The 56,306-nt window shown below is 66.8% G+C and carries 51 protein-coding genes, 1 tRNA gene and 1 other RNA gene (2 of these 53 cut by a window edge); 26 read left to right on the top strand and 27 right to left on the bottom strand.

Going from position 1 to position 56,306, the window contains the following annotated elements:
- A protein-coding gene (locus AC07PR_RS07585; RefSeq protein WP_431051755.1) for a YbaB/EbfC family nucleoid-associated protein crosses the window boundary here: on the bottom strand, positions 1 to 230 show its 5' portion. The gene continues 97 nt to the left of window position 1, outside the view; 230 of the gene's 327 nt are visible here — the first part of the coding sequence; the start codon lies at positions 228 to 230; its stop codon lies off the left edge, out of view.
- Positions 231 to 409: 179 nt separating this feature from the next.
- On the bottom strand, positions 410 to 2,707 hold the full coding sequence (gene dnaX / locus AC07PR_RS07580; protein WP_495134922.1) for a DNA polymerase III subunit gamma/tau: 2,298 nt from the start codon (positions 2,705 to 2,707) through the stop codon (positions 410 to 412).
- A gap of 107 nt (positions 2,708 to 2,814) precedes the next feature.
- Here dnaX and AC07PR_RS07575 point away from each other — a divergent pair, with 107 nt between their 5' ends.
- Positions 2,815 to 3,939: an AIR synthase-related protein gene (locus AC07PR_RS07575; RefSeq protein WP_331613085.1), complete on the top strand. Its 1,125-nt coding sequence runs from the start codon at positions 2,815 to 2,817 to the stop codon at positions 3,937 to 3,939.
- Between the two features lie 49 nt (positions 3,940 to 3,988).
- Here AC07PR_RS07575 and AC07PR_RS07570 read toward each other — a convergent pair whose 3' ends face one another.
- Entirely contained in the window at positions 3,989 to 4,393 is a 405-nt protein-coding gene (locus AC07PR_RS07570) for a hypothetical protein (protein WP_377153057.1), read from the bottom strand.
- Between the two features lie 10 nt (positions 4,394 to 4,403).
- A complete protein-coding gene (locus AC07PR_RS07565) occupies positions 4,404 to 4,958 on the bottom strand; it encodes a hypothetical protein (RefSeq protein ID WP_377153055.1) in 555 nt (184 codons plus the stop codon).
- Positions 4,959 to 5,120: 162 nt separating this feature from the next.
- Between AC07PR_RS07565 and AC07PR_RS07560 the strand changes: the two genes are divergently transcribed.
- Both AC07PR_RS07560 and AC07PR_RS07555 read left to right on the top strand, forming a co-directional pair.
- On the top strand, positions 5,121 to 5,498 hold the full coding sequence (locus AC07PR_RS07560) for a SirB2 family protein (protein ID WP_377153053.1): 378 nt from the start codon (positions 5,121 to 5,123) through the stop codon (positions 5,496 to 5,498).
- Between the two features lie 131 nt (positions 5,499 to 5,629).
- A complete protein-coding gene (locus AC07PR_RS07555; protein WP_495135295.1) occupies positions 5,630 to 6,397 on the top strand; it encodes a class I SAM-dependent methyltransferase in 768 nt (255 codons plus the stop codon).
- Here AC07PR_RS07555 and AC07PR_RS07550 read toward each other — a convergent pair.
- Positions 6,387 to 7,292 carry an alpha/beta hydrolase gene (locus AC07PR_RS07550; protein WP_495134921.1) on the bottom strand — a complete coding sequence of 302 codons (906 nt, stop codon included), beginning with the start codon at positions 7,290 to 7,292 and terminating at the stop codon, positions 6,387 to 6,389. The genes AC07PR_RS07555 and AC07PR_RS07550 overlap by 11 nt on opposite strands.
- A gap of 10 nt (positions 7,293 to 7,302) precedes the next feature.
- Positions 7,303 to 7,725, bottom strand: a complete 423-nt coding sequence (locus AC07PR_RS07545; RefSeq protein ID WP_495134920.1) for a hypothetical protein — start codon at positions 7,723 to 7,725, stop codon at positions 7,303 to 7,305.
- A 293-nt stretch (positions 7,726 to 8,018) separates the two neighbouring features.
- Between AC07PR_RS07545 and ffs the strand changes: the two genes are divergently transcribed.
- From ffs to AC07PR_RS07520, 5 genes are all read left to right on the top strand, one after another.
- An RNA gene (gene ffs, locus AC07PR_RS07540) (signal recognition particle sRNA small type) lies at positions 8,019 to 8,116 on the top strand.
- A gap of 121 nt (positions 8,117 to 8,237) precedes the next feature.
- A complete protein-coding gene (locus AC07PR_RS07535; protein WP_495134919.1) occupies positions 8,238 to 9,908 on the top strand; it encodes a DUF6538 domain-containing protein in 1,671 nt (556 codons plus the stop codon).
- 62 nt (positions 9,909 to 9,970) lie between these two features.
- On the top strand, positions 9,971 to 10,609 hold the full coding sequence (locus AC07PR_RS07530; protein WP_495134918.1) for a hypothetical protein: 639 nt from the start codon (positions 9,971 to 9,973) through the stop codon (positions 10,607 to 10,609).
- Between the two features lie 151 nt (positions 10,610 to 10,760).
- Entirely contained in the window at positions 10,761 to 11,168 is a 408-nt protein-coding gene (locus AC07PR_RS07525) for a Tse2 family ADP-ribosyltransferase toxin (protein ID WP_495134917.1), read from the top strand.
- Positions 11,169 to 11,372 (top strand): hypothetical protein, encoded by a 204-nt coding sequence (locus AC07PR_RS07520; RefSeq protein WP_261756218.1) that lies wholly within the window; start codon positions 11,169 to 11,171, stop codon positions 11,370 to 11,372.
- Positions 11,373 to 11,464: 92 nt separating this feature from the next.
- On the opposite strand, the gene AC07PR_RS07515 is transcribed toward AC07PR_RS07520, so the two are convergent.
- The 7 genes from AC07PR_RS07515 to AC07PR_RS07485 all read right to left on the bottom strand — a co-directional run bounded on the left by AC07PR_RS07515 (position 11,465) and on the right by AC07PR_RS07485 (position 19,151).
- Positions 11,465 to 12,688, bottom strand: coding sequence for a DUF6161 domain-containing protein (locus tag AC07PR_RS07515; protein WP_495134916.1), 1,224 nt, complete (start codon positions 12,686 to 12,688; stop codon positions 11,465 to 11,467).
- Positions 12,689 to 12,815: 127 nt separating this feature from the next.
- Positions 12,816 to 15,734 carry a lysozyme family protein gene (locus AC07PR_RS07510; protein ID WP_495134915.1) on the bottom strand — a complete coding sequence of 973 codons (2,919 nt, stop codon included), beginning with the start codon at positions 15,732 to 15,734 and terminating at the stop codon, positions 12,816 to 12,818.
- On the bottom strand, positions 15,731 to 16,261 hold the full coding sequence (locus AC07PR_RS07505; protein ID WP_495134914.1) for a virion core protein, T7 gp14 family: 531 nt from the start codon (positions 16,259 to 16,261) through the stop codon (positions 15,731 to 15,733). The genes AC07PR_RS07510 and AC07PR_RS07505 overlap by 4 nt, the downstream gene beginning before the upstream one ends.
- Entirely contained in the window at positions 16,254 to 16,739 is a 486-nt protein-coding gene (rnhA, locus tag AC07PR_RS07500; RefSeq protein ID WP_495134913.1) for a ribonuclease HI, read from the bottom strand. The genes AC07PR_RS07505 and rnhA overlap by 8 nt, the downstream gene beginning before the upstream one ends.
- Positions 16,740 to 17,143: 404 nt before the next feature.
- Positions 17,144 to 17,689, bottom strand: a complete 546-nt coding sequence (locus AC07PR_RS07495) for a hypothetical protein (protein WP_495134912.1) — start codon at positions 17,687 to 17,689, stop codon at positions 17,144 to 17,146.
- Positions 17,690 to 18,094: 405 nt separating this feature from the next.
- The gene (locus tag AC07PR_RS07490) at positions 18,095 to 18,370 is read right to left on the bottom strand and encodes a hypothetical protein (RefSeq protein ID WP_495134911.1); all 276 of its coding nucleotides are present in this window, start codon (positions 18,368 to 18,370) and stop codon (positions 18,095 to 18,097) included.
- A 283-nt stretch (positions 18,371 to 18,653) separates the two neighbouring features.
- Positions 18,654 to 19,151 carry a hypothetical protein gene (locus tag AC07PR_RS07485; protein ID WP_495134910.1) on the bottom strand — a complete coding sequence of 166 codons (498 nt, stop codon included), beginning with the start codon at positions 19,149 to 19,151 and terminating at the stop codon, positions 18,654 to 18,656.
- A 316-nt stretch (positions 19,152 to 19,467) separates the two neighbouring features.
- On the opposite strand from AC07PR_RS07485, the gene AC07PR_RS07480 reads away from it, so the two are divergent.
- Complete coding sequence (locus AC07PR_RS07480) at positions 19,468 to 20,109, top strand: recombinase family protein (RefSeq protein ID WP_495134909.1); 642 nt, start codon at positions 19,468 to 19,470, stop codon at positions 20,107 to 20,109.
- 8 nt (positions 20,110 to 20,117) lie between these two features.
- Here the strand turns inward: AC07PR_RS07480 and AC07PR_RS07475 are convergent, their stop codons facing one another.
- Together AC07PR_RS07475 and AC07PR_RS07470 are read right to left on the bottom strand one after the other, a co-directional pair.
- Positions 20,118 to 20,723 (bottom strand): hypothetical protein, encoded by a 606-nt coding sequence (locus AC07PR_RS07475; RefSeq protein WP_495134908.1) that lies wholly within the window; start codon positions 20,721 to 20,723, stop codon positions 20,118 to 20,120.
- A 5-nt stretch (positions 20,724 to 20,728) separates the two neighbouring features.
- Entirely contained in the window at positions 20,729 to 21,019 is a 291-nt protein-coding gene (locus AC07PR_RS07470; RefSeq protein ID WP_495134907.1) for a hypothetical protein, read from the bottom strand.
- 638 nt (positions 21,020 to 21,657) lie between these two features.
- On the opposite strand from AC07PR_RS07470, the gene AC07PR_RS07465 reads away from it, so the two are divergent.
- The 8 genes from AC07PR_RS07465 to AC07PR_RS07430 all read left to right on the top strand — a co-directional run bounded on the left by AC07PR_RS07465 (position 21,658) and on the right by AC07PR_RS07430 (position 31,062).
- Positions 21,658 to 21,891 carry a hypothetical protein gene (locus AC07PR_RS07465; protein ID WP_495134906.1) on the top strand — a complete coding sequence of 78 codons (234 nt, stop codon included), beginning with the start codon at positions 21,658 to 21,660 and terminating at the stop codon, positions 21,889 to 21,891.
- Between the two features lie 1,110 nt (positions 21,892 to 23,001).
- Positions 23,002 to 23,988 (top strand): AAA family ATPase, encoded by a 987-nt coding sequence (locus tag AC07PR_RS07460; RefSeq protein ID WP_495134905.1) that lies wholly within the window; start codon positions 23,002 to 23,004, stop codon positions 23,986 to 23,988.
- A gap of 21 nt (positions 23,989 to 24,009) precedes the next feature.
- Positions 24,010 to 26,334, top strand: coding sequence for a S8 family peptidase (locus tag AC07PR_RS07455; protein ID WP_495134904.1), 2,325 nt, complete (start codon positions 24,010 to 24,012; stop codon positions 26,332 to 26,334).
- 247 nt (positions 26,335 to 26,581) lie between these two features.
- The gene (locus tag AC07PR_RS07450; protein WP_495134903.1) at positions 26,582 to 27,466 is read left to right on the top strand and encodes a hypothetical protein; all 885 of its coding nucleotides are present in this window, start codon (positions 26,582 to 26,584) and stop codon (positions 27,464 to 27,466) included.
- 793 nt (positions 27,467 to 28,259) lie between these two features.
- Positions 28,260 to 28,682 (top strand): DUF1810 domain-containing protein, encoded by a 423-nt coding sequence (locus AC07PR_RS07445; protein WP_495134902.1) that lies wholly within the window; start codon positions 28,260 to 28,262, stop codon positions 28,680 to 28,682.
- A gap of 36 nt (positions 28,683 to 28,718) precedes the next feature.
- On the top strand, positions 28,719 to 29,414 hold the full coding sequence (locus tag AC07PR_RS07440; RefSeq protein ID WP_495134901.1) for an SH3 domain-containing protein: 696 nt from the start codon (positions 28,719 to 28,721) through the stop codon (positions 29,412 to 29,414).
- A gap of 51 nt (positions 29,415 to 29,465) precedes the next feature.
- Positions 29,466 to 30,272, top strand: coding sequence for an AraC family transcriptional regulator (locus AC07PR_RS07435; protein WP_495134900.1), 807 nt, complete (start codon positions 29,466 to 29,468; stop codon positions 30,270 to 30,272).
- Between the two features lie 160 nt (positions 30,273 to 30,432).
- Positions 30,433 to 31,062 (top strand): LysE family translocator, encoded by a 630-nt coding sequence (locus tag AC07PR_RS07430; protein WP_495134899.1) that lies wholly within the window; start codon positions 30,433 to 30,435, stop codon positions 31,060 to 31,062.
- Positions 31,063 to 31,081: 19 nt separating this feature from the next.
- Here the strand turns inward: AC07PR_RS07430 and AC07PR_RS07425 are convergent, their stop codons facing one another.
- Positions 31,082 to 31,585, bottom strand: coding sequence for a winged helix-turn-helix transcriptional regulator (locus AC07PR_RS07425; protein ID WP_431104586.1), 504 nt, complete (start codon positions 31,583 to 31,585; stop codon positions 31,082 to 31,084).
- Positions 31,586 to 31,790: 205 nt separating this feature from the next.
- Here AC07PR_RS07425 and AC07PR_RS07420 point away from each other — a divergent pair, with 205 nt between their 5' ends.
- The 5 genes from AC07PR_RS07420 to AC07PR_RS07400 all read left to right on the top strand — a co-directional run bounded on the left by AC07PR_RS07420 (position 31,791) and on the right by AC07PR_RS07400 (position 37,632).
- On the top strand, positions 31,791 to 33,002 hold the full coding sequence (locus tag AC07PR_RS07420; protein WP_495134898.1) for an HlyD family secretion protein: 1,212 nt from the start codon (positions 31,791 to 31,793) through the stop codon (positions 33,000 to 33,002).
- Entirely contained in the window at positions 32,999 to 34,651 is a 1,653-nt protein-coding gene (locus AC07PR_RS07415) for a DHA2 family efflux MFS transporter permease subunit (protein ID WP_483107176.1), read from the top strand. The genes AC07PR_RS07420 and AC07PR_RS07415 overlap by 4 nt, the downstream gene beginning before the upstream one ends.
- Positions 34,652 to 34,730: 79 nt before the next feature.
- Positions 34,731 to 36,311 (top strand): efflux transporter outer membrane subunit, encoded by a 1,581-nt coding sequence (locus tag AC07PR_RS07410; RefSeq protein WP_483107177.1) that lies wholly within the window; start codon positions 34,731 to 34,733, stop codon positions 36,309 to 36,311.
- Between the two features lie 78 nt (positions 36,312 to 36,389).
- Positions 36,390 to 36,755 (top strand): hypothetical protein, encoded by a 366-nt coding sequence (locus tag AC07PR_RS07405; RefSeq protein ID WP_483107178.1) that lies wholly within the window; start codon positions 36,390 to 36,392, stop codon positions 36,753 to 36,755.
- Positions 36,745 to 37,632 (top strand): DMT family transporter, encoded by an 888-nt coding sequence (locus AC07PR_RS07400; RefSeq protein ID WP_483107179.1) that lies wholly within the window; start codon positions 36,745 to 36,747, stop codon positions 37,630 to 37,632. The genes AC07PR_RS07405 and AC07PR_RS07400 overlap by 11 nt, the downstream gene beginning before the upstream one ends.
- Before the next feature lie 154 nt (positions 37,633 to 37,786).
- On the opposite strand, the gene AC07PR_RS07395 is transcribed toward AC07PR_RS07400, so the two are convergent.
- The 4 genes from AC07PR_RS07395 to AC07PR_RS07380 all read right to left on the bottom strand — a co-directional run bounded on the left by AC07PR_RS07395 (position 37,787) and on the right by AC07PR_RS07380 (position 41,490).
- Positions 37,787 to 38,206, bottom strand: coding sequence for a hypothetical protein (locus AC07PR_RS07395; protein ID WP_377153021.1), 420 nt, complete (start codon positions 38,204 to 38,206; stop codon positions 37,787 to 37,789).
- 139 nt (positions 38,207 to 38,345) lie between these two features.
- Positions 38,346 to 39,173, bottom strand: coding sequence for a glycosyltransferase (locus AC07PR_RS07390; protein ID WP_495134897.1), 828 nt, complete (start codon positions 39,171 to 39,173; stop codon positions 38,346 to 38,348).
- Between the two features lie 124 nt (positions 39,174 to 39,297).
- Positions 39,298 to 40,695, bottom strand: a complete 1,398-nt coding sequence (locus AC07PR_RS07385) for an FAD-containing oxidoreductase (protein WP_495134896.1) — start codon at positions 40,693 to 40,695, stop codon at positions 39,298 to 39,300.
- 69 nt (positions 40,696 to 40,764) lie between these two features.
- On the bottom strand, positions 40,765 to 41,490 hold the full coding sequence (locus tag AC07PR_RS07380) for a substrate-binding periplasmic protein (RefSeq protein ID WP_495134895.1): 726 nt from the start codon (positions 41,488 to 41,490) through the stop codon (positions 40,765 to 40,767).
- A gap of 287 nt (positions 41,491 to 41,777) precedes the next feature.
- On the opposite strand from AC07PR_RS07380, the gene AC07PR_RS07375 reads away from it, so the two are divergent.
- The gene (locus AC07PR_RS07375; RefSeq protein WP_495134894.1) at positions 41,778 to 42,191 is read left to right on the top strand and encodes a response regulator transcription factor; all 414 of its coding nucleotides are present in this window, start codon (positions 41,778 to 41,780) and stop codon (positions 42,189 to 42,191) included.
- A 144-nt stretch (positions 42,192 to 42,335) separates the two neighbouring features.
- Here the strand turns inward: AC07PR_RS07375 and AC07PR_RS07370 are convergent.
- The 4 genes from AC07PR_RS07370 to AC07PR_RS07355 all read right to left on the bottom strand — a co-directional run bounded on the left by AC07PR_RS07370 (position 42,336) and on the right by AC07PR_RS07355 (position 45,437).
- Positions 42,336 to 42,423 (bottom strand) — tRNA-Ser (locus AC07PR_RS07370).
- Between the two features lie 147 nt (positions 42,424 to 42,570).
- Positions 42,571 to 43,866 carry a serine--tRNA ligase gene (serS, locus tag AC07PR_RS07365; RefSeq protein WP_495134893.1) on the bottom strand — a complete coding sequence of 432 codons (1,296 nt, stop codon included), beginning with the start codon at positions 43,864 to 43,866 and terminating at the stop codon, positions 42,571 to 42,573.
- A gap of 144 nt (positions 43,867 to 44,010) precedes the next feature.
- Positions 44,011 to 44,982, bottom strand: coding sequence for a 4-hydroxy-3-methylbut-2-enyl diphosphate reductase (gene ispH / locus AC07PR_RS07360; RefSeq protein WP_495134892.1), 972 nt, complete (start codon positions 44,980 to 44,982; stop codon positions 44,011 to 44,013).
- An 8-nt stretch (positions 44,983 to 44,990) separates the two neighbouring features.
- Positions 44,991 to 45,437, bottom strand: coding sequence for an FKBP-type peptidyl-prolyl cis-trans isomerase (locus AC07PR_RS07355; protein ID WP_377153006.1), 447 nt, complete (start codon positions 45,435 to 45,437; stop codon positions 44,991 to 44,993).
- A 73-nt stretch (positions 45,438 to 45,510) separates the two neighbouring features.
- Between AC07PR_RS07355 and radC the strand changes: the two genes are divergently transcribed.
- The 3 genes from radC to AC07PR_RS07340 all read left to right on the top strand — a co-directional run bounded on the left by radC (position 45,511) and on the right by AC07PR_RS07340 (position 47,803).
- Complete coding sequence (gene radC / locus AC07PR_RS07350) at positions 45,511 to 46,233, top strand: RadC family protein (protein WP_495134891.1); 723 nt, start codon at positions 45,511 to 45,513, stop codon at positions 46,231 to 46,233.
- Positions 46,230 to 46,871: a Smr/MutS family protein gene (locus AC07PR_RS07345; RefSeq protein WP_377153002.1), complete on the top strand. Its 642-nt coding sequence runs from the start codon at positions 46,230 to 46,232 to the stop codon at positions 46,869 to 46,871. The genes radC and AC07PR_RS07345 overlap by 4 nt, the downstream gene beginning before the upstream one ends.
- A 236-nt stretch (positions 46,872 to 47,107) precedes the next feature.
- Positions 47,108 to 47,803: a hypothetical protein gene (locus AC07PR_RS07340; protein ID WP_495134890.1), complete on the top strand. Its 696-nt coding sequence runs from the start codon at positions 47,108 to 47,110 to the stop codon at positions 47,801 to 47,803.
- Between the two features lie 115 nt (positions 47,804 to 47,918).
- Here the strand turns inward: AC07PR_RS07340 and AC07PR_RS07335 are convergent, their stop codons facing one another.
- From AC07PR_RS07335 to AC07PR_RS07325, 3 genes are all read right to left on the bottom strand, one after another.
- Positions 47,919 to 48,302, bottom strand: a complete 384-nt coding sequence (locus tag AC07PR_RS07335) for a hypothetical protein (RefSeq protein ID WP_377152997.1) — start codon at positions 48,300 to 48,302, stop codon at positions 47,919 to 47,921.
- A 101-nt stretch (positions 48,303 to 48,403) separates the two neighbouring features.
- Positions 48,404 to 49,744: a hypothetical protein gene (locus AC07PR_RS07330; protein WP_495134889.1), complete on the bottom strand. Its 1,341-nt coding sequence runs from the start codon at positions 49,742 to 49,744 to the stop codon at positions 48,404 to 48,406.
- An 11-nt stretch (positions 49,745 to 49,755) separates the two neighbouring features.
- Positions 49,756 to 56,306: the 3' portion of a beta strand repeat-containing protein gene (locus AC07PR_RS07325; RefSeq protein ID WP_495134888.1), read on the bottom strand. 1,699 nt of this gene lie beyond the right edge of the window; the window shows 6,551 of its 8,250 coding nt (coding positions 1,700–8,250); its start codon lies beyond the right edge, outside the window — the gene reads right to left on this strand; its stop codon occupies positions 49,756 to 49,758.

Genomic DNA, 56,306 nt, shown 5'->3' with positions numbered 1-56,306 from the left:
TTGAACGCGGCGGCGACGAGGTCCTCCAGCATGTCCTTGTCATCGGCCAGCAGGCTGGGGTCGATGGCGACGCGCTTGACGTCGTGCTTGCAGGTCATCGTGACCTTCACCAGGCCGGCGCCGGACTGGCCTTCGACCTCGATGTTGGCGAGCTCGTCCTGCGCCTTCTTCAGGTTGTCCTGCATCGCCTGCGCCTGCTTCATCAGGCCTGCGAGTTGACCCTTCATCATGATCGTGATTCCTTGTTCAGAGATTCAATGGGGCGGTGGAGGGCCGCCCCGGAGATGACCCGGAGGTCGATGCGATGGGCAGGATTGTCGCCCACGGCGCGCGCCTGCGCTGGCGCCGCGTCGTGGGGTCCTGCGATCGGCCGTCTGCGGTCGAAGGTCGGCGGTCCGCGGCCGGATCTTCAGACCGGCTTGATCGAGCCCGGCAGGATCCGCGCCGTCTTGAACTGCGCGAGCAGCTGCTGGACTTCCGGATCTTCCAGGATGATGGACTCCGCCTGCCGCTGGCGGGCGCGCGTGGCCTGCGTGTCGCGCAGCGCGGGCGAATCGGACGCGCGGCCGGCTTCGATGTCGACCCGCACCGGCTTGCCGACGAAGCCCGCGAGCACCGACTGCAGCTTCTCCAGCAGGCCGGGTTGGCGCAGCGATTCGCGCTCGACGCGGAAACGCCAGCGTTGCGGCTCGGCGGTCTCGTCGATCTCCAGGCATTCGGCCTGCAGCGCCAGCTCGCGCGCCAGCGCGTTCAGGCCCAGTTGGGGCACGACCGCGTACCAGCGCTCGCCCAGCGCCGTCGGCACGAGTTCGACCTCTTCGATCGCAGTCGACACGTAGATGCCGTTGCCGCCACCGCTGCCGCCGCCTGAATCGCCGGACGACGGCATCGGATCGTCCATGTCCGGCATCGACATGCCAACGGACGCTTCCTCATCGGACGGCGGCGGCACGTCCATCCAGGGCGGCGGACCGTCGTCATCGTGCGGCGGGGACAGGTCCTCGGGCTCCTCGCCGTCGGCCTCGGCCTTCGCGGCGGGCAGCGGCGCGGCGCGCGGGCGCAGGCGCTCGCTGAAACGGGTCGCGGGCGCGCCCGCGGTGGCGGCGCGCAACGGACCCGACGGAGCGGGTGCGCGCGGCGCTGCCTGCACTGGCGCCGGCGCTGGTGCAGGCACGGGTTCAGGGGCAGGTGCCGGCACGGGTTCAGGGGCAGGTGCCGGCACGGGTTCAGGGGCGGGTGCCGCCGCCACCGGTGTCGGCGCAGGCGCAGGCGCATGCTCAGGCGGTCGCGCAACGGCAGGCTCTGCAAGCTCCGCAGGCGCCGGCGCAGCGGCGTAAGGCGGCGCTTCAGCGACTGCGGCCGCCGGAGCGGGCGACTCAGGGGCCGGCGCCGCTGCGGGCGCTTCCGCAGGCTCGGGTTCGGGTTCGGGCGCCGCCGCTTCGGCAACGCGCGGCACGGCGGGCGCCGGAGCAGGCGCGACCGGCAGCGGTGCCGCGGCTTGCGGCGCGGGCGCGGCGGGCGGACGAGCGACCGGCGCGGCGCTCGCAGCAGAGGCCGGCGCGGGACGCGCCGCGCCTTCGGGCGCCGACGGCTGACGCGCGCCCTGCCCGTTCGGCCGGAACGCCATCATGCGCAGCAGCACCATCGTGAGTCCGGCGTACTCGTCCGGCGCCAGCGGCAGTTCCTGCCGGCCATGCAGCGCCATGCTGTACATCAGCTGAATCTCATCCGCCGGCAGCTGGCTCGCCAGCGGCAGCAGTTCGGCCAGGTCGGGATCGCCCGCGTCGAGCGCGCCCGGCGCCGCCTGCGCGACCGCCAGATGCTGCAGCGCGACCGCCAGATCCTCCAGCGTGCCGCCCGCCGACAGGCCCATGTCTCGCAACCGGTCCGACGCGCCGACCAGCGAGGCGCCATCGCCCGCGATCAACGCGTTCAGGATGCCCAGCACATGGCCGCGGTCGACGCTGCCCAGCATCTGGCGCACGCCGGCTTCCTTGAGCTCGCCGGAGCCGAAGGCGATCGCCTGGTCGGTCAGCGACAGCGCGTCGCGCATCGAGCCGCGCGCGGCGCGGGCGAGCAGGCGCAGGGCGCCGGGCTCGTTCGGGACGTGCTCGTTGGAGAGCACGCGCGTCAGGTGCTCCAGCACCGTCTGCGGCGCCATCGGGCGCAGGTTGAACTGCAGGCAGCGCGACAGCACGGTCACCGGGACCTTCTGCGGATCGGTCGTCGCCAGCACGAACTTCAGGTACTCGGGCGGCTCCTCCAGCGTCTTCAGCATCGCGTTGAAGGCGGTGTTCGAGAGCATGTGCACTTCGTCGATCATGTAGACCTTGAAGCGCCCGATGACCGGCTTGTAGACGGCCTGGTCCAGCAGCTGGGAGATCTCCTCCACGCCGCGGTTGGAGGCGGCATCCAGCTCGACGTAGTCGACGAAGCGGCCGGCGTCGATGTCGCGGCAGGCGTCGCAGACGTTGCAGGGCTGGGCGGTGATGCCGCCGGTGCCGTCCGGTCCGACGCAGTTCAGCGACTTGGCCAGGATCCGCGACACCGAGGTCTTGCCGACGCCCCGCGTGCCGGTGAACAGATAGGCGTGGTGCAGGCGCTGCTGCGTCAGCGCGTTGGCCAGGGCCTGCACGACGTGTTCCTGACCCATCAGCTCCTCGAACGTGCGGGAGCGGTACTTGCGTGCGAGGACCTGGTAACTCATGGCGGGGCATTCTACGGGGGCGGCCTGGCACGCCCGGACAGGCGGCGGCGGGAACGCGTCCGGGTTTGTCAGGAGAGGCGTTCGGCGCTGACGGATAATCCGCGCCCATGAGCACCCCGCACGATCCCTCCTCCGGCACGCTGAGCTACGAACAGGCCGGCGTCAACTACGACCTGATCGACCCGCTGAAGATCAGCGCCCAGCGCGCCGCGGCCGCGACCGCCGGCCACCTGAGCGCCCACGGCTTCACCGAGGTGAAGGCATCGCGCGGCGAGTCGGCGTACGTCGTCGACGTGGGTCCGTTCTACATCGCGTCGATCGTCGAGTGCCTGGGCACGAAGACGCTGGTGGCCGACGAAATGGCGACGCTGACCGGCAAGAGCTACTACGACGGCATCGCGCAGGACACGATCGCGATGGCGGTGAACGACCTGATCACGGTTGGCGCGACGCCGCTGGTGGTGCAGGCCTACTGGGCCGCGGGCGGCTCGGACTGGTTCGGCGACGCGCAGCGCGCGCAGGCGCTGGTGGCGGGCTGGAAGAAGGCCTGTGACGTCTGCCAGGTCGCCTGGGGCGGTGGCGAGACGCCGGCGCTGGCGGGCATCGTCGAAGGTGGCCGCATCGATCTGGCCGCGTCCTGCACCGGCCTGATCAATCCGAAGGAACGCCTGTCGGTCGGCGACAAGCTGGGCGCGGGCGACGCGATCGTGCTGCTGGCCTCGTCGGGCATCCACGCCAACGGCCTGAGCCTGGCGCGCAAGCTGACGGAGCGCCTGCCGCAGGGCTACCTGACCGAGGTGCAGCCGGGCCTGACCTACGGCGACGCGCTGCTGGCGCCGACGGCGCTGTACTCGCCGGTGACCGAGGCGCTGTACAAGGCCGGCATCACGCCGCACTACTGCGCCAACATCACGGGCCACGGCTGGCGCAAGCTGCTGCGCCACCCCGGCAAGTTCACGTACCGCATCCACACGGTGCCGCCGGTGACGCCGGTGCTGAAGTTCATCCAGGACCACGCGCAGCAGGACGACCGCGAGGCCTATTCGACGCTGAACATGGGCGCCGGTTTCGCCATCTTCGTGAAGGCGGACCAGGCGGCGAAGGTGGTGGAGATCGCCAAGGCCTGCGGCATCGACGCATGGGACGCGGGCCGCGTCGAGGATGGCGAGAAGCAGCTGCTGATCGAGCCGCTGGACATCCGCTTCGGGGATGACGATCTGCAACTGCGCTGAGCGGGGTCAGGTCTGAAGGAATGAAGGGCGCTGAGGCGCCCTTCGTCGTTCATGCAGGTGGATTTGTGGTCGCGACCTTGTTTCCTCGTTCGAGGCGGTACTTCTCGCGGCCCGCGATCACCTGGAGCTGGGCGCGGATCTGACGGGACCGCCTCATTGCGTCATCGGTGTCCTGTTGACTCACATGGCGATCGGTCGCGTAATCAGCGTCGTTCCTGCTCTCGCGCAGCAGTCGCAAGTTCTTGGCCAGTGCCTTCTCCCCTTCTCGCTCGTAGTGCTCCAGGGTCCATCGATGAACCTTGGGATGCCGATCAGAAATGTTCGCCATGTCGCGCGCCCTCAGGAACACACCATAGTAGGCGCGCGACACTGCACTGCGGTTGCTCGCTTCGTCGTTTCGCGTCAACAAGTGTTGCGCGACGACAAGGACCTCATCAGGATCGAAAACTGTCATTGCGCTGTCCTCACCTCACCAGATGGCGGTCCTCATAGCGACCGGGGCAGGTACGGACCAACGCTGTCAGCCAGAGGCGATCTATTGCCGGCACCGTCGTGTGCAATGCTTCAAATGCCTCAACCTCCGCGTAGGGGTAGCCAGAAGTCGGCGGATAGCCGAAGAGCGTGAACATCAAGAGCAGGTCGTACTCCTCGGGATCCCTTTTCACATGGACACTGATCTGCCGCCCCCCCGCGCACCGGGCGAGCTCTCGGTCGACCGTATCGAAGTCCTCGCGCTGCAGATGCGGATGCTTGCGGGCGAACCAGTCGATGATGTCTTCGTAGTCTTGCGTGCCACGCAAGGCCTGGAGGTCATAAGGCCATTCGCCGGGCACGCAGGGGTTCATCCACGGACGGAAGAGATACGGCGCCTGGGACTTGCTGTGCACCCACACTGGTCGCGCACGACCGGTGGCGTGCGACTCCAGCGCCGCCATCTGTGGCGCTTCCATGATTTCAACTTGCTGCAACATCGCTGCTTGCCTTTCCATCACCGACCCACGTCGATGCAATGCGCTCATTCTCGGAATCGAGAGGCGTTCTGCCATGACTCAAAGTTGTGGGTGACGGGGGATGCGGAGAGGGCCCTCTTCCGAGGGAAGTCGGGGGATTTGCCGGGCGCCCTGCCCGCCTCGCGTTCCCCAGGTTGACATCCCCCCGCCGGGTGACGAAGCTCCCTGGTCATGGACTGGTTCTACGGCCCGATGGTCAAGATGCATGCGCTGTTGGCGTGGTGCAGCATCGGGCTGTTCCTCGTCCGCGGGCTGGCGCATCAGTTCGGCGCCGCGTGGGTGGCGGACGAGCGGCTGCGCACGCTGGTGTTCAGCAGCCACGTGCTGATCGTCGTGTCCGGCCTGAGCCTGTGGGGCGCGCTGCACCACGACCCGCGCTACGAGCCCTGGATGACGGCGAAGTTCATCGCGCTGGGCGTCTACTTCGCGACCGGGCACTGGGCCTTCGGGCGCGGGGAGTTCCGCATCCTCGGCTACGTGCTCGCGCTGGTGGCGCTCGCGTATGTGATGGCGGTGTCGGTGACGCGTCAGGTCTTGCTCGGGCTCTGAGACGCGCCTCGATGCGTCGAGGGATCGGCGCTGGACGACCGTTCGGTCGACGGGCGATCACACCGACGACACGGGCTTGACGCCGCCTCGCCCAGCCGGGCGTAGGATCGTCCGATGCCCTCGACCCCCCCATCCACGACGCCGCGCAGCGCGGCTACACGAGCGCCTCCGACAACTACCAGCGCGGTCGCCCCGAGTACCCCGACGCCCTCGCCGGCTGGCTGGGCGAGGCGCTCGGCGTCCAGGCGGGCGCGCGGGTCCTCGATCTCGGCGCGGGCACCGGCAAGTTCACGAAGCTGCTGGCGCGCACCGGCGCGACGGTGACGGCGGTCGAGCCGGTCGACGCGATGCGCGCGCGTCTCTCGGAAAGCCTGCCCGGCGTGCGGGCGCTCGCGGGCACGGCGGAGGCGATCCCGCTGGCCGACGGCGATGCGGACGTGCTCGTCTGCGCCCAGGCCTTCCACTGGTTCGCGAACGACCGGGCGCTGCGAGAGATGCATCGTGTGCTGCGGCCCGGCGGACGACTGGGCCTGATCTGGAATGTGCGGGACGAATCGCGCGACTGGGTCGCCGAGATCACAGAGATCGTCACCCCCTACGAGGGCGATGCGCCGCGCTTCTACAAGGGCACGTGGAAGCAGCCCTTCGAGGGACAGTCGCTCTTCGGACCGCTGCAGCGGACGGTGCTCCCGCACAGCCACGTGGGAACGTTCGAGCAAGTGGTGCTCGACCGCATCCTGTCGGTGAGCTTCATCGCCGCGCTGCCGGAGGCGGAACAAGCGATCGTCGCGGATCGGCTGCGCGCCTTGAAGGATCGCTACGCGGAACTGCGCGAGCCGACGATCGCGTTCCCCTACGCCACCGAGGCGTGGCTCGCGGAGCGGCTCGTCACGGCGTGAACGCGGCCGCCAGGTCGGGGACGCAGGTGGGACTCTCCAGACGGTTCGCGAGGAACGCGGAGACCCGCCTGGTGTAGTCCTCGGGCGCGAAGTCGAACAGGTCCACATGGGCCGCGCCCGGGACCATCCACAAGGACTTGGGTTCGGCGGCGGCGGCGAAGAGCCGCTGCGTCTCCGCGGCGGTGGTGTGGCGGTCGTTGCTGCCGGAGATCACCAGCAGCGGCGCGTTCAGTTCGGCGATGTGGTCGATCGGGCGCAGTTGCTGCGCGGTGATGTCGAGCTGAAGCGGCAACTGCGACAACAGCAGCGGCGACAGTCCGCCGGCCCAATCGCCGAGATGCAGCTTGAGCCGGTCGGAGACCGCGTCCTCGATCGTCGGGTACATCGACTCCAGCACCACGGCGTCGATCTGCGGCCGGTCTCGCGCCAGCACGGTCGACGCGGCGCCCAGCGAGACGCCGATGACGCCACGCCGCTCGCAAGGCGCCTCCTTGGCGAGGAACTCGAGCGCGGCGACGACGGCTTCGGACTCGCGCCAGCCGAAGGTGATGGCGGTGCCGCCGCTCTCACCGTGGCCGGGCAGGTCGATCAACAGCGCGCCGCGTCCCTGACGATGCAGCAGCTGCGCGCGTCGCAGCATCTGGCGGCGATCGCCGCGCACGCCGTGCAGCAGCAGGACGGCGCCGAGGCCGGGACGACCGGGGCTCCACCAGCCCGACACGAGCACGTCGGAGGACGTCACCAGCTGGATCTGCCGCGCCTGCAGCACCGGCGGCGGCGCGCCGATCGTGCGGAAAGCCGGTGCGGCGAGTTCCCGACCTGCGAGCCAGAGCGCCCCCACACCGAGGACGGCGAGCGCGACGATCACAAGGAGGATCCGCGCCAGCCGTCTCATCGTGATCCGATCAGACCAGCTTCCAGCCGGCCAGCCAGAGCTGGTGGACGGCGGCGGCGTGGAGTTCGCGACGCAGGGCGGCGGGACGTTCGCCGGGCCGCGCGACGCGCGGCGAGCTGAGCCACTGCGGGCCGACCTCGCGCGAGAAGCGGGCGCGCCCATGGCGATCGGCGCGCAACAGCGCGAGGCGCCAGGCGGCGTTCAGGCGCTGGGATTGGCCGTCGTCGGCGAGCGCGCCGATCCAGTCGTCGGCCTGGAGGCGGAACGCGGCCTTGAGCAGTTCGAGGTCGGACGGGAAGCGGGAGAACTCGGCGACCGGTTCGCCCCAGGGGTCGCGCAGGGTGCGCGGGGGCTGGGCGGGCGCGGTGGTGGTGGCGCGAGCGGCGCGGCGGCGGGACAGCAGCGAATCGAACTGGGCGAGACGAGCGGACATGAAAAAACTCCGAGAGCCCACAGAGATCACCGGCGTTTGCCGGCCCGGGGGCAGTCGGAGCCGCAACGCTTTAGCCGCATTTGTTGATCGCCCGCAAGTAGTTGGTAAATCGGCGATGGCACTGGAGGGCTGGCGCCCGCGAGGTCCGGAACGGATTTAACCACAGGCGCGACGGGTGAGTCGACGGCGGGGTGGTCTTGTTCGCACGCGGGTCGCACGGCGAGGCGCGCGCGAGGGCGCGATAGAGGGCGGCTCGTCCGGAGCCCCTCGAAAGCTCGGATAGAATGCGAGGTGACGGGCCTCCTCGCATGGAAGCGCGGCCAACCGGGTCAGATGGGGAACCAAGCAGCCCTAACCGTTGTGACCAGTGCCGAGGGTAAGGCTCGTCAACCTTCTTTCCTTTTCCCCAGTGTTCATGCGGGATCCCAGTGTTTATCGGGGTTCCAAGCATCCGACTGTGTACCGATGGTGTGTAACTTCAGGGTCCGCTCATGACGAAAGTGAGCGTAGACATGAAGCGAGCCACGGGGGTCGTCAAGCGGCCCGGTAGCACGTCCTGGCACTGGGGCATCAAGACTCCAAGCGACCTCAAGCACCTCTACGCAGGCCAGTGGGCACATCGCTGCTCCCTTGAGACCGCCGACCTCCGCTTGGCGAACTCTAGGGCGACCGCACTACGCGCCGAATGGGTGAAGCGGTTCGACCAGCAGCGAGAGGCCATAGAGGCCACCCAGCGCCCCCTGCCCTCGGTCAAGCTCTCACCCGCCCTGATCAAGGAAGCGTGCGACCTCATGTATGCGCGCATGCTGGAGTCCGACGAGTCCCAGCGCCTTGAGGGTCTCTCAGCTCAGCAAATGGAGAATCAGGCCCTTGCCCTCGGAATCGAGAAGGCGAAGCTCCGGGACGCAAATGCGTCCGGCAGCTCTACACCGGTGGACAACGTGCTGCCTGCTTGGCTGCGGTGGCTCCGTTGGGACGTTAGCGAGGCTGATCCGCTTTACCGGGTGCTGGTGCGCGAACTGGTGAAGACGCGCCTAAAGGCAATCCAAAGCGTCGAGGCGCGCCATTCGGGCGACCTTGTGGATACCCCGCCAGAGCCATCCGTGACAGCTCTAGTGGCCGCCGCAGCTCCATCAGGAGATGCTCACTCGACCTCCTCCCCCGCCGAGCCTTCTGGCCTGACTATGCGCGGGGTCTACGACAAGTGGAAGGTCGCGGAAGTCCGCGGCCCAGACGCGGCAAGCGCCTGCGGTCGCGCTCTGGGACTGTTCGAAGAATGCTTCGGCAAGGCCACAACTCTAGTTGGCGAGGTCACGCGCGCACATGGGGTCGAGTTCAAGAGCTGGCTGGTCGCAAGGATCGCCGAACAACGCATGTCCAGCAAGACGGCTCATGACCGTCTGACAAGCGTCAAAGGCCTACTGCGCTTTGCATACGAAGAAATCGAGGTCATCTCAAAGCACCCCTGGCGCGGCCTGGACATCAAGTACAAGACGGAGAACCCACGACGGCCTTGGACCTACGCTCACCTGCAGGCATTCTTGGCTTTGCCGCTGTTCAAAGCGTATGAGCTTCCCGATGTTGGCAAGACTGCATGGAAGGGAGGCGGCGCCGCTGCCTATTGGGTACCGCTGCTGGGGCTGTACACGGGGGCCGCCGTATCGGAGCTTTGCCAACTCCTGAAAAGCGATATTGAAGTCGCTGCGGACGGGTCGGGACTGATCCACATCACCGAAGACACTGACGGGCAACAGCTCAAGAACACCGAGCATCGTCGCCGCGTGGTGCCCGTCCATAGCCAGCTGGTCCGCCTCGGCTTCCTGGAGTACGCAGCCTCCGTTACGTCCGGCCAGCTGTGGCCTGAAATGAAGTTCCGCAAAGGAAAGCCTGGCGGCTATTTTTCTGACTGGTTCGGCACACTGCGGAAGCCGGCCGGCCAGGCCGAGTCACTGTTCCCCGATTTTCACAGCATGCGTCATACCGTCCGCAGCAAGCTAACGGCGGCGGGCGTCGAGCTGAGCATCCAAGATCGCCTCACGGGACATACGGTGAAAGGAAGTGCAGGCGCTAGGGTCTACACCCATGTTGAAACGCCGCAGCTTCGGGCCGCCATTGAGACGATTCAGTATGAGGGGATAGAGTTCCCCATCGCGTACCCCAAGCCCGCGCTCGCGTCGCGATAGGGGCAGCGGGTTAGGCAACGGGTTTCGCGAATCCAGAGCCCTCAAATGGCTAGAGGCAACTCATGACCCCCACGGACACTGATGAGATTCATGGTCGCTTATCGCTGTGGTACTTCACCTTGCGGGAGTGCGAGAGCCACCTGAAGCTAGCCGCAAAGATCAAGGCAGCGAACACCCCCGATAAGTTGGAGCTTCAGCAGGAGCGGACCAAAGCTCTTCACACTCTCGGGCCAAGAAACTCTCCACCAATCCCCGGCGACCCACTCGGTCTGAATCCATACGAGCGGTTCCATCACGACCACCCTGAGCACCTCGCGTTTCCCACTTACTACGACCTCATCCAGATGACCGAGAACGCCCAGATGCTCGCCATCGTCGCGTTCTGCCGCATATGGAACTCGGGACGTGGTGCCCCGGGAATCGCAAAGGGCAACGGGGACCCGATGGTTGCCCCGTACCGCGCTCGAATCGTGGACGGCGCATTCCCTATTCCGACCGAGCGAAGTCAGTTCGAAGATTTCAGGCAGAAGTTGCTTGAAGCTCGCGACAAGATGCTCGCCCATGCTGATGCCTCGCACTCGAACAAGGGGAACGGTGTCCTGCCTCCAAACAACGTTGTTTACTGGATCGACATGGACTACTTCAGACACTGCGTGCAGCGACTGCTGGCGCAGAGTCGAGCCTTATCTGCATACGAATAAGACGCTCGCCGCTCGGTGGCTTCAAGTGCACCTGGGAACGCGCGTGCTTCTAGATGTGTCCATCCGCCGCCTTGCATGACGTTGGTCAGGCCCTCGTCGACCCACGCGTCCCTAGAGTTCCCGGGACATCCACTCCAGGGAGCACGCAACGATGATTGCGCCGGAAGACATCTACATCCTCAACATCGCCGAGTTGACCAAGGACCTCTATCGCATGGGCAATGCGACGTGGCCTGCGTTCACGGATCAACGAGTGCGAATCGACGTCAGGATTGAGGTTCGTAACGGGGTTGAGGTGGTCGTCGCCAACGGCAACGGCTTCTCTGCCTATGACCACCTCACGCCGATCATGAAGAAGCCCGGTAAGAAGATCTGGCGGATCAGGAAGGGGTCATCCTTGGGGGACGACCTAGTCATCGGCGAGGACAAAACTCCAGGGCGAGAGGGGCACTACTTCATCGCGCCCAAGCGGACAATGCCGCTCAAGAAGTACCTGGGCGCGCTTGAAGAGCTGGGGATGGACCGCAGCCGCGTCGAACTGATCACCGTGGGGGTTTGAATGGCAGTCAAGTTTTTTATCGGCGAGTACCGCGTCCTTTGGGAGGCTTTGACGCGCCATCAGGCGGAACTTGAGCGGGAGTCTGAAGCGACTGAAGACGAGGACGCCCAGTTGCTTGTGGATGACAAGCTGCAGAAGATTGAGGACATGCTGCGTAGCATCGCGATTGCGGCGAAGGCTGATTGGGATATCGACCTAGCGTGAACTGACCGCCTCGCCGTTTTCGGGTCTCCGGCGTCCTGCTGCCGAATCGAGTCAGCGGACGGCGAGCGGGCCAGCATACCGATTTCGCGCGCTCACTTCTGACGCGTAATCGCTTCGATGGCGGATGCCGGGAAGCCCTCATCTTGGACAATTCCGGTGGCCGCCTGCCTGAATAGCGCGTTCAAAATGAGTTGCCTTTGTTCATCGCTACTCAAGGCTTGCGCTTCGATAAGGGCTAGATAGGTTTTTACCATCACTACCCGTTCCGACGCGTCTGCGCCTAAGTGTATATGGCTTAGGTAAATTCGCATTGTGAGGCGAAGAGGCCATATCACCAGCACTGCACCCAACAGAAGAGTGGTAATTTTCCACGCGGGAGGAAGTTCGTTTGCCTTAATATCCTTGAGTAGCCAAAATGTCGAAAGACAGAGAACAATCAGCGCGAGGAGGATGGCGCCATATGTGACAAATCCCAATCGTGTTGCAGTTTTTGAATGAGTTTTCCGCTTCTCCTCCCAATAGTCAACCGGCGCACGTAGGCTCATTTTCTCCCTGAACGCGCTCTCAATCGCTGTCATGCGACTTTCATGATTCTTCACTAACGCGGCGCTGGCGGTCTCCCGACTAGTGACCTCTTCAGCGAAAGCCGTCGAATGTGCGTTCACCAACTCGCGGGAGTCTCGCTCGACGGAGGCAAATGCCCGATGGAGTTGTTCCACGACGACCCGCTTGTCTGCCACAAACGATTCGGTGTTTGCTCGCAGTTGGTCTATTGCTTGCTGACTTGAAATTACTCGCTCTTCTGAGAGGTGTGTTGAGATTCCATAACGATCCATCATGCCCGCAATTGTTCCGCGCCACGCATCTTCCTCCCTCGGTGTGATTATTTGCGGCACATCGAGCTGCGATATGAATGCCGCCAAGTAATACGACGCAGCGCGTGCCAGAGCTTCTTGGCGAAATCTGTCGATGCGTTTTGCTGCAGACGTGCTGCTATGAGGTAGCCGCCGCATTTGAAACGCCTGCATTATTGCCGAGCGCGCCGAATCCCAGTGAGGTCGCTGTTCGTGGGGCAAAACAGTCGTCGCCGTGGTGGCGGAATTGATTGCACTGCGCAGCAGATTCAGCACGATGCCTGCGCCAGCTTCATGAGGTCCATAATTTGTTGGCTCCGCCCATTGCCAAAATTCCAGTTCCTTATTCAGCCACCCCAAGAGATCCCCGGGCGTATTCGGCGCTAGCAATCCGCCGTTCTCACCAAGATCAAGGGTGAAAATTGGCTCCGACGGCATTCCTTCTTCGGTGATTTCGCTCATAACTCCTCCTCCCACATGACTTCGAATTCACACACAGGGCCCCGTGCGGGCTCTCCCTGCGAGGCATGGGCAACAGTTTGAATTCATTTTTGCGCGTGCCTCGCTCGCGGGTGATAGTGATTCCCCCTTACCGCGCCGCCATGCTCACCCGAGCATTCCAATCGGCCACCCCCGCCAGCATTGAGGCCCGCAGTTCTCGAGCCCGGGTGTCCTCGACCATGACGCCCGCCTTGTTCCGGTAGGAAACGCGGGTCTCGTCGGAGAACTCCTGGGTCTTGCCTGCTGCCAGTGCGGCCCACGCCTTCTTGAACTGAGCGGGGTCACCGACCTGGTACGCGATGTCTACCATCACGGCCCGTTGAGATGCCGTCATGCGCGTCCAGAGGCCCGGGGCGGTTGCCTCGGCGGACTTGCGTGCGGACTCCTCGTAGCGCGGAGCGGCGACCTCGATGAGGCGCTTGGCCTGGTCGTGCGTGAGGGACGCCTTGCCGGTCTTCACGTCAGCGATGCGGTCCACCGGAACACCGGCCCGCTTGAGGTCGCTGTCCACGTTGGCCGCATTTGCCTTCAGGTTGTAGCCGGCGCCGATGTTCATCCCGGCTTCCGGATTGGGGTCCGGGTAGGCCGTGAGGGACACCCCCTCGCGCATGGCGATGAGGGAGCTGGCGAGGCCCACGTGCTCGAAGCCCTTGCCGGTCACCGGAGAGGCGGCCAGTTCAAGGGCCACCGAGGTGGTCGTCTTGGGATCGAATTTCACGTTGGGGTTCACTGGGAGGGGTGAGGCGGTGTTGGCCGGCTTGCCGAATCCGAAGTCCGGCACAGCTTTCAGGCGGGCCATGACTTGGTCACGATTCGCCTTCTGCACTGCGTCCAGTTCGGATTGCATGAAGAAGCCCACGGAGCGGCCCTTGGCGAGCAGCGCAGGGTCCACCTGAGGCATCGGCTTGCCGGCCTTCAGGGCGTTGCGCACATCGGCCAGTTGCGACCCTTCAGCAGGGTTCAGCGTGGTCGATGCGCGATGCCAGTTAACGATGTCCTGGAGCTGGGTGTCCTGGACCTTCTTCTGGCGCGTGCCGGTCCACACCTGGACCTCGTACTGACCCTCGCCGTTGAGCGGGACGTAACGCACCACGGAGCCCTCAGGGAAGCCCTTGGGGCCGAGTTGCTCAGCCACATGCGCGGAGAACGCGGACATGGCCTTCTGGGTAAGGTCACCGCTCATGCTCGGTGGCACCTTGACCGCGAGCTGGCTGGTGGTGTCGAGGACGAAGTTCTCAGACGCCTTGCGCTCGATGTGCTCGTGCAGTTCCTTGTCCGACAGGTCAGGGTTCAGCTCGACGATGCGGCGCACCTCGCCAGCAGCCCACGCGCCCAGCATCTGCTCGTTTTCCGGCCGGCCGTTTCCTCCAATCCAGCCCCACATCGTGGAGCCCGTGGCGTACTTCGTGACGAGACCGCGAATCTTGCTCTGCATCTCCGGCGCCTCGGCCCGCTTCTTAGATTGCTCCTTGAATGCGGGGTCGATGGCTCGGTAAGCTGCTGCGTACGCCGTCTTCGGATCAGCGCCGCCAGCCACGTGCTTGACGTAGGCAGCCATGACCTCGTCACTGTCGCCCTTGAAATACATGGAGCGGTACTTGGCGTCCGACGCCATGGCCTTGTACAGCTCGGCGGATGCAAGGAACTTCTCGCTGGGACCATCTGGGGACTGGAGGTTTGTCACCGATGTCTCCATGAGGCGGACCAGGGTGTCCACGGGGACCGTCGCGCCTGACATCGAGTGCTGCTGGGTCAGGTATTGCGCGAGCCCTTGCACGGTCTGCTGGTCACCCGAGGTGGCGGCCTGCCACATCTGCTTGGCGGTGGTGCCGAGCATTTGGTCCAAAACCTTGCCCTGATCCTTCGGATCGTAGTAGCCGAGCATGCCGCCGCTTGCGGCCTGCGTCATCACATCCAATCCCTTCTTCTTGAGCAGTTCCTCCTGCGCTTGGTGGTACAGCGAGGCGGCCTTTTCGGCGCTGATATCGCCGGACTGCACGTCCTCGACCACCCGGTCAGGGGTGATCCGCTCGGGGGTGTCCCGAATGTCTTTGTCGTAGTCAAGCAGCAGCCGCGCGATGCCCGGTTGCTTCGCCTCCTTGTGTGCTTGGTCGCGGGCTCGTTGAGCCTGCGCCCGCTCGGTCGCGACGTGGTCCGCGAGCTGAGGATTGCGGTCGAGCATGGTGAACCCTTCAGAGTCCTTCGAGTCGAAGACGGCGAACAGGTCGGGTCGACCACCAGCGTCGTCGCTTAGAGCCTTGACGCGACCCAAGAGGAGTCCAGCCGCGGCCTTCTTGCTCACACCGATGCCGCTTGTCTGGGGCACATACCAGGAGTGATAGCGGTCCGCGATTTCGGCGGCGCTCATGTCTTTAGTGAACGTGCCGGTCAGGCTGTGTGCAGTGGCGGTGCGGTGCTCATCGAAGCTCTCGATCTGCAACTGTCGCGCGTCCTGGCGGATGGCCGCCTCCGTCTTCGTGATGCTGTCGCCAAGGACCGTCACCGCAGCGTCATGCTTGACCCCAACGAGCGCCTGCTCCCGCTCGTTGCGGAGGAATCCCTCCAGGTCAAACCCTTCGGTCTTCTTCTGCTGCTCGTAGCGAGACAGCATGGCGTCACGAATTTCGATGGCGTTGCGCTCTGCCAAGGTGGCGCTGTATTTCTCGCGGAACTCCGCACCCACGGCAACCGGGACAGGACCGGGCGTGACCAGCTCGTCACGACGTAGAGCTTCCCCGGGCGACTGCTCGCGCTGGGTGTCCGCGTCGTACCGCTTCTGGGTCTCGTCCTTGGCCTTCTGCTCCGCTGCCTTCTTCTCCGCAATCATGCGGTCGGCAAATCGGTCGAGCGCTGGGTTGAAGGCCGCGAGGCCTCGTACAAAGCCTTCAGCTTCGTCGCTTCCCCGAGGCAAGGCGCCCTGGTAGTCATTGATGCGAGCCGATACCTCGGTCTTGATCTTCGGAAGCGTCGAGCGCACCTGGGGGCGTGGGATGTTGGTGGAATTCATTTCGTGGCTTTCGTTGTCTTGTTAGGCTGCGGACGAGCCGCATCGAATCGGTTGTAGGCGTCGAGCGCGGCGCCGCCGATTTGCAGGCCGGTAGCTGCCAGCGAGGGGCGCTGAATGGCTCGAAGCTGAGCGCTGGTGCGAGCGTTGCGGGCGAAGGCGGATGCGCTGCTCTCGTTGAGCTTGCCCTTCGCGTTGCTCGCAATGGTTGCCATTTCCTCAGATGCTTGGATGCCAGCGACTGCCCGACCTCGATCGACAGAAGCCCCTCCGCCGTACTCTCCAGCGATGGCATCGAGGGTCGCGAGGTAAGCCTGAGAGCGCCTCTCGGCATCGTTCATCTGCTCGGCTCCTTGCTGCGCGAGCTGGGACTGCTCACGGGCCGTATCGAGCGCCTGGAGGTCGTTGGCAGTCTTGATGGCGTCCGCTTGCTGGTTGGCAGTCTTCCGGCCAGAGTCGTAGGAGGCACCGGCGCTGACCGCCGACAGGGCGAGCGATGCGGCCATAAGGGCCGTGGAGGGTTCACACATGGTCGACCTCCTTGCGCCGTGCCTTCTGAAGGGTCAGCTCCAGCCCCTGGTTCGCCAATGCATCGGCACGAGTGTTCCCAGGGTTCCCGGCATGGCCCTTGACCCAGTGCCACGAAACATCGTGCTTCTGTGCTGCTGCCTGGAGGCGCTGCCATAGGTCGACGTTGCTCACCGTGCCGGACCCCTTGCGCCAGTTCCTGGCGATCCACTGCGGCAGCCATTCGGTCATCCCCCTGATCACGTAGGTACTGTCCGAGTGGAGGTCGATGCGGCGAGGGGGTGCGAGCTTTTCGAGGGCCTTGATGGCGGCCATCAGCTCCATGCGGTTGTTGGTGGTGTCCAGCTCGCCTCCCCAGAAGTCTTTGGTCGCCTTGCCGTTGTTCATGTGTACGCCCCAGCCGCCCGGGCCAGGGTTGCCGCTGCATGCGCCATCGGTGTAAATGACGACAGGCGGCTTGCCTTCGTTGGTGGTTGTCATTGGTGGTTGTTCAGTTGATTGCAGGCTGTGGTGGCCCGACGAGATGCATGAGAGGGAAGGCCCAAAGTTCCCCCGTGCGGGATTCAGCAGCGCTCACGCTGAGGCCCTCTCTTGGCCTGAGGTGGAACACCCTCGGTCGCCGAGTGAAGACGCGGCCATCGAGCGGGATGCAGCGAGGCAAATGACCCACGCCTGCACCGCAGAGACCAGCATCACGGCGGAGACTTGCGATGCGACATCGGGGCCCCAGTCGTCCGGACGGATGACCTCTCGGGCCCGTTGAGGACCTATCAGCAGAAGCCGACCAGGAGCAGCCCAGGTCATGCCGGTTGGGGGTGTGCACTTGAGGTCGCGAGGGATGGTCCAGGGGTGCGACGGGCTCCAGTGCAAGGCACGGTCGCGTCTCATGGCAGCGCCTTCACGGCGTCCGTCATTGCTTGAGTCTCGGCAGCGATGCGGGCCCGACCTGCCTTCCGGTGGTCGTGGAGCAAGCAGGCTCCCTCAACAAAAACCTCGTTCAGGTGGTCGCTGAGGATCACGACCGACTCCGGCGTGAAGTCCTTGTAGACCCGATGCCACGACCGCCGCTGTTGATTCCAGACCTTGTAGGCCGAGAGGTCGTCCAAGGCACGAACCCTGCGCACGAGTTGGAACCGGAAGGCCCGGTGATCCCGGAAGCGATAGTGCTGATCCAGCGACAGGATGAAGACCGCCAGCGCCATGACAGCAAGCTCTCGGAAGGCGACGTTGCGGTCCAGCTTGAGCAGCTCTTCTGCGGCCTTCCGCTGATTGACGTTCACGGCCATGCCGCGCTGCCAATCGGAGACCAGCGCATCTGCTCGACGAAGCTCCCGGTCCCAGCGGTCGCGGAGGGTCTTCCAGAACGCGGAGTCCTCGCTATGGCGCCACATGCGCCGGATGGTTGATCGATAGGGCTCCAGCTCGGCCACGGTGAGGTTGGACTGCTCGGGATGACCGTGACGCCGGAGCGCAGTGCGGTGGGCTCCGCACTTGTTCGACCTCCCTTTCACGGGCAGGCCGCAGCGGTAGATGCAGCAGATTGAGGACATGAGGTACAGACGTAGGTGAACCAGCCGGTGCCCTTGAAGGGCCCAGCTAGGGTGTTGTTGAGGAAGGGAGCGAGGGAGGTCAGACCACGGGCAAGGTGGTTGAGTTGCCCTTGTGATCCGGAATCAAGAGGCCACCCCTCGCGGGCACAGGCACAGGAACATGCAGAGGCGCGACGTGGTCAACCGGTCGGGAGAACCGAAGAGGACCTCGGGAGGGGAACCCTCACGGGAACACATTAAGGGAGCATCCTTATCTGTGACGTTAAGGAGCTGGAGGTCGGCTGGTCAGTGCGGCACGTCCCTGTCGGAGATATGGCGCCACAGGTCAGACGGCGGGCGAGCGTGACCTTCATCGCTGCGGTACATCCGCTCCAGCGTGGCCGAAGCCCGCGAGGCGGTACACCCACGAACACGGCGCCCAAAGCACTGCACGACCTGTCGCCGTGACTGGCCGAGACCCACGGACCGCCCGAAGGTAATCTTGGCGGCACGCATCTGCTCCACGATGGTCCGCATCGTCCGCTCCGAGGTGAACGGCACGCGGATGTTCAGCTCGATCACGTAGCCACGTTCCTCCGCATGAGCCTGATTGCCCAGGACTACCCGCAGCGCCTCCAGGTACTGCGCCGAGCACCGCAGCGCGCCCAGCTCGGACCGCGCGAACTCCCGAAGGAGTGTGTCGTTAATGGTCGACCGGAGGTTGCCTCGAAGGCGCTTCCCAGCGGCTCCTCGGCGGTACTCGTGATCCTCACGACCTGGCCGGACGACGGCTGGCGGAGGCAGGCTGGAGAAGGCCCGGTCTAGGTCGAAGTTCTCCCGCGCATGCTGATGGCAGCGCTCGCGTTCAGCGGACAGCAGGTTCTCCTGGCGAGGAATCGGTACGGGTCGGGCGTTGCCTGCGCTCTGCTCGGAGCTGGCGGTACAACTCGTCGGCACGCTCGTCCACCTCCGCGACCATCGCAGCGGCACCAGTGCCGGTCAGGATTTCATGGAACGGCGGCAGCACGGAGGCGCCTTCTGCTGCCTCAAGGCGCGCGAACGTCTCCACCTTGCTGTCCTCGCTCGGCATGGAGCCGCGAGAGCATCGGACCACCTCCGCGGCCTCGCGTTTGGCGTCGAGGCCGGGGCATGCAAGGTGGGTCATGTACACGGCCAGTGCCCGGCGAATCACGCCCGAGTCATGCACGGTGTCCTGCGTTGATCCGGAGGCGGTGCGGAACCACGCCTGCGCGTAGCGTATGGCGATGGCGGATCGAAGGTCGAGGCGCGCGGTGTGGCGCGTGAAGGTGCCCTTGAGCGGGACGGTGCTGCGCACGTAGGTGGATTTGGCTGGTTCAGTCATGTTTAAAGAGGCGCCGGAATTTGAAAAGGGGAGCACGGTGCTCCATGCAGTCGCCGCGATGCGCGCGAAGTGAGCGCGTCGAAGTTCTTGCGATGGGCAGGGTTTAGCGCGACCACCTCAGCGGTGCTCTGCGATGGGGTGGGTTTAGGCGCGGACGGACGTGCTTCTGCGATAGCCGGGGTTTAGGTAAAGCTCGCGCTGTCCACAGAGGTATGCCCATGCGGACGCGACGTGAAGCGGCCCATCCAGTGTCCGCAAGGGTTGCCTTCCGAGTTGTGGACACATATCATGCGGACACAACTTCAACGGACACAACATGCAGACGTTCCTTTATGCCCGGGTCAGCTCGGCGGAGCAGACCATCGGACACCAACGCACCCAAGCGGAGGCGGCCGGCTTCGAGCTGGATGAGGTCATTGAGGACGCAGGGGTGTCGGGCGTGAGCACCAAGTTCAGCGAGCGCGCTGGCGGGGCCCGATTGCTCGACAAGGTGCGACGTGGGGATGTCGTTGTGGTCCGTTGGGTCGACCGCCTCGGGCGCAACTACGAGGACGTCACCGAGACCATCCGCGCGTTCATGCAGCGGGGCGTGGTCATCAAGACCATCATCAACGGAATGACCTTCGACGGCGCCACGAAGGACCCCATCCAGAAGGCAGTTCGGGATGCGCTGATTGCCTTCATGGCCGCCACGGCCCAGGCTCAGGCCGAAGCGACCAAGGAGGCCCAGAAGGCGGGAATCCAGATGGCCCGTGAGGGCGCAGGAGGGTCGAGCAAGTACAGGGGCCGTAAGCCGACCTTCGACCGCGACCAGTTCGGCCAGGTGCAGGAGTTGATGGCGCTAGGCCACAACCCCAGCTCAATTGCAGCGCAGGTCGGTGTTCCACGCGCGACCGTTTACCGCATCAAGGACGATCCGGCGAAGGCGGCAGCACTCCTAGAGAGCTGGGGCCTTTGAAGGGGCAGCTAGCAGGCAACCCGAAGGCACACCCCGGGCCAGCAATGGCGAGGCTTGGCCGGGGCCATGATGTCGTAGCGGTCGACCGGCATTTCCGCGCCCAGCGGATAAGTCCTCTTCGACGTGACATTGCGGACCAGCACCTCCATCACACCGCTGTCCACCTTGACAGCGCACTGCGAGCGCTCGACCACTGCTCGAATGACGACGGCCTCTGCATCGTTCCGCCGAAAGCGGCCCAAGAGCGGGTACTGACGAGCACCTTCAACATCGACGGAGTACGACAAGCCGTCCTCGTTCAACCCTCGGTAGCAGCCCCGCCATAAGACGAACTGCTCAGGCAGGCCGGACCACAGCACGCGCTCTCGCGGGGCGTTCATCAGTTCATCCCATCCTTCGAAGGCCCGCATGAGCATGGAGAGCGCTTGTCGGTCACCATCGCATCGCGTCCAGAACTCCCCGACAAGCCGGATCCAAAGATGCGACGCGAGCTTGCCGTGAAGCTCCGTGAGAAGCTTGGGGCGGTCATGCGACCTCGCGTGCTCCAAAGCTGCGCGGGCGCTGCCCATCGTCTGGGTTGAACGGGTCAACTCCGGCGCCAGGATCGCGTCCATCACGCTCACAGGGCGCGAGCCTTGGAGATGTAGTGGACCTCAATCGCCCATCCCAGTACCCGCACGTCGATGAAGTCGCCATGGTTGTAGACCGCGAGTCGCCACCGTGCGCCATTCGCAAGCGGCATCGAGAACACGTCGCGAACCGAGGAGCCGAGGGGCAAGCCTTCGGCCTCGCACTCATGGTCGGCAAGGGCCGTCGTCTTGATTTCCCACCGCAGTCCAACCGCCCATTCGGCAGCCTTGGTCAAGCCGCAAATCAGGCTCTGCTCCAGGCGGGTCAGCATCTTGCTCATCGTTCTCACCACCGCGCCGCCCGTGCCCGAAATGGGCTCCGTACTCATCGACGCAGCCGCTACTCTGATGGCTTGGAACGCCGATGAACAGACGGGTGTAGCCCGTCTAGCAACCACTGGTGTATGCTCCCATGCGCCCTAGCTGCTGCTTACGGTTCCCGTTCTGCAACCGTTCGCGACCTGCAACGGATGCAAGTCAGGAACACCGGATGCTCTATCCGGCCTGACCCCTCGTGAGAGGTGTGCTTCCAGCTCCTTGGCGACCCCGACTCCATGACTAGCGACTGATGGTTTGCGGACATCGACGCCGACAAGACGGCGAGCGGTGCCTTCGTTTCGGTGCTCGTACTGCGTCCCCTGCGGCCATCGGTGAGCCGCTACTGGTACCCCTCGACGGCGAGTACCCACACAAGGACCTTGCCGTCTTCGGAGGACTGGACAGGTCGCAGCCATGAGCCGCTCTTGAGCGCGGTCCCGCTGCGCTCCGCGTGGGGGTCAGGCTGTGCCCATTCGCCGACACCGGGGGGGGCCATGGGGGGAAGGCCGCGGCGGGGCTCGTCAGATAGCCTCAGACAAATTTTGGGTGAAACATTCGGGACCCATGCGTAGACTCTCGATGAGCCCAACGGAGGACACGAATGAAGGACAGGGACGCAAGCGACGTGAACGCAGAGTTCGCGCGACAGATGGAAGAGACGGCCCGCGCCCAGTACACGCAGACAGTGGAGTTCTGTGACCTCGCCCATCGCAACATCATGGACCTGATGCGGCAGACCGAGCAAATCACGAAGTGGGATCGGTGGATGCTTCCGCTGAGCATGGCGTCCCTTGCATTCACGGTCTTCACGCTGTGCTTCGTCTGGAACCGGTGAAGGCATAGGCGCCTCGCCTTCGGTCTACGAGGTCTCGCTTCCTTCAGACCAGCGCCGCGATTGCGTCCACGAAGTTCATCGAGTCCAACGTGGCTCCGGGTGGCGGCACATTGGGGCTCCGTCCAGGCGCCGGCCAAGCCCATATCGTCTGCCTGAAGGTCGTGCAGCGCTTGCGCGCCCAGACCTCCTCTTCGCCTGCGATAAGGATTCCCCTCGCCTCGATCTTCAGAAGCCTCGCGCTGTATAGCTCGAAGGTCTCGCCGAACCCTGCCCCCTCAGACACCACGCAACAGAACCACCGCCCGCGCCCATCCCGGCCCGAGTACACGCTCGGCCTGAGCGTGAGGTGGCCCACAAGGGGCGTCTGAAGGCGAAGCTCATCGGGCGTCAGCTTGACACCCAGCTTCCGCAGGCGAAGGGCATGGACCAACATGGCAGATGCTGTATATTCATACAGTGTAGCAATTGGCCGCCTGGAGGCGAGCGTGGCGTTCCGACGTTTCATGCACCAAGTCGCCGTTCCTGAGCGGGATCGTGAGGGAACCGAACGGGTCGTTCGGAGGGTGCTGGAGTAGCGACTCGGAGGGCCAGAAGGGGTTGTTGCGGCATACCTCTCTGCGCCCAGGCTCCTCGCTCCCCATCTGCTCGGCTAACGCCGCTCAGCGCGCTGCGGCGAGTCGATAGTGGGCGGCGACGGAAATGGCGCTTGATGCGGCCTTGCACGCAGTTCCCAGCGTTGATGCTTAGGCTGAACGACGAGGCCCTTGCTAAGGCCCTGGCCGAAGAGCATGTGACCGTCGAGCCACGCCGTGGTCCCACGAGCTTTGCAGCGATTGCTGTCCTTCGCTTCATCGAACTCGATGTTTGAAAACGTTTGAACCTTGAGCACAGGTGACAGGCCGGCGCGGCGAGGGCTGCTCGTACCTGCCAAGTTGACTTGCCGGCTACTTCTAGCCTTTGGCAGCTAAGCCACTGGGGGGAGCACGCGATCTGATTTGCCCGTACAGCGCTCAGCTACGATCAGCGACCGGGGCAGGCGCAGCGGTACACCTGGCACGCAGCCCGCCCGGCGGGGATAAGGGACGCTATTCGCAAGACCGTAGGTGATGTATGTCAAACGCAAAATTGCTGAGGCAATTGATCAAGGCAGGTATTGAGGGAGACACGGATAGCTTTAAGGTGGCTTCCGAGGCTGTGATCCGTGAGGAACGCGACAAGAAGCACCACCTGCTCGCCAACGACCTAGAGCGGCTGCTGTACGGCGAACGGTCAAACTCTGGCCGAGGCCACCTGCGCCTGCTTCCCGCTAAGGAGCTGCCCATCAATAAGGACAGCGGCCTGGCGCTGGTGGAAGAGCGTCCAGCCATCCGCGACGAGACCGACATCGTGCTGGGTGACGCGGCGCAATCAGCGTTGGACGAGGTGCTGATGGAGCACCGGCGCGGGGACGTGCTGCTGGCCCATGGGCTACAGCCAGCTCAACGCCTGTTGTTCTGTGGCCCACCCGGCTGTGGCAAGACACTGGCAGCTGAGGTGATTGCCAGCGCGCTTGAACTGCCGTTGGTGGTGGTCCGTTTGGACTCAGTCATCTCCTCACTGTTGGGCGAGACCTCGGCTAACCTGCGGAAGGTGTTCGACTACGTGTCGGCGCGGCCCGTGGTCGCGCTCTTCGACGAGTTCGATGCTCTGAGCAAGGATCGCGGTGCCAGCGACGACCACGGCGAGCTGAAGCGCTCCGTCAATGCCGTGCTGCAGATGATGGACGGGTACCGAGGCCCGAGCATCCTTATTGCAACGACAAACTACGAGACCCTGCTGGACAAGGCGGTGTGGCGCCGCTTCGACGAGGTCATCCGCTTCGAGCCACCAAACCTGGAGCAGGCTAAGAGGCTGCTTGCCTTAAAGCTGTCCGGCGTGCGCCGGAACTTCGAGACCGACGACTCGAAGATTGCCACCATTTTCAAGGGCCTGTCCCACGCCGACATAGAGCGCGTACTTCGCCGCGCCGTCAAGGACATGGTCCTGTCTAACCGCGAGTTTCTCGCCAAGGCCCACCTAGAGGCTTCGCTGGCGAAGGAATACCAACAACCACATTGAGGCGCCTAGGGAGGCAACTGGATGGCATATGAGCACCTACGACTAGAAAAAGAGTCTCCTGTCACCGACCGCCATCGGCGGCGCGGGTTCGGTGCACCGGCTCCTGCAGATCCCAAGGGCCACGGCAACGCGTTGCTGCGTAACTTTCGAGCAGCGCGCGAGGTCGCAGCAGATCAGGATCTCGGCGGTTTTGACGACCGCAAGCTGCTGAAGATCCGTTTGCGCGAGGGCGAGCGGCAGCTTCCTGATTTCAATCTGATCGACGGTCTGGAGGTCGTCAGCCAAGAGGGACACGAAGTCGTCCTCGCGTTTGCTACGGCGGCAGCCCTGAACCTAGTCGAAGAGCGGCTCGCCACGCTTGCCCGCGATGGGAGCGTGACGCGGGCTGCGCTCCTGTTCGTCATCGGCGGCTTCGAGCACTGGACAACCGAGGATAGGACCGGTGCAGCCCTGGCAGAACAGGGACTGCCGCGGGAAGGGCTGTGCACCCTGGACGTTGAGCTGTGGCCACAGGACATGCCAGCGCGCAGGCAAGCGACGCTGGCTTCTTTCACGGCATTCGCCAGGGAGCATGGCGCTGAGATTCTCGACCAGGTCAACACTGCTTCCCTGCTCATGGTCCGGCTGCGCTGCAGCCGCGAAGCAACTGAACAGATCCTTCGCTACCGCGATGCGCGGACGGTGGATCTGCCGCCCCGCTGGGGTCTGGCCGTCGGCACCGTAGTTGCGGACGTGAACCGCTTCCCGCCCCCAGCGCAGCCCGATGCAGAAGCACCTCGGATCGCCGTACTGGACGCGGGGATCATTACCGGCCAGCCGATGCTTGCTCCAGCTGTGGGCCATGCCCAAGGCTACGTAATGCCACACCGCGTCCCGGACGATGCCGACCCATTCCATGGAACCTCGGTTGCCGGACTGGCCTTGTACGGTGACATCGAAGCTGCCATCGGCAGCGGCGAGTTCGTGCCCAGCCTCTTCCTCGTATCTGGACGGGTGTTCAACCATGACGGAAACGACCAGGGAGAGTTCGTCGAGAACGCAATCGAGCGCGCCGTTCGAGACCTGCATGCTGGCTTCGGATGCCGAGTCTTCAATCTCAGCTACGGTGACCTGAACAAGGTATATGCCGGTGGGCATGTGCGAGGGCTGGCCTACACGCTGGACCGCCTCACGCGCGAGCTGGGCGTCGTGTTCGTCGTGTCCACCGGGAACCTCTCTCAGGACGGCCTGCCCGACGATCCGCTTGCGTCGTTTCCCGAATATCTGCTGGAGGACAGCGCGCGCTTGGTAGATCCCGCCACGGCGCTGAACGCCGTGACGGTGGGCGGCATTGCCCGCCACGAGGCCACACGCGGGCAGCAGCAGCGTCCGGAACTCATCGAGGACAGGCCCATTGCCCGCACGGGTCACCCCTTCCCCCTCACAAGGTCAGGCCCGACCATCAACGGCGCCATCAAACCCGACTTCGTCGAGCACGCAGGCAACCTGGCGGTCGCCCGGCTGACCGGCCGCATTACCTATCGTGGACTTGGCGTAGTTACGACAAACGGCGGCTTTGCAGGTGGTCATGCGTTCAGGGAAGAGGTCGGAACAAGCTTTGCCGCTCCAGCAGTCGCCCACCGAGCGGCACGGCTGCTACGCCACGTACCCGACGCCAGCCACAACCTGCTGCGGGCGCTGTTGGGCGCCCATGCTAATTGGCCTGAGCCATCCGTACCCCTACTCAATCCGAACAACAACGCCGAGGGCCGCGAGAAGCTCACGCGCCTGGTCGGCTACGGGTGCATCAACGATGGCGCGTTGGAGCAGTCGCTCGACAACGTGGTGTCATTGATCTGCGAAGAGCAGGTTGGCAACGACCGCTGCCAGTTCTACGCGGTCCCCATCCCAGAAGAGTTCTGGGACGGCGGGCGACGTACACGCGAGGTGACCGTTGCTCTAGCCTACAGCCCCGTGGTGCGGACCACGCGGCTGGACTACCGCATGACCAAATTGAAATTCAGCCTGGTACTAGGCAACAACCTGGAGGAGGTTGCGACCGCTTTTCAGCACAACCGCGACGAGGGCATGCCCGAACGCGCCACCAACCGTTGGCTCTCCGGCGATGCGCGCCAGGCCGGCACGCTGCAGGTGTCGCGTTGGACCTTTAAGCAGCGCCCTCAGGGTCAACTGTTCATCGTAGTGACCCGCCAGGACGCGCCCTGGTCCATCGTCAACGACGATCCGGAACCCTACGCGCTGTGCGTCAGCATCGCCGACCGGGCCAACGTCCAATCGCGTCTGTACGCGCAGATCCAAGCCCTCCTCAGGGCGCGTGTCGAGCAGCGCGCGCGCGCTAGAGTCTGAGGAAGCTCACCAAGCAATCGTCAGCGTCGCCCCTCGTTCCACGCGGCTCGGAAATTGGGTGAAGTCGCTGCGGCCTCAACGCGGGCATTGTTGGTGCTCTTGGCGCGAGGTGCTGGAGGCTTCGTCCCGGGCGCAGCCTTCAGGACCTGGCCCGATAAGTCCCCATTGGCCGAGGATGCCATGTAGTCCAAACGACCTCGCAGCGAAGAAATTCCACCCACGGCCGTATTGAGTTCCGGAGCCAAAAGTGAGCCAGCTTATTTCGACCTTGACCAACTGGTTCAACAGCATTCCAGCTGTAGTGTGGTCCGGCGTCATTGGGGCGACCATCGCCGCAGGCATCTCTTACTTCGGCGTTAGAGCATCCAACAGTAGCAGCCTGGCCCGACTTCGAGAACAGCATGAGCACGACTTGGAAGAGAGCCGTGAGCAACGCAAGCATGATGCGTGGCAGAAGGAAGAAGACCGAAAGGCGGCCATCCGCCGGGAGGTCTACATCTCGGCCATCGAGGAAGGGCATGCGGTCATTGCGTACATCGGTGCGCTTCCCGACCGGCCACTGTCAAAGGCTGGCGAGGCCGATGCCCTTCAGGCATTTCTAAAGGCAAGCGCCAAAGTTTGGCTGGTCGCAGACGTCGACGCGTCGCAACTGTCTCGCGAACTCACCAACTCGATCAGTGAGTTGTATTTTGCCGCCATAGCCGCTGTGCGCCCTGTACGGGAGGGCATGGAGACAGTTCGCGGACTTGAGAAGCGCGCACAGTTCTACGGTGACGAAGTTCACCGGCTGGAGACAAGGTTGAGCGAAGCTACTGAAAAGGACCTTTCCGCTGTCGACGTCGAGCGACTGAGGGAAGCTTGGAAAGTGGCGTATGAAGAAGAGGAGTATTGGCAGAACAAGCGCAATGCTCACTTCATGAATTTGATCCCACTACGTCATGCAAGCTTTTCTGCGACATCGGACAAGCTCTATGAGGTACAGACACTTCTCGTCAAGCTTGTTTGCGCCCTACGCAAGGAGCTACATCTGGAGGCCAACCTGGAGGGCTTTCTCGCCATAAATGATCAGATGCGAGAGCGCGCCATGAAGGTGCTCGACGAGGCCTTCGGTTTGTCCGGTCGCGAAGCCTGACAACGCTGCACTAGCGACTCCCGGGCGGCTGGTACATTTATGGCCTGCGGACCCGGACTGTGTACCGACACGTCCACCTCATCGGCCACAACTCCGATGAACACTGGGTTCTCGCCGTTCACCGGGGAGGGTAAGGCTCGTCAACCTCATTCAAGTGAAAACCGCCGGGAGGCGGTTTTTTCGTTTTGGGGACGGACCTATTTGTTGCAGGCGCAGCCGCCAGTGATATGGCAAGTTTCTGTCGCGGCGATACACGAATCGCCGCACGCCTTGCCAGTGCTGCATACCCGGCAACAGCTGCCACCATCGTCACCTCCGCCTCCGCAAGCAGAGAGCGGGATGGACGCCGTCACAGCGAGCGGCGCCGTCAAGATCGCAAGACGGGCAAGCACGAGCAATCGACGGATCATTTCCGCCACCCGGGGCATTTGCCGTTCTTGTCCCTGGGTCCTCCCGGGCCACCTCGCGAGCCACATCCACCGCCATTGCCTCCACCTGGACTCGACGGCGCATGACGCCGACTGCCCCCTCCGCCTCGTCGGCCCTTGGCCTCAACACTGCCGACGGCTATCGCCAACAGGCCGCCGAGCAGCAGCCGGCGGCGGGAAATGGTCTGTGCCATATCGCTTCTCCCTCACTGGAGAGTGCAGTCTCAGTTCCAGGGGCAGCGCTGGAATCGGTAGAACCCTTGAGTTCCCCGCTGAATCTCATCAATCCAGGGGAGGATCCGGTTCCGAGAAGATCTCCGGTGCGCCTTGCTAGAGTTCGAACGAAGCAAAGGAATGAAGCAGATATGTCTTCGCCTCACGACCTTCAACGTTTCCTGGACGCTCAAGCTCCGCAAATCGCCGACGTCCTCGCCGAACTGAAACGCGGCCGCAAGCTCAGCCACTGGATGTGGTACTTCTTCCCGCAGCTGCGCGGGCTGGGCGTGAGCAGCACCGCGCAGTTCTACGGGATCCAGTCGCTGGATGAGGCGATCGCCTATCTCGACCACGAAGTCCTCGGGCCGCGTCTGCGCGAGTGCGTCGAGCTGATGAACACCCACCGCAACAAGACCGCCGAGCAGATCCTCGGCACCGTGGACGCGATGAAGTTCCGCTCGTCGCTGACGCTCTTCGCGAAGGCATCGGGCGACGAGGCCGTGTTCATCGGGGCGCTGGACCGCTACTTCGACGGCCAGCCGGATCAGCGCACGCTGGATCTCCTGCGCTGACGGCGCTCCGCTGCCTCCGGAATCACGCTTCTTTCCATGACTATCGACCGCCCCTTGCGCAACATCGCTCTGCTGATTGCGGCCGCCTTCTGCGCCACCTTCGTACACAGCGCCCCGACGACGGCCGCCGAGCTGGCCGCCAGCACCTGCAACTTCGGCGCCTTCGTCGCCGAGACCGATCCCGCCGGACTCAACGTCCGCGCCGCGCCGAGCGCCGCCGCCAAGGTCCTCGGGAAGCTGCCGCCCACCTTCGTCGAAGCCTCGATGAATTACGGCGTGCGCGTCGAAGTCGAGGTCGTCGGCGCGCGCAATGGCTGGTTCCTGATCCGCAACGCCCGCGACAACGAGGCTTTGACCGATCGCCCGGCGCGCCCAATGTTCTCGGGCGAAGGCTGGGTCAGCGGCCGCAAGCTGACCGTGAAGTCGCAGGCCGATGTCGGTCGCGCCCGGCCGAGCCCGAAGGCGGCCGCCGTGCTGCGCATCGGCGACAACGAGACCTTCGACAACGACGTCGTCGTCGAGGCCGGACGCCTCGCGGACTGCAGCGGCAAGTGGGCCCAGGTGGAGTTCGCCGACCAGCGTTTCCCCGCCAAGGATCGAAGCTCGCTGAAGATCGACGCCGCCGCGCGCGCCGGCCTGCCGCCCGGCCGGTTCCGCGCCTGGGTGGACCGGATCTGCGGGATCCAGGAAACCAGCTGCGACGGACTCGCCGCAGGCGACCCCGCGCCCTAAGGTCGTCGTGGGCCAAGGTTGCTAGAGTCGCAGCATCCCCGCGTCGCATCCATGCCCGCCTTCACCCGCCTTCCCTGCCCGCTCCTCGGCGTCGACATCGTCGCCGCCGACAGCGCGAAGGCGTTCCCGCGTCACATCCACGATGAATTCGGCATCGGCCGCATCGATCGCGGCGCGCAGAAGACCGCGAGCGGCCGCGGCATGGTCGAGTCCGTCGCGGGCGATGTCATCACGGTCAACCCCGGCGAGGTCCACGATGGCCTGCCGCTCGGCGATCACGGGCGCGCTTGGCGCATGCTGTACCTGTCGCCCGAGTTGGTCGGCGATCTCGTCGCCGACATCGCGGAGGGCCGCGCCATCGGCGACGTCGAGTTCCACCGCCCCACGCTGCACGACGACCGCATCGCCGGCCGCTTCGAGGCGCTCTTCCATGCGATGGCCGGCACGCCGACCGGGGCCACTGACACGCTCCTCATTGACGGCGCCCTGCTCCTGCTGCTGCAGTCGCTGCTCCAGCCGCGCGCCACCAGCTTGCCCGCGATCCCTGTCGGCATCGCGATCGCACGGTCTCGGCTCGATGACGACCTCACCTCGCCAGTCAGCCTCGCGGACCTCGCGCGCGAAGCTGGGCTGAGCCGCTTCCAGTTCCTACGCGGCTTCACCCGCGCCACCGGCCTGCCGCCTCACGCCTACCTTGTGCAGCGCCGCCTGCAGCACGCGCGCCGGCTGATCGCGCTCGGTACGCCGCTCGCAGATGTCGCCGCCGCCAGCGGCTTCTTCGACCAGAGCCATCTGACGCGCCACTTCGTCCGCTGCTTCGGCATCGCGCCGGGCGCGTACGCGGCCGCTCTTCGCTGAAGCCACGAGGCTCACTGAAGGTCATCCAGTTCGCTGAGTACCGAGGGGGCCAAGGCCGACGGGTCCATGGGTCGACAGACCAGCCTGCAATTTCATCCAAGACGCGCCACCGGCGCGCGCCGACGATGACCTCCCTGCCTTCACCGCACCGAGGTCCGTCGTGCCCTTCTCCTCGCTCTCGAATCCCGAGTTCCTGATCACCTCGTTGATCGTCGTCGCCTCGCCCGGTACCGGCGCGCTGGTCACCCTCGCCGCCGGCCTGTCGGCCGGCGCGCGGGCCTCGCTCCACGCCGCCCTCGGCTGCACGATCGGCATCGTCCCGCACATGCTGGCCGCGATCACCGGCCTGGCCGCGCTGTTGCACGCCAGCGCCGTCGCCTTCGACGCGGTGAAGGTCGTCGGCGTCGTCTACCTGCTCTACATGGCCTGGATGTCGCTGAAGGACAGCGGACCGCTCGCCGTCGACACGGACAGCCCGCCACGCTCCGCGCGCGAGGTCGTGACCCACGCGGCCCTCGTGAACCTGCTCAACCCGAAGCTCTCGATCTTCTTCCTCGCCTTCCTGCCGCAGTTCATCGCCCGCGATGAGCCGCACCCGACGCCGCTGATGATCGAGCTCTCCCTCGTCTTCATGGCGATGACCTTCGCCGTGTTCGCGGTCTACGGCGTCTTCGCCGCCGCGATGCGCGATCGCGTGCTCACGCGACCGCCGGTGCTGCGCTGGATGCGCCGCGGCTTCGCGGCCGCCTTCGTGGGGCTGGGTGTCAAGCTCGCGTTGGTCCAGCGCTGACGGCGACGTCCGTCAGGGTCTAAGCCGCTTCGTCCGCCGCCGGCACCACGCCGTCGAAGGCGAACAGCTCCACCTTCTTCGGCTGCCCCGATCGCCGCTCCACCTTGTGCTGCGGCCCGATCGCCTTGCCGGTGCGGGCGTCGATGAGCTTGAGTTCCACCGGCTCCCCGGTCTCCGTGTCGATCAGGCGCACCGGCTTGTTCTTCAACGCCGCGTGCTTGTTGCCCCAGGTCAGCAGCGCCAGCATCACCGGCCGCAGGTCGCGGCCCCGTTGCGTCAGCACGTACTCATAGCGCGGCGGCTTGTCGCTGTAGAGCCGCTTCTCGAGCAGCTCCCGTTCCACCAGTTCCCCCAGCCGGCGCGTCAGCGTGTTGGACGCGATGCCCAGTTCGGTCACGAACTCGTCGAAGCGGTGATGCCCGTAGAACACCTCGCGCAGGATCAGCATGCTCCAGCTGTCGCCGAGGATGTCCGTCGCCCGCGCGACCGGGCAGGCCATGTCTTCGAAGCTCGTGCGGCGCATCGGGGTCTCCTTGTGGTGCCGAGGCCGCCGCACCCGATCGGCGCGACGGCGGTCCGGCGATTCTCACTGACTTTCATCATGAAAGTTAGTTGACGAATCCGCAACAGTGCATTCCGCGCCAAGTGACTTCCATGATGAAAGTGACGTTCCTATAGTCCGCTCCATCGCTCGCCGCCCGGCGGGCCCTCGACGCCGGAGTCCTTCCATGACCGCTTCAACGCCTTCCGTCTCCCCCGCAGCCACGACAGCCGCGGCAACCCCCGCGACGGTCGCGCCCGACGCCACGCCGCGCAGGTCCCTCGGCCGCGCCTCGCTGAAATGGGCGGTGCTGACCGCCGTCGTGCTCGGGGCCGGCGCGTACGGCGCGCACTGGTGGACGGTGGGCCGCTTCCATGAAGAGACGGATGACGCCTATGTCGGCGGCGACGTGACCGTGATCGGCGCGAAGGTCACCGGCTACATCACCGAACTGCCGGTCACCGACAACCAGTTCGTCCACGCCGGCGACCTGCTCGCCCGCATCGACAGCCGCGACTACCAGGCCGCGCTGCAGCGCGCCATCGGCGCGGTCGAGGCGCAGGACGCCGCGATCGCCAACCTGGGCGCGGCCGCCGCGCTGCAGCAGGCCGTGATCGCGAAGGCCCGCGCCGGCATCGACGCCGCCTCGGCCGAGGAACAGCGCGCCCGCGACGACTTCGCGCGCTACAAGGACCTGGTCGGTCGCGCGGCCGTGTCGGTCGAAAGCAGCCAACGCGCCGAGGCGAACTTCAAGACCGCGCAGGCCGGCTCCGCCCGCGCCCGCGCCGAGCAGCAGGCGGCCGAGCGCCAGCTCGACGTGATCGCCACGCAGAAACGCCAGGCGCAGGCCGCGCTCGACCAGGCCAAGGCCGAACGCGACATCGCCCAGCTCAACCTCGGCTACACCGAGCTGCGCGCGCCGCGCGACGGCTACATCGGCAACCGCAAGGCGCGGCTCGGCACCTACGTTGGCGTCGGCACGCCGCTGCTGTCGGTGGTCCCCGCACAAGGCCTGTGGGTCGACGCGAACTTCAAGGAAGACCAGCTCGCGCGCATGACCACCGGCCAGCCGGTGAACATCCGCGCGGACGCCTGGCCCGGCGTCGTGCTGCATGGCACGCTCGGCAGCCTCGCACCGGCGACCGGCTCGCAGTTCAGCGTGCTGCCCGCCGAGAACGCCACCGGCAACTTCACGAAGATCGTCCAGCGCGTGCCGGTGCGCATCCAGCTCGATCCCGCCGACGATCGCCTCGGCCGCCTGCGCCCCGGGCTGTCCGTCGTCGTCGAGATCGACACCAACCACGCCGGCGCAGGCACCAAGAACGCCAGCGCGGCCCCCACCGCGAGCGCCGCCAAGGCGACCACGGCCACGGCCACGGCCACGGCGAGCGTGCAATGAGCACCGCCCTCCCCGCCACGCCGGGCGCCGGGGCGCCCGCGGACACGGCGGCCCCCTCGCGCAAGCGCCCGCCCTTCTGGTCCGACATCGTCATCCCCATCGACCAGTTGACGACGCGCGACAAGGTGCTGGCCTTCGCGACGATGTGCGTCGGCATGTTCATCGCGCTGCTGGACATCCAGATCGTGTCGGCCTCGCTGCGCGACATCGGCGGCGGTCTCTCGGCCGGCGCGGACGACACCACCTGGGTGCAGACCAGCTACCTGATCGCCGAGATCATCGTGATCCCGCTATCGGGCTGGCTCGCCAGCGTGATGTCCACGCGCTGGCTCTTCGCCGCCTCGGCACTAGGCTTCACGATCGCCAGCCTGCTGTGCGGCCTGGCCTGGAACATTCAGAGCATGATCGCCTTCCGCGCGCTGCAGGGCTTCCTCGGCGGCTCGATGATCCCGATGGTCTTCACCACGGCCTTCCTGTATTTCAGCGGCAAGCAGCGCGTGATCGCCGCCTCCACCATCGGCGCGATCGCCTCGCTCGCGCCGACGCTCGGTCCCGTCGTCGGCGGCTACATCACCGACGTCCTGTCGTGGCAGTGGCTCTTCTACATCAACCTGCTGCCGGGCCTGGTCGTCACCGTCGTCGTGCCGCTGATGGTGCGCGTCGACAAGCCCAACCTCGCCATGATGAAGGGCGCCGACTACCTGTCGATGGTGCTGCTCGCGGTGTTCCTGGGCTGCCTGGAATACACGCTTGAGGAAGGGCCGCGCTGGAACTGGTTCAGCGACTCGACCATCGTCGCCACCGCGTGGATCGCCGGCGTGACGGGCGTCGCCTTCATCGCCCGCAGCCTGACGCATCCCCATCCCATCGTCGACCTGCGCGCGCTCAAGGACCGCAACTTCGCGCTGGGCAGCCTGTTCTCCTTCATCACCGGCATCGGCATCTTCGCGACCATCTACCTGACGCCGCTGTTCCTCGGCCGCGTGCGCGGCTACGGCGCGCTCGACATCGGCCTGGCCGTGTTCTCGACCGGCGTGTTCCAGGTGATGTCGATCCCGCTCTACGCCTTCCTCGCCAGCCGCTTCGACCTGCGCTGGATCCTCTTCGCCGGGCTCTCGCTCTTCGCGATCTCGATGTGGGAGTTCGCGCCGATCACGCATGACTGGGGCTCGTCCCAGCTGCTGCTGCCGCAGGCGCTGCGCGGCATGGGCCAGCAGCTCTGCGTGCCGCCGGTGGTGACGCTGGCGCTCGGGGCGCTGCCGCCGTCGCGGCTCAAGCTGGCGTCGGGGCTGTTCAACCTGATGCGCAACCTCGGCGGCGCCATCGGCATCGCGGCCTGCGCGACCATCCTCAACGACCGCACCAACCTGCACTTCCAGCGTCTGGCCGAGCACCTGAACACTAGCAACGAGTCGATGACGCAGTTGCTGGCCTCGGTGGGCTCGTCGCTGTCGGCCTCGATGCCGTCGAGCGATGCGGCCACCGCCGCGCTGCGCCAGCTCTGGTCGCTGACCTACCGCGAGGCGCTGACGATGACCTTCGCCGACGCCTTCCTCATCGTGATGGGCTGCTTCGTCGTCGCGCTGGTGTTCGTGCCGATGCTGCGCAAGATCGCGCCGCCGGCCGCGCCCTCCGCCGATGCGCATTGATGCGCAGCGATCCGCGCTGATGCCGACGACCCACCGCCCTCACTCGCTCCGAACCCTTCGATTCCCTAGGAGACCCGCCATGACGCTCCTGCATTCCGCCTCCCTCCGCCCGCTGGCCCGGCTCGCGCCGCTCGCGCTCGCGGCCTTCCTCGTCGCCTGCGCCCAGATGCCGGGCGCCGGGGAGCGCCCCCGCGCGCTCGACGATCGCTTCGCCGGTCAGGCCCTGATCGCACAGCATCAGAACGGCGCCGCGTCGGCCACGCTCGGCACCTGGTGGCAGGACTTCGACGATCCCGCGTTGACGGCCATCGTGCAGCGCGCGCTGGATCAGAACCTGGACCTCGCCATCGCGCTGGCGCGGGTCGAGCAGGCGCGCGCCGCGGCGCAAGGCGCCGGCGCGCTGCGGCTGCCTCAGGGCGCTGTCCAGGGACAGTTGCTGAGCCAGCGCCAGTCGCTGAAGAGCCCTGAAGGCTCGCTCGCGCACGGCTTTCCCGGCTACGACCGCAATCAGACCCTGCAGACGCTGGGCGTCGGCGCGAGCTGGGAAGCGGACCTCGCCGGCGGCCTGCGCCAGGGTGAGGCCGCGGCCGTCGCGGAATGGCAGGCCGCCGAGGCTGCGCGGCTGGGTGCCCGCGTGACCGTCGCCGCGGAAGCCGCCGACGCCTACTTCCGCGTGCGCGGCGCGCAAGCCCGCATCGAGGTCGCCGAGGCCCATCTGCGCACGCAGTCGCAATTGCTGCAACTGATCCAGGATCGCTTCAAGGGTGGGCTCGCCGCGCAGCGCGAAGTCGCCGAGGCGCAGGCGCTGCAACTGCAGGCGCGCGGCACGCTGCCGCCATTGCGGACAGAGCTCGCGCAGCAGCAGCATCGCCTGGACGTGCTGATGGGCGAGCAGGCCGGCACCTATGCGGCGAAGCTGATGTCGACCTCGCAGACGCTTTCGCGGCCCTCGACGTCCTCGCTGTCCTCGACGTATCGCGTGCCGTCGCTGCCGGGCGATCTCACGCCCGCGACGTTGATGCGCCGTCGTCCCGACGTCATCGCCGCCGAGCGCCAGCTCGACGCCAGCCAGGCCCGCATCGGCGTGGCGACGGCCGAGTACTACCCTCGCCTGACGCTGGGCGGCGTGCTCGGCGCGTCGAGCCTGCATGGTGGACTGTTCAGCTCGGAGGCCTTCCAGCCGCAGGCCCTGCTCGGATTGCACTGGCGGTTGTTCGACTTCGGCCGCGTCGACGCCGAGGTCGCGCAGGCACGCGGCGCACGGGCCGAAGCGCTCGCGCAGGTGCGCCAGCGCATGCTGCGCGCGACCGAGGATGTCGAGAACGCCATCGTCAAGCTCTCGGAGCTCGAGCAGCAACGCGGCGACCTCGCGCAGGAGGTCCGCGCGCACCAGGTCGCGCGCGACGCGGCCGAGGACGCCTACAAGGGCGGCGCCGCCAGCCTGATCGAAGTGCTGCAGGAAGATCGCCTGCTGCTCGCCGCGCGCGACCAGCTCGCGCAGCTGGACGCGAACCACGCCCGCGCGGCCGTGTCCGCGTTCCGCGCGTTCGGCGGCGGCTGGGACGCGCCGGTCATGGCCGCGCCCGACACTCAACCGGTCCCTTCGTCTCAGACGACGGCCCGGCTCGCTCCGACGCTGACCCGAGGCCAGGTGCAGTAGTTCCGCAAGCGCGGCGCATGCCTGGTTGCGCGGCGTGCCGATTTGCGAGAATCGCCCGCTTCATTGAGGGAGATCACCATGCAGACCCGCAGCGACGCTCGCAAGCGTCTTACCAGGATGGCCGCCTTGGCCGTGGCCATCACCGCCATCCTTGGCGCCACACCGCCCCTGGCGGCTCAGTCGGTTCCGACTTTCACGGAGAACTTCAAGAACATCAAACTCCTGGCGGCACAAGGGACCGGGTATTACGTGAACTTCAAGGAGCCATTCGGCCAGCAGTGCATGTACGACGTCGCCTACATCTCCGCAGAGAAGAAGGGGCTCTACGCGACGCTGCTCGCGGCGCATCTGGCCGGAAAGCGGATCCACCGTGTCTCGTATCAGCAACCAGGCGGCAACGGCGCGATCTGCAACCTCGATCAGGTTGAACTGGATGCCGGCTGACCCGGCCCGTCATTCGGCCGGCGGCCTGCTGCCGCTGCTCTTCGTCGCCGTCTGGAGCACCGGCTTCATCGGCGCGAAGTTCGGCCTGCCGGACGCGGAGCCGCTGACCTTCCTCGCGTGGCGTTATGCCGCCGTCATCGCGCTGATGCTGCCCGTGGTGCTGGTGCTGCGCGCGCCCTGGCCGCGCTCGATGGCCGCGTGCGGGCACATCGCGGTGACCGGCCTGCTGGTGCATGGCGTCTATCTGGGCGGCGTGTTCACCGCGATCGCGCATGGACTGCCGGCGGGCATCACCGCCCTGGTCGTCGGCCTGCAGCCGTTGGTCACGGCACTCGGCGCGCGGGCGTTCCTCGGCGAACGCATCGACCGGATGCAATGGCTGGGTCTGGCGCTGGGCTTCCTCGGCGTCGGACTCGTCGTCGCGCAGAAGATCGCGGCGGTGCCCGGCAACGCGCTGCTGACGATGCTGTTGCCGGCCGTGATCGCCTTGATCGGCATTACCGCCGGCACGCTCTACCAGAAGAAGTTCTGTCCGTCCTTCGACCTGCGCACCGGCTCGATCATCCAATTCGTGCCCAGCCTGCTCGTCACCGGCGCGCTCGCGGCGGCAACCGAAACGATGGAAGTGCACTGGACCGGCCAGTTCGTGTTCGCGATGGCTTGGCTGGTGCTGGTGTTGTCGCTGGGCGCGGTCAGTCTGCTGAACGTGCTGATCCGTCGCGGCAGCGCGGTCAATGTCGCCAGTCTCTTCTACCTGACCCCGCCGACGACCGCATTGATCGCCTGGGCGCTGTTCGGGGAGACGCTGACCGGACTCGCCATGGCCGGCATGGCACTGGTCGCGATCGGCGTGTGGCTCGCGCGCCGGGCGCGCTGAAAGCGTTCAAGCAGCTTCAGGCAGCGTTCAAGGCGCTGGCAAGGCAGCGCGGCAATCTCGCTGCCGTCGAACACACGGCGGGGTCGCGCAACGACCGCCGCGCCCATGAAAAAGGCGGCCCCTCGGGCCGCCTCGCGCGGTGATGACAGCGGGATCAGTTGCGGTCGGCGCGGGCCGGCAGCGTGCTGTCGGTGTTCGTCGTCGACATGTCCGTCGAGGAGGTACCGGCGCTCGGCGCGCTCATCGGCATCGGGTCCGTCTGCGTGCGGACGTTGGGGTCCTGACGCTGCTCGGTCGTGGTGTTGTTGCCGTTGTTCTGGCTGCTGGTGGCCGGCTGGCTGTTCTGCATGTCAGTGGCGGTCGCGGGCTGGCCCGTGCTCGGATTGGCCGCCGGGGTGGCGGGCGGCGCCTTGCCCTGGTTGTTGTTGTTGGACAGCGGATCATTGGTCTGGTCGCGCGCGCCGACGGAGCCGGAGCTGCCGCCCTGGCCGCCGCTCTGGGCGTGAAGGAAGCCGACGCCGGAAGCCAGCGCAATCGCCATTGCCACGGTGGTGATCTTGGAACGGGGGTTCATGGTGGATCTCCTGGAAGCTGTGGATTGAGGTCTTGCCGGGGGCCCCGCGTGGTCCGGATGGCGTCGTATCGCATCTCGAACCATCACAGCACCCTTGCAAGAGAAGACTGGCAATCCCGATGCCCGCGCCGCTTGCCGATCACCCCTTGAACGTCGCGGTCTGCGCGGGTGAAGGCTCGAGTTCATCGAGCACCGCGCGGATCGCGACCGGCGCACCGGCGGTGACCGGAGCAACGACGTCCTGCGCCAGCGGTTGAACGAGCGCGCGGGCCTGCGCGGCGCCACGCGACTCCGCCGGTGCCGCGAGCGATCGCAGCCGCTGCCCGATCGCATCAAGGCTGTTCTGCGCCGTCTCGTCGTCGGCCTGCGCGTCGAAGGGGTCGAGGCTGATGCGGTCCGGCGAGAGACCCAGCCCCAGCGCGTGGAAGTAGCTCGCCTCGGTGACCACGCTGAGCTGGCTCGCGATCAGGCGATGCACTTCCAGATCGGGCATGTCCAGCTGAACGCCCTGCACCGTGGCGAGTACCGGCGTGCGCGTGATGCCTCCGGCCAGGCCGGCGAGGCGATGCGCGTTCGGCAGATGCGCATGAAGCACCGCCGCCTGCTTGTTGCGGATCAGCCCGATGAGGACCTGGATCGCGTGCCACGGGGGGTCATCGGGCATGGCGACGATCACGATGTCCGCACCCAGTCCGCGCAGCCGTTCCGCGTACGGCCCGTCCGCCGGGCACACGACGGTGAAGCGGACGTTGCCGCTGCTGCCCAGCCGCTCCACGAGCCGCGCCACCAGTTGCGTGGCGCCGACTCGGTCCGACGCCGAGGCGAGCGAAGCGTCATCGTCCGCCGCTTCGTCTGGGGGGACGGCACCGATGATCTCGACGACATGCAGCGACGGCGCGGGGTTCGCCGTCGTCACGGCGGAGAGCGTCGGCGTGATGCCGGGGCGTCGTTGTGCAGGACGGTCCATCGCGAGCCTCTTGAAGCCGCACCATGCGGTGAGCACGCATGGCAAGGCCCATACCCGACGGGGCTCCGTCCTCGCAGCCCATCGACCACCGATCAACAGCGCATCAGCGGCGACTCACAGTGACTCACAGCGGCTTCAACGACTGCAGCACCGTGGGCAGAAGTTCGCTCACCGTCGGATGGATGCGCACACCGCCGGCGGTGACGTCGGTGTACGGCTGCTTCGACGCGATGACGTCGAGCAGCGATTGCACCGCTTCGTCGCCGTCGACGCCGAGCACCATGGCGCCGAGGATCGCCTTCGATTCGGCATCGACGAGGATCTTGATGAAGCCCTCGGTCTCGCCCTTCTCGATCGCACGGCCGACGCGCGCCATCGGCCGCGTTCCGATCAGCGCGGGACGGCCGCTGGCTCGCACTTCCTGCTCGCCCAGACCGATGCGCGCCAATGGCGGATCGGTGTACAGCGCGTAGGTCACGACGCGATCGCCGACGCCGCGCGCCGCGCCGTCGAAGAGGTTCGCCGCGGTGACTTCGAAGTCGTTCCAGGACGTGTGCGTGAACGCGCCGCGGCCGTTGCAATCGCCGAGCGCCCAGATGTGCGGCACGCTGCTGCGCAGTTGGTCGTCCACGACGATGTTGCCGCGCTCGTCCACGCGCACGCCAGCGCGGTCCAGGCCCAGGTCGTCCGTGTTGGGCTTGCGGCCCGTGGCGATCAGCACGTGGCTGCCGCGGACCTCGGGCTCGCCGGTCTGGCAGTTCACCCGCACGGCGACGCCCTCCTCGGCCGGCGCCAGCTTCACGCATTCGGCGCCGGTGCGGATGGTCAGGCCTTCGCGTTCAAGGATGCCGCGCAAGGCCTCGGAGACATCGGCATCCTCGCGCGGCACCAGCCGCGGGCCGCGCTGCACGACGGTCACCTCGGATCCGAAGCGCCGGAACATCTGCGCGAACTCCAGTCCGATGTAGCTGCCGCCCACGACGACCAGGTGCCTGGGCAGTTCGTCGAGTTTCATGATCGACGCGTTGGTCAGCCAGGGCACCGAGTCCAGGCCCTCGACGCCCGGCTGCGCGGGGCGGCCGCCGACGTTGATGAAGAAGCGGTCCGCACGCAGGCGCCGTCCGTCGACGCTGACGGTGTGCGGATCCTCGAAGCGCGCGTGGCCCATGACGAGCTCGACCTTGTCCATGCCGCGCAACCATTGCTCGACGTTCTGGCGCGACTGGCCGGAGATCCGCTCCTTGCGCGCGATGACGGCGGGCAGATCGACGCCGGACTGCGCCGGCGCCCGCACGCCCCAGCGCGCGGCTTCGCGCACGACCCAGGCGGCATGGGCGCTGGCGACCATTGCCTTGGTCGGGATGCAGCCGGTGTTGACGCAGGTGCCGCCGACGCGCGAGCGCTCGATGACAGCAACGCGCCAGCCGGCCTGCGACATGCGCTCAGCCAGCGCGGGGCCGGCCTGGCCGGCGCCGATGACGATGGCATCGAAGGCCTCGGGGGACTCAAGGGATTCACTCACGGCAACGCTCCAGGAAAGGGGTCGTCGCCGAGTCTGCCATCGTCAGGCGGCGATGCGGTGTCATCCCGCTCAGGTCGCGCCGTGGCGCCGCCGGATCGCGGCGAGTGCGCCCCGCTGCTCCAACACCTGGATCGCCTGGTCCATGCGCGCCAGGTCGCGCTCGTCGAGCCGACGGCGGCTCAGCATCAGGCACACGGGCTGCACGCTGTGCCCGAAAGGCTGCCGCAGCAGGCGCACGCCCGAGGCGCGCGCCTGCGCATGGACGTCCAGGTCGTCGCCGAGGATCAACGACGCGCGTCCGAGCTGCAGCATGTCGACGCCCTGGCGCGTGGTCTGGTAAGGGAGCAGGAGGCCTGCGTCGGAGAGGCGCTTGCGCCATTCCTCGAAGTCGGCACCGAGGCCGAGCGCGTCCACGTGCAGCAACGGGATGCGACGCTGGAGCACCTGCTCGAAGCCCTTCAGCCCATCGAGCCGGGGATCGCGGCGGTCCGCCGCCGCGACCATGAAGGCCTCGTTCCGATAGGTTCGGCTGTACATGACGATCCGGCCCCGACCGGGCACCGGCGTCGCCGAGAAGATCACGTCGAACTGGTCGTTCAGCAACTCGCGGAAGCGCCGCTTGCGCCATTGCGCCGAGCCGCGGATCCAGTTCAGCTCGTAACCCGCCTGCGTGCAGATCGCCTGCAGCAGCTCCGCATCGAGGCCGCGCACGCTCCCGTCGGTGCCGGGCACGAGATAAGGCGGCCAGGATTCCACCAGCGCGCGCAGCACGCGGGGTCGGGGACTTCCCCACACGGAGGCCCCCCAGGAGAGCGCCAGGCCGCCCACGACGGAGCGACGGCGGGGCCCTCGATCGGCGGACGGGCCGGATGGATTCATTGCCTCGTTGCGAGCCATCGCGGTGGGGGTTCGGTCCAGTGTGCGCCTGGCTCCCCGGAGCCACAAGGCAGGGACGGCACCTCCTTCGGCGACGCCCCCGGATGGGGGCTTGTCATCGACGACGTCCAGAGAATGTCACGTGGTAGCGCAACCGTTCGGTTTTCCACATGGTTCTGTCAATTTTAAAAGCGCAAAATTGATACATGAAAGTCGTTCTTGTCGAAGACTCCCCGCTGGTCCGCAAGCATCTGTTGGCGACACTGAAGGAACAGCCCTTCCTGTCGGTCGTCGGCCTTGCCGCCACCGAGGCGGAGGCGCTGTGCACCGTCGGACTGACGCGCCCGCATGTCGTGGTGCTGGACCTGGCGCTGGCCTCGGGCTCCGGGCTGGAGGTGCTGCGCAAACTGCGCCTGGCCGGCTTCGGCGGGACCATCCTGGTCCTCAGCAACCGCGAGTCGGAGATCTATGGACCGCTGTGCGTGCAAAGCGGCGCCAACGCCTTCTATGACAAGGGCCGCGACTTCGAGCAGTTCCTGGCTGACCTGAACGTGCTGGCCGAGGCCCCACGACTGGCGGCGAGCCGGCCCATGAGCTTGAGTTCGCTGCATATGCGCTGAGGCCGCCATCGCCCTCGCTGGCGATTCGGGAATCGGTGCCGGCGAGTTACGCCGCGGAGTTGTGGAAACTCCAATCAATTCACGCGGACAAAAGAAAACCCGCTCTGGGCGGGTTTTCTAAGTGCTTGATTCAACAAGCTGTTTTGGAGGAGAGGGGGGGATTCGAACCCCCGAGACGTTTCCGTCCGCCTGATTTCGAGTCAGGTACATTCAACCACTCTGCCACCTCTCCGGAATTCGGTGATCGCTGTGGTTGTTAGCGACTAAGCCTAAGAGTATAGCGAGGTTTTTGAGGCCTTGGCAAGAACTCGCGTGAGTTTGTGCGAAAGACGCGTCGGCGGCCGCTTCAGCGGCCGCTCTCCCCGCCCTACCAGCCAGCTCAGGCCTTCAGCACGTCCTTGCCGCCGAGGTAAGGACGCAGCGCTTCCGGCACCGTGATGCTGCCGTCGGCCTGCTGGTAGTTCTCCAGCACCGCGACCAACGTGCGGCCCACCGCCAGACCCGAGCCGTTCAGCGTGTGCACCAGCTCGTTCTTGCCCTGCGCGGTCTTGAAACGCGCCTGCATGCGACGGGCCTGGAACGCACCCATGTTCGAGCACGAGCTGATCTCGCGGTAGGTGTTCTGCGCCGGCAGCCACACCTCCAGGTCATAGGTCTTGACCGAGCCGAAGCCCATGTCGCCCGCGCACAGCAGCACGGTGCGGTACGGCAGGCCGAGCTTCTGCAGCACGGCTTCGGCGTGGCCGGTCATCTCTTCCAACGCGGCCATGCTGTGCTCGGGCTGCTCGATGCGGACCATCTCGACCTTGTCGAACTGGTGCTGCCGGATCATGCCGCGCGTGTCGCGACCGGCCGATCCAGCCTCCGAGCGGAAGCACGGGCTGTGCGCCGTCAGCTTCACCGGCAGTTCATCGACCGAGAGGACGCTCTCACGGACCGAGTTGGTCAGCGAGATCTCCGAGGTCGAGATCAGGTACTGCTCGCTCTGTTCGTCGTCACCGCCGCGCAGGACCCAGAACATGTCTTCCTTGAACTTGGGCAGTTGGCCCGTGCCTTCGAGGATCTCGCGGTTGACGATGTAGGGCGTGTAGCACTCGGTGTAGCCGTGCTCCTGCGTCTGCATGTCGAGCATGAACTGCGCGAGCGCACGGTGCAGGCGCGCCACCGGGCCCTTCAGGAAGGCGAAGCGCGAGCCCGACAGCTTGGCGCCGAGTTCGAAGTCCAGGCCCAGCGGAGCGCCGAGGTCGACATGGTCCTTGACGGCGAAGTCGAACTCGCGGGGCTGGCCCCAGCGGCGCACCTCGACGTTGCCGGTCTCGTCAGCACCGGCCGGCACGCTGGCGTCGGGCAGGTTGGGGACGCTCATCAGCATCGTGTTGAGTTCATGCTGGATCAGGTCCAGCTTCTCGGCGCCGGCCTTCAGTTCGTCGGCGATGCCGGCGACCTCGGCCATCACGGCGCTGGCGTCCTCGCCCTTGCCTTTCAGCATGCCGACCTGCTTGGACAGCTGGTTGCGCTTGGCCTGCAGCTCCTCGGTGCGGATCTGCACCTGCTTGCGGTCGGTCTCCAGCGTCTTGAAACGCTCGACGTCCAGGAACGGTTGGGGGTTCTTGCGCTGTTGGAGGCGCTCGATGACGGCGTCCAGATCCTTGCGCAGCAGGGTGATGTCCAGCATGGTGTGTCTTTCGTGTTCTGCGCCGACGGCGGCCCTCTTCGGAGGGGCGTCGGCGATGGCATGGGGGATGTCGAGCAGCGTGAACTCAACCGGAGCTCATCGGGAGCTCGGCGGGCCGCCCTCCGAAGAGGGGAGCCGCGACGATCAAGATCGGCCGCTGGTGACCTCGGCCATCGACTTGTCGCCCAGTCCCATCGGAAGGGGGAAGCGCACATGCTCCTCGACGCCCGGCAGCGTGCGGACCGTCGTCGCGCCCAGCTCGCGCAGGCGCGAGATCACGGCCTGCACCAGCACGTCCGGCGCGGAAGCCCCCGCCGTGAGGCCCACCTTCGAGCGACCTTCCAGCCACTCGGCCTGGACGTCCTCGGCCGCGTCGACCATGTAGGCCGGCGTGCCCAGGCGCTCCGCCAGCTCGCGCAGGCGGTTGCTGTTGGAGCTGGTCGGGCTGCCGACCACCACCACCACGTCGACCTGCGGCGCCATCACCTTCACGGCGTCCTGGCGGTTCTGCGTGGCGTAGCAGATGTCCTGCTTCTTCGGCTCGCGGACCTCGGGGAAGTGCTTCTTCACGGCGCGCAGGATCTCGGCCGCGTCGTCGACGCTCAGCGTGGTCTGCGTGACCACGGCCAACCGGCTCGGATCCTTGACCCGCACGTGCGGCACATCCGACGCTTCCTCGACGAGGTAGATCCCGTCGCTGAGCTGGCCCATCGTGCCCTCGACCTCAGGATGCCCCTTGTGGCCGATCATGATGAATTCATAGCCTTCGCGGTGCAGCTTGGCGACCTCGACGTGGACCTTGGTCACCAGCGGGCAGGTCGCGTCGAAGACCTGGAAGCCGCGCTCCTGGGCCTCCTTGCGCACCGCCTGGCTGACGCCATGGGCCGAGAACACCAGCGTCGCGCCGGGCGGTACCTCGGCCAGGTCCTCGATGAAGATCGCGCCCTTGGCCTTCAGGTCGTTGACGACGTAGGTGTTGTGCACGATCTCGTGCCGCACGTAGATCGGCGCGCCGAACTTCTTCAGCGCGCGCTCGACAATCTCGATCGCGCGGTCCACGCCGGCGCAGAAGCCGCGCGGCTCGGCCAGCACGATGTCCTTCATGTTCACGTCCATGGCCGTCATCACAGCACCCCGATCAGCTGCACCTCGAAGCTGACGGGCTGTCCCGCCAACGGGTGATTGAAGTCGAACAGCAACCAGTCCTCGCCCAGCTCGCGCACCACGCCGGCGTACTGGCCCTGGCCATCCGGCGTCGGGAACTGCACGACGTCGCCGACGTGGTACTCCTCGTCCGGATCGCCCAGCTGGCGCATCAGCGCGCGCTTCACGCGCTGCAGCAGCTCGGGGTTGCGCTCGCCGAAGGCCTCGCCCGGCGCCAGCTCGACGCGGGTGTGCGTACCCTCGGCCAGGCCGACCAGGCGCGCCTCGATCGCGGGCGCCAACTCGCCGGCGCCCAGCGTCAGCGTGGCCGGCAGCTTGTCGGCGAAGGTGTTGATCAAGTCCTGGCCGTCCGGCCCGCTCAGCCGGTAATGCAGGGTCAGGAAGGATCCTGGTTGAACGAGGTTCACTAGTCAGGGGGATTTTGGGAATCGAGGCATGATTTTAGGCTGGAGCGCCACGATCCTTCCTCCGAGTCTCCTCATGACCGTTCTCGCCGCCCCGATCGCCTTGCCCAGGCCCTCTGTCACGTCGGTCATCGCCGCGCTGCCACCCGAGGCTCGCCCACGGGAGAAGCTGCTCGCGCAGGGCGCTTCCACCCTCTCCGACGCTGAGTTGCTGGCCATCGTGCTCCGTACAGGCCTGCCCGGTCGCCCGGTCCTGACGTTCGCGCGCGACGTGCTCGACCGATGCGGCGGTTTCAAGTGCCTGCTGAATGACCCCGCCCACGCGCTTGCGGGCATCAAGGGGCTGGGGCCATCGAAGCGAAGCATGCTGCTGGCGGTGCTGGAGATCACGCGGCGCTCATTCCGCCACGCACTCGGCGACGGCCCGGTCTTCGAATCGGCTGAAGCCGTCCGCGACTACCTGCGCCTCGAGTACGACGGCAAGAGCGCCGAATGCTTCGCCGTGATGTTCCTGGACACCCAGCATCGGCTGATCGCCCTGGAGACGCTGTTCCACGGCACCCTTTCCCATACCATTGCATACCCCCGGGAGGTGGTGAAACGCGCGCTGATCCTGGACGCCGCCGCGGTGATCCTGGTTCACAACCACCCTTCGGGACGTACCGATCCGTCGCCGCAGGACGTCCAGTTGACCCGCGCGATGATCGAGTCGCTGGCGCTGATCGACGTGAAGGTCCTGGACCATTTCATCGTCGGTGCGGGCCAGCCTGCTTCGATGACCGACCTGGGCCTGCTGTGACCGACCGACTGCGCAGCCTGCAAGACCTGCAGACGCTGCACCGAGAACTGAAGCTCCGCCAACGCGCGGAGGAAGAGCGCCGCGAGCGCGAGGCCGCGCTGGCCCGCCTGCGCGACGAGGAAGCCCGCATCTTCGAGCGCACCGTCGGCATGGTCGTGCCGCTGCCCGACACCAACCGTGTGATCCTGAACCTCGGCAGACCTGAGCCGGAACCCCGCCAGCGCGAACTCGACGAGCAGATGGCCTGGAAGCAGGCGCTGTCGGACGATTTCGACGTCGATTCGCTGCTGGAGACGGACGAGACGCTGTCCTTCCGCCGACCGGAGATCTCGGCCGAATCCGTGCGCAAGCTCAGACGCGGCCATTGGTCGCTGCAGGCGCAGATCGACCTGCACGGCCTGCGCCGCGATCAGGCGCGCGAGGCGCTGGGCCACTTCATCCACGACAGCGCCCGGCGCGGCCTGCGCTGCGTGCGCGTGGTCCACGGCAAGGGCAACGGCTCGCCGGGGCGCGAGCCCGTGCTGAAGGCGCGCGTGCGCCGCTGGCTGGTACAGAAGCAGGAAGTCCTGGCCTTCGTCCAGGCCCGCGCCAGTGATGGCGGCAGCGGCGCGTTGATGGTCCTGCTGAACGCGACCTGACCCCTCCCGCCGGGTCCCCCTCACGAGGGAGCAACCACCGAGCGTCGCCGCTCTCCCCGCCCCTCGCCCACACGGGCTTTCCCCTCCCCCGCTTCGCGTTGTTTTCCGGAACACGCGATTGCATCGCCGTGCCCGCGTGGCTAGTCTGCGGACATGCCGGCGTAGTCGAGAACCGTTCTCAACAAATTGAGTCTCCGCAACCACGCAGCCATCGTTTCGATGGGGAGGGAACACGCATGTCGATGTCCACGTCGCCGACCTTTCCGGCTCTTGCCACCGCGGTCCGCATCCGCGGCCGGATGCGCGCTCCAAATGCCCGCACCACCGGCCTCATCCTGGTCGGCCTCGTCCACCTGCTGATGGTTGGGGCCCTGGTGAAGGGCTTCCAGCGCCACGCCGTCGAGGCGCCGCCGCTCATCAAGTTGAAGACGATCGTCGAACCCGAGGACAAGCGCAAACCCGCCGAGCCGCTGCACATCCCCGAGCCGACGATCCAGACCCCGCGCATGGTCGAGGTACCGATTCCTCCGGTGGACATCATCCAGACGACAGAGCCGGTCATCGTCGCCGTGGGGGTGACCGACGGCAGGACATCCACGCCGTCAGAGGGGACGGACCCCGGCGCGAAGCAAGAGGTGGCCCCCACCCGGACAACCCCGCCCACCACCCTCAAGACGCCTGGCGCGATCTGTACGCAGATGGCGGCGCCGGAGATGCCCGCAGTGAACTGGACCGGTGAAGCGGTGTTCCGCGCCGTGGCTGACGTGCAGGGCGGCCGCGTCGTCGCCGTGCAGCTGCAGACGCTCGGCGGATCGATGGATGCCCGCACCCGCCGCGCGTTCTCCAACGCCATCGAGGGCACGCTGAAGTCGCGCTACGTCTGCCCGGGCGAGCACCGCTTCCAGCAGGACTTCGCCTTCCGCATGGACTGACATCCCAAGCTGGCTTCGCGCAGAGGCTGAAATGACAAAAAAACGCCGGCACGCGCATTGCGTGGCCGGCGTTTTTCTTCATGCGTTCAGCGCTTCACCCTTCCGGGCGACGGCTTCAGTGGAGCATCAGGCTGCCGTAGGGAGACACAGGCGTCGTGAACGCCATCAGCAGCCGCTCGGGGCGGAACTCGCCGACCGACTCGGCGCCTTGCCAGTGAGTCTCGATCGCGTGCTCCAGGCCCTTGAGCACGCAGAACGACATGAAGGCGTGCTCCGCCTCCTCGCCATCCATGTCCACATGCTGCAACCGCACGCAGGCCGCGCGCAGGAAGTTCAGCATCTGGATGGGGCTGTCGGTGTCCGGGCAGTAGCCGGCGCAGACCTCGATGTCTTCCCGGGCATCGTCGGACAGCCAGAGGCGGCCGTCGTCGATCCGGACATGCATCAGGTCGGGATTGGCTTCGATGCCGACCTCATCGTCGTGGAGCAGCGTGTACATGATGGATCGGACGGTAGACGAAGCCGTGCGGCCGTGTTCATCGACTCCCCCGCCTGGAGGGGCGGCAGTGTCAGATATGCACGCTGCAGGGACCGTTTACATCATTTCCCGACGGTGGCGTAGAACGCCGCGCGCAGGACGGCGGGACCTTCGGGCACGACCGGCGCCTGTCCCGCGCGCTGCATCGGCACCCCGGAGATCCGCAGTTCCAGCGCCCCGCCCTGCGCGTCGACGCCGGCGAACAGCAGCGCCTGCCGGTTGTCCGCCTCCATCCGTGACACGGTCGTGCCCGGCCGCCAGCCCAGTTGCTGGAACGCGCGGGCCAGTTGCCCGCCCGCGTCCACCATGCGCAGGCGCAGCGCCTCGTCGGGCGCGGCGTCGGTCGTCCACACCACGTTGACGTGGGTCAGCCGTCCCGATGCCTGGTCCAGGATGTAGGTCACGGTCGCCGGCACCGGGCCGGGCTCCAGCTGGTCAAGGCGCAGTACCAGCGCGCGCTTGCCCGCCTTCGGGTCCTCGACGACACGGATCGCCTCCGGGGCCGCCTTGAAATCGCGCTGGATCGCACCGCGCAGGCCCGCCTCGTCCATGCCGAACAGCGCCGAGCGGAAGCCCGAGACCCGGTACGCGCCCGCGGCCGCCGTCGACGCGGCGGCCGAGGCGGGATCCATCGCGGGATAGGGATCGGGCCGGTCGACGTTCGCGACCACCCGCAGGCGTAGCTGCGACGGTCCCGCGGATGCGACGCGATGCTCGCGCGCCCGTGCCGGCGAGGTCGCGGTGCGCTCGCGCGCCTCCACGTCCACGTCCGCCCCCAGCAGCCGGATCTCCGCGCCCGCGCCTTCGAAGTCCTTGCCCGAGAACACGATCAGCGTCCCGTCCGGCAGCAGATGGCCGCGCCGCGTCGCCAGCGGCGGCCAGCGCCAGCCGGCCATCGTGGCGCCGACGGCGCGGGCCGCCTCGACGAGCCCCGCGCGCTGCGCCGGCGTCGACGGCCCGTCGGTGGTCCACTCCACATCGATCGCAACCAGTCGCGCGCTGGCCGCGCCGAAGCGGTAGCGCAGCAGCACCGGCGTCGGCGCCGGCACACGCGGCAGCGCGGCGACCCGCACCAGCAGGTCGACGCCGCCGCTGTCGGGATCGACGTACTCCCGCGGCGGCGACACGGTCTCGGGATACTCACGCGCGACCACGGCGCGGACTTCCGCGAGGCTCATGCCGAAGCGCGCTTCGCCGTGACCGGTGATCGCATAGGGACGGCCCTCGACGAGATAACGGGTCGGTTGACCGGTGAGCGAGATTTCAAAAGGCATGTCGGCGGCGCACGCGGCGGGAACGACCGAGGCCATCGCCGCCGCGGCGGCGACTCCGGCCACGCCGGCCCGCAGGCGCAGGGTTCGGGAGAGTCGGGAGAATCGGGAGAATCGGAAAAGGAAGTTCATTCGAATGATCCTCAACGGCCGGTCGGAGAGACGTAGGTGACCTTGCCGTCCACCACCGCCAGCTGGACGCCCATGCCCGCGGCCATGCCGCGCAGCGCGGCTTCCTCGCGCTGATTGGCGCCCGCGAAGTCGGAGTTGTGGGCCATGTCGACGGCGGCTTGCGGATTGGTCCGGAGCAGGTTCAGGAACGTGGCCTGGTCGGTCTGTTCCTTCTTGATCAGCGCCTGCGTGCGGTTGATCATCGAGCTGTAGCTGTTGTAGAAGGCCTGCATGCTGTCCCAGGTCTTGCGGACCCCTTCGTCGTAGAGATAGTTCCATGGGCGATCACGCCAGCGGGCGTTCTCGTCCAGGTACTTGAAGCGCGCCGCCGCATCGGTGATCGACGCGGCGTACCTGGAATCGGCCGCCGAGTAATGGTTGTCGGGCTCGCTGTGATTCATGCCGAAGACGCCGAGCACCGTGCGACCCACGACGTTGTCGGTCATCGCCTCCGCGAGACCCATCGGATTGATCGAGAAGTTCAGCGACAAGCCCAGCCCGCCGAAGCCCAGCTGCGCGCCCAGGTCCAGCGACACGCTGATCGCGCCGTCCGAGATGCCGATCGAGTAATTGAAGGTGCCACCGATCGATCCCGGCGTGTAGACCGTGGCGCCGCCGCCGACCGAGCCGGTGCTGCCCGTCACCCCGGCGGCGACGCCGACCGAGGAGCCGACGCCGACCGCGTTGTCGAAGCGCTGCACCACGCGGCCGTCGCGGAGCGTGTACTGCTCGTCGGCGCGGGCGAAGAGGAAGGTGCTCACTGTCGTGTTCAGCCGCGCGTCGCCCAGGCCGCTGATGTTGCCGCTCACCCCCGTCTGCGCGGTCACGCCCGCGCGCGCCTCGGCGCCGATCTGCACGCCGTTGCGGCCGAGGTTCCCGATCACATACGCCTCGCCCTGCGCCCCGACGGTGACGTAGCCGGGGCCGCTGGTGATGGTCACGTCGACGTGGCCGCTGGCGTTGGCCTCCAGCTTCACGCCGGTGATGCCGAACTTGGCCAGGCCGCTGATCTCGCCGCTGGCCTGCGTCGACAGGTCGACGCCGCCGATCGCCACGCCGGTCTCCACGACGCCGCTGGCCGAGCCACTGACACCGCCGCCTCGTGGTCCGATCGTCACGTCGCCGGCAACGCCCGTCCCGGTGATGTTGCGGCCGAAGTCCTCGGTCTGGCCGGTCTTGCCGCTGTGGACCCAACCGCTCAGCGGCGGCGGCACCACGGTGGGCGCGGGCTGCGGCAGCGGCGGGATCGTCGGGATCTGCTGCGCCGTGTCGCTGAAGCTGCCGCCCAGCATCGCCGACGTGAACACGTCCAGGGTCCCGGGCTCGCTGACGGTGTAGGGCAGTCCGCTGTAGCCCGGACCGATGATCTGGAAATCCCTCGCGTCAGCGCCGGCCAGGCCGGTGACGCGGAAGACATATCGCCCCGGCACCAGTTGGCTGAGGTCCTTCACGGGCTTGCCCTGCGGATCGTAGGCGGTCACCACCGGCTGGACGTCCGGGCCGCTGAAGGGGCCGTCCGGCCCGCGCAGCGTGGCGATGCCCGGCGTGCCGACCAACTGGTCGAAGTAGATCGCGCTGGTGACGCTGTAGCTCAGCGGCATCGGGCTGACGGTCAGCAGGCCCGGCAGACTGCCGCTGTCGGCCACACGGTAGTTCTTCGCCGCCGGACCGGTCAGACCGCTCACGACCTTGAAGTACTGGCCCGCGTGGGTGTAGCGATCCGCCGCCAGTGCATTGCCCGAGAAATCGACCAATCCGATCGTGCCGTCGATCGCGTCGCCCGGCAGCAGGTTCTCGAAGGTCGCCCTGCCGAGGTTCACGCCGTCGCCGAACACTGCCCAGGGCGTGCAACCGCTTCGGGAGCAGTTGCTCATGTACCCGCCGTAGGTGTAGCCCGACGGGCCGATGCCATAGGTCACCGGCCGCGGCGCGACGGTCAAGGTCCCGCCGAGGAGGCTCACCGCATAGTTGCTGTTCTGCGCGCCGGTCAACGAGCCGGTCCAGCCGTGGCCGCCGGCGTCCAATCGCGGCGCATAGATCAGCGGATCGTTGCCCTTGCCGACCGCCTGGCTCTGCAAGTCGCCGCCGGCATCGACGCGCACGCCGACGTCGTCGCCGACCAGCACGCCCGTCAGCGCGCCTAGCCGGGCCGGATCGCCATACACACTCGCCACGGTCGCCGGCGTGAAGACCAGCGATTTGCGGGCGATGCTCAGCGGTGCCGTCGCGCCGTCCGTCGAGACGAAGCGATAGTTCTTGCTGAGGTCGATGACACTGTCCGGGCGGCCCACCTGCTTCAGGCCGAGCACCACCTGCAGGTAGTCCCCGGCGGCGGTGCGTTCGCCGTAGTTGATCTCGCCCGCGGTGTTGACGACGTGGAAGTCGGGCTTCACCCACAGGGCGTCGTTGCGGATCAGTCCCGACACCGACACCGCCGGCGCGACGTAGGTGCCGTAGACGGTGCTGATCGCGTCGATGGAGACGGTGACCGGCTTGGGCGCGACGGTGATCACGGCGATGCCGGTGGAGCCGCTGGCCGTGTAGTAGTTCGCCGCGTCGCGTCCCGAGAGCCGCGCGACGTAGAGGTAGCTGCCGACGTTGAGCTTGTCGTCGATCGCATACTCGAAGCCCGGACCGACGGTCCGTCCCTGCAACTGTGTGGCGACGGCCACCGTCCCCAGGTTGACCTCGTCGCCCGGGAGGATCCCGGTGGTCAGGTGCAGTGCCGGCAGGCCGCTGCCGTAGAGGATGTCCAGGCTGCCGCTGTCCAGCGAGCGACCGATCTCGCGCTTCAGGACGTTGACGTAGCCCGTGTTGGACGTGGGCAGACCAGGCAGTATCAGGTTGCCGGGGGCGATCGTGTAGTTCGCGGCGTCCGCGCCGCCCAGTCCGTCGACACGGACCGGGTACCGGCCCGCCGGCGTCCGTTCCCACAAGCTCACCGGATCGAAGAGGCTGGTCAGCGCGGCGACCTGGTCGCCCGACAGCACGCCGTTGACGCTGCTGGTCGGCATCCGCGGCACGTCGCCGTAGGTGGAGGTCGTGTCGGGGGTCGTGACGGTGACCGGCTTCGGCCGCACGACGAAGTCGCCGAACGACGGCCGCAGCGTGTAGTTGCCCGCATCGGCGCCTTGCAGCGCACCGCTGGTGGGGTAGCTGCCCACCGGCAGTCGTGCGGGCGCCGTCGTGACGTTGCCGCCGGGCAGCGTCAGCCAGGCGTTGACGGACACCTGGTCGCCGGGCCTCAGCTCGCTCGACAACGAGGACCGGAAGCTGTACAGGTCCGAGCTGCCGTAGGTGGACAGGTTGGCGAGGCTGTTCGGCCCCTGCAGCCAGGCGGATCCGGTGATCGCGATCGGGCTCACCGTGAGCGTCGCGCCCCGGTTGCCGGTGCCGGCCATCACGTAGTTGCCCGCGTCGGCGCCGGTCAGGCCGGTGCCGGTCATCGTGTAGGTGCCGACGTTGAGCGCGCCGCTGCTGGAGCGCGGCATCGACGAGACGCTCGTGACGACCGAGACCTGGTCCCCCGCCAGCACGCCGTTGACGGCCCCTCGCGCGATCGGCAGGTCCGAGCCGACCATGCCGTAGGTCGGATTGAAGTTGGAGAACGTGCCGTCCGGCGCGATCGTGCCGTATCGGACGTTCTGGAAGTAGCCGTCGACGGTGACGGTCACGAGCTTGGGCGCGACGGTCAACGTGGCCGCCGTCGAACCGACGTCCGTCGTCACGTAGTTGGACGCGTCCGCGCCGGCCAGGCTGCGCAGGCCCAGCGTCCAGCGGCCCGCGCCCGTCCGGTCGGTCGGCGCGGTGCCGGTGGCCAGCAGCGCGGCGGGACCGGCGCTCACCGAGTCGCCGGACAGCACGCCCAGCAGCGACGCGGCGCCGATCGTCGCCGCGGTGCCGTAGGTGCCCGTCGCGTCCTGCGCGATGTAGCTGATCGGACGCGGCTGCACGGTCAGCGCGCCGGCCGTGTTGCCGCCGGTCGCCAGCACGTAGTTCGGGTTGCCGGTGATGGCGGTGACCGCCTCCGTGTAGACGCCGGCATGCGTACGATCGGTCAGCGCGACCGGCGTGGCGCCGGACAGCAGCGCCGTCGTGTAGCCGACCGTGTCGCCCGCGAGCACGTTGCCCAGCGTCACCGCGCCCAGCGTGGCAAGGTTGCCGTAGACCGAGCTCGCGTTGGCCGTCGAGAAGCTCACCGGCCGCGGCGTCACCGTCAGCGCGCCGACGGCGTTGCCGGTGCCGGCCAGCGTGTAGTTGCCCGCGTCCGCGCCGGTGAGCGCGTTGACGCCCGCCCACCAGGTGCCGCCCACGGTCGGCCGCGCCACCACGGCGCCGCCGCCGTCCAGCGCCGTCAACAGCGCGCCGACGCTGTCGCCCGGCAGCACGCCGGCGAGCAAGGTGGCGTTGCCCGCGACGGTGGGCATGTCGCCGTAGATCGCGCTGCCGGCGGACACGCTCCAGCTCAGCGTTTTGGGCGAGACGATCCAGCTCGCCGGCGCATTGCCGCTCGTCGCGATCACATAGTTGCCGGCGGCCGCGCCGGTCAGCGAGGCGGTCGTCGCGCCGAACGTGTACGTGCCGGCGCGCGTGGATGCGGACAGGAATTGCGGATTGCCGCCGATGTCGATACTCGGCAGGGCCTCGACCTCGTCCGCACCGACGATGCCGCTCAACACAGGCCTGCTGGCGACGGGCGAGGCGCCGTAGACATTGCCGCCGCCGGTCGCCACATAGGTCAGCGGCTTGGGTTTGACGATGATGTCCAGCGCCGAGTTGCCGCTGCCGGCGATGACGTAGTTCCCGGCGTCGGCGCCGGTGAGGCCGGCCACGCTGGTGACGTAGTGACCCACGGGCCATGCCGAGGAACTGCCGATGGCCGCGCGCGGCTCGATGACGTCGAAGCGCTGCGTGCCGACCACGGCGTCCCCCGACAGCAGGCCGACGAGCGCCGGCGTCTGCAACGTCTGGCCGTAGATCTGCTCGAGGCTACCGCCGACGTAGGTGATCGTCTTGGGCGCGACGACGAGCCGTCCCGGCGCATTGCCGCCGGAGGCCAGCGTGTAGTTGCCCGCCTGCGCGCCGCTCAGGCCGGTCACGATCTCCGCATAGGTGCCGGCGCGCGTGTTCGGGGCCAGCGAGAACGGCGTGCTGCCGTCGGCGCTCGACGCGACGATGCCCGTCACGACGTCACCCGAGAGCACCCCGCCCAAGCTGGAGACGCCGAGCGTGGCCAGCGTGCCATAGACACTGCTGACGTCCGACACCGACCAGGTGAGCGCCTTCGGATCGACGCGGAACACCCCGTCGCTGTTGCCGCTCACGGCGAGCACGTAGTTCGACGCCGCGGCACCGGCCAGCGCGGTCACGGAGGCCGCATAGCTGCCCGCCGCCAGGCGCGCGCCTGCCGCAATCGGCGAACCGCCCGTGCTCAAACCCACCACGCCGTTCACGTCGTCGCCGGAGAGCACGCCGGTGAGCACCGAGATCGGCAGCGCCGACGCGGTGCCGTAGGTCTGCGTCGCGTTGCCGACGAAGAAGCTCACCGGCTTGGGCGCGATGGTGAGGGACGAGCTCACGCCGCCGCCCAGGTCGATCGCGTAGTTGGACGCCGCCGTGCCGCCCAGACCCGTCAACGCGAAGTTCCAGGACCCGGCGCCGACGCGCTCGCCGAAGCCGTAGCCGCCGCCGTTGGCGCTCATCACGACGCCGCCCTGCCCGCCCAGCGTGGCGATCGGCGCGACGCTGTCGCCGTTGACGATGCCCGCCAGGCTCACGACCGACGCCGGCGCGCCATAGACGTAGTTGCCGGCGGAGACCGTCGGCGTCAACGTCCGGCGCGTGATCGTCAGCGGCAGCGTGGCGCTGCGCATGTCGACGAAGAAGTTGCCGAGGACCATCGGATCGAACGCCGCCGCGCCGGTGCCCGCCAGCGTCAGCGTGCCGCTGCCTGCGGCCGCCGTCACGCCGGGACCGCTGACCGACAACGAGCCGGACAGGAACAGCCCGTCCAGCGTCGCCGCCGGACCGCCCACCTGATGCACCGGCGCGCGGCCGAGGTGCTCGGCGTCGGGATCGGCATCGCCGTAGACGCGGGTGACCGCGCCGCCGACGCTGTTGCCGAGCGCCACGCGCGTGGCGTCGACGCTGCCCAGGCGCGCCAGACGCGTGACGATGCCGTCCTCGACGAAGCGGAACAGGCCTTCGCCGACGATGCTGTCGGTGGCCTCGGTGGTCCAGTCCACGACATGGCCCTCGACCCGGCTCCCGCCGCTGACCTTCAGCGCGCCGCTCAGCGTCGCCGTGCCGGCGACCGAGACGTTGCCGCCGATGACGATCTCCACCGGCATCGGGCCGCCGGAGCTGGCCGTCGGCATCACCGTCGCCGACAGCGATTCGCCCGCGAAGGCGCCCAGCCGCAACGCCCCGGCGCTGCGTTCGGTGTTGCCGGCACCGTCGGCCATCAGCAGCGTCAGCGGACCGTTGTCGGTGATGAAGTTCGCGTTGCTCAGGTCGAGCGAAG

The sequence above is a fragment of the Roseateles sp. GW821-FHT09H11 genome (assembly GCF_059415845.1).
Note: the sequence above shows the minus strand (reverse complement) of the source record. Positions and strands in the feature narration are given on the sequence as shown.

Bases quoted from the DNA above. Each gene is read 5' to 3' on its own strand.
- dnaX (WP_495134922.1), bottom strand. From the start codon at position 2,707: ATGAGTTACCAGGTCCTCGCACGCAAGTACCGCTCCCGCACGTTCGAG.
- AC07PR_RS07575 (WP_331613085.1), top strand. From the start codon at position 2,815: ATGAGCACCCCGCACGATCCCTCCTCCGGCACGCTGAGCTACGAACAG.
- AC07PR_RS07570 (WP_377153057.1), bottom strand. From the start codon at position 4,393: ATGACAGTTTTCGATCCTGATGAGGTCCTTGTCGTCGCGCAACACTTG.
- AC07PR_RS07565 (WP_377153055.1), bottom strand. From the start codon at position 4,958: ATGAGCGCATTGCATCGACGTGGGTCGGTGATGGAAAGGCAAGCAGCG.
- AC07PR_RS07560 (WP_377153053.1), top strand. From the start codon at position 5,121: ATGGACTGGTTCTACGGCCCGATGGTCAAGATGCATGCGCTGTTGGCG.
- AC07PR_RS07550 (WP_495134921.1), bottom strand. From the start codon at position 7,292: ATGAGACGGCTGGCGCGGATCCTCCTTGTGATCGTCGCGCTCGCCGTC.
- AC07PR_RS07545 (WP_495134920.1), bottom strand. From the start codon at position 7,725: ATGTCCGCTCGTCTCGCCCAGTTCGATTCGCTGCTGTCCCGCCGCCGC.
- AC07PR_RS07535 (WP_495134919.1), top strand. From the start codon at position 8,238: ATGAAGCGAGCCACGGGGGTCGTCAAGCGGCCCGGTAGCACGTCCTGG.
- AC07PR_RS07530 (WP_495134918.1), top strand. From the start codon at position 9,971: ATGACCCCCACGGACACTGATGAGATTCATGGTCGCTTATCGCTGTGG.
- AC07PR_RS07525 (WP_495134917.1), top strand. From the start codon at position 10,761: ATGATTGCGCCGGAAGACATCTACATCCTCAACATCGCCGAGTTGACC.
- AC07PR_RS07520 (WP_261756218.1), top strand. From the start codon at position 11,169: ATGGCAGTCAAGTTTTTTATCGGCGAGTACCGCGTCCTTTGGGAGGCT.
- AC07PR_RS07515 (WP_495134916.1), bottom strand. From the start codon at position 12,688: ATGAGCGAAATCACCGAAGAAGGAATGCCGTCGGAGCCAATTTTCACC.
- AC07PR_RS07510 (WP_495134915.1), bottom strand. From the start codon at position 15,734: ATGAATTCCACCAACATCCCACGCCCCCAGGTGCGCTCGACGCTTCCG.
- AC07PR_RS07505 (WP_495134914.1), bottom strand. From the start codon at position 16,261: ATGTGTGAACCCTCCACGGCCCTTATGGCCGCATCGCTCGCCCTGTCG.
- rnhA (WP_495134913.1), bottom strand. From the start codon at position 16,739: ATGACAACCACCAACGAAGGCAAGCCGCCTGTCGTCATTTACACCGAT.
- AC07PR_RS07485 (WP_495134910.1), bottom strand. From the start codon at position 19,151: ATGACTGAACCAGCCAAATCCACCTACGTGCGCAGCACCGTCCCGCTC.
- AC07PR_RS07480 (WP_495134909.1), top strand. From the start codon at position 19,468: ATGCAGACGTTCCTTTATGCCCGGGTCAGCTCGGCGGAGCAGACCATC.
- AC07PR_RS07475 (WP_495134908.1), bottom strand. From the start codon at position 20,723: ATGGACGCGATCCTGGCGCCGGAGTTGACCCGTTCAACCCAGACGATG.
- AC07PR_RS07470 (WP_495134907.1), bottom strand. From the start codon at position 21,019: ATGAGCAAGATGCTGACCCGCCTGGAGCAGAGCCTGATTTGCGGCTTG.
- AC07PR_RS07465 (WP_495134906.1), top strand. From the start codon at position 21,658: ATGAAGGACAGGGACGCAAGCGACGTGAACGCAGAGTTCGCGCGACAG.
- AC07PR_RS07460 (WP_495134905.1), top strand. From the start codon at position 23,002: ATGTCAAACGCAAAATTGCTGAGGCAATTGATCAAGGCAGGTATTGAG.
- AC07PR_RS07455 (WP_495134904.1), top strand. From the start codon at position 24,010: ATGGCATATGAGCACCTACGACTAGAAAAAGAGTCTCCTGTCACCGAC.
- AC07PR_RS07445 (WP_495134902.1), top strand. From the start codon at position 28,260: ATGTCTTCGCCTCACGACCTTCAACGTTTCCTGGACGCTCAAGCTCCG.
- AC07PR_RS07440 (WP_495134901.1), top strand. From the start codon at position 28,719: ATGACTATCGACCGCCCCTTGCGCAACATCGCTCTGCTGATTGCGGCC.
- AC07PR_RS07435 (WP_495134900.1), top strand. From the start codon at position 29,466: ATGCCCGCCTTCACCCGCCTTCCCTGCCCGCTCCTCGGCGTCGACATC.
- AC07PR_RS07425 (WP_431104586.1), bottom strand. From the start codon at position 31,585: ATGCGCCGCACGAGCTTCGAAGACATGGCCTGCCCGGTCGCGCGGGCG.
- AC07PR_RS07420 (WP_495134898.1), top strand. From the start codon at position 31,791: ATGACCGCTTCAACGCCTTCCGTCTCCCCCGCAGCCACGACAGCCGCG.
- AC07PR_RS07415 (WP_483107176.1), top strand. From the start codon at position 32,999: ATGAGCACCGCCCTCCCCGCCACGCCGGGCGCCGGGGCGCCCGCGGAC.
- AC07PR_RS07410 (WP_483107177.1), top strand. From the start codon at position 34,731: ATGACGCTCCTGCATTCCGCCTCCCTCCGCCCGCTGGCCCGGCTCGCG.
- AC07PR_RS07405 (WP_483107178.1), top strand. From the start codon at position 36,390: ATGCAGACCCGCAGCGACGCTCGCAAGCGTCTTACCAGGATGGCCGCC.
- AC07PR_RS07400 (WP_483107179.1), top strand. From the start codon at position 36,745: ATGCCGGCTGACCCGGCCCGTCATTCGGCCGGCGGCCTGCTGCCGCTG.
- AC07PR_RS07395 (WP_377153021.1), bottom strand. From the start codon at position 38,206: ATGAACCCCCGTTCCAAGATCACCACCGTGGCAATGGCGATTGCGCTG.
- AC07PR_RS07390 (WP_495134897.1), bottom strand. From the start codon at position 39,173: ATGGACCGTCCTGCACAACGACGCCCCGGCATCACGCCGACGCTCTCC.
- AC07PR_RS07375 (WP_495134894.1), top strand. From the start codon at position 41,778: ATGAAAGTCGTTCTTGTCGAAGACTCCCCGCTGGTCCGCAAGCATCTG.
- serS (WP_495134893.1), bottom strand. From the start codon at position 43,866: ATGCTGGACATCACCCTGCTGCGCAAGGATCTGGACGCCGTCATCGAG.
- ispH (WP_495134892.1), bottom strand. From the start codon at position 44,982: ATGGACGTGAACATGAAGGACATCGTGCTGGCCGAGCCGCGCGGCTTC.
- radC (WP_495134891.1), top strand. From the start codon at position 45,511: ATGACCGTTCTCGCCGCCCCGATCGCCTTGCCCAGGCCCTCTGTCACG.
- AC07PR_RS07340 (WP_495134890.1), top strand. From the start codon at position 47,108: ATGTCGATGTCCACGTCGCCGACCTTTCCGGCTCTTGCCACCGCGGTC.
- AC07PR_RS07335 (WP_377152997.1), bottom strand. From the start codon at position 48,302: ATGTACACGCTGCTCCACGACGATGAGGTCGGCATCGAAGCCAATCCC.
- AC07PR_RS07330 (WP_495134889.1), bottom strand. From the start codon at position 49,744: ATGAACTTCCTTTTCCGATTCTCCCGATTCTCCCGACTCTCCCGAACC.